General features: G+C 49.3%; 53 protein-coding genes and 5 tRNA genes (1 of these 58 running past the window's edge). 13 read left to right on the top strand and 45 right to left on the bottom strand.

The annotated features are described in order from the left end of the window. From holA to ACS5WU_RS00255, 8 genes are all read right to left on the bottom strand, one after another. A protein-coding gene (holA, locus tag ACS5WU_RS00290; protein ID WP_046442055.1) for a DNA polymerase III subunit delta crosses the window boundary here: on the bottom strand, positions 1–67 show its start. Its footprint begins 938 nt before the window's first position; 67 of the gene's 1005 nt are visible here — the first part of the coding sequence; it begins with the start codon at positions 65–67; its stop codon lies beyond the left edge, outside the window. 7 nt (positions 68–74) lie between these two features. Continuing rightward, positions 75–2285 carry a ComEC/Rec2 family competence protein gene (locus ACS5WU_RS00285; RefSeq protein WP_465088872.1) on the bottom strand — a complete coding sequence of 737 codons (2211 nt, stop codon included), beginning with the start codon at positions 2283–2285 and terminating at the stop codon, positions 75–77. Between the two features lie 177 nt (positions 2286–2462). Next, positions 2463–3179 (bottom strand): MBL fold metallo-hydrolase, encoded by a 717-nt coding sequence (locus ACS5WU_RS00280; RefSeq protein WP_302760686.1) that lies wholly within the window; start codon positions 3177–3179, stop codon positions 2463–2465. Continuing rightward, positions 3176–3688: an ECF transporter S component gene (locus ACS5WU_RS00275; RefSeq protein WP_046442061.1), complete on the bottom strand. Its 513-nt coding sequence runs from the start codon at positions 3686–3688 to the stop codon at positions 3176–3178. Before ACS5WU_RS00275 ends, ACS5WU_RS00280 begins: the two co-directional genes overlap by 4 nt. A gap of 48 nt (positions 3689–3736) precedes the next feature. After that, positions 3737–5179 (bottom strand): GerMN domain-containing protein, encoded by a 1443-nt coding sequence (locus ACS5WU_RS00270; protein WP_302760689.1) that lies wholly within the window; start codon positions 5177–5179, stop codon positions 3737–3739. 8 nt (positions 5180–5187) lie between these two features. Beyond that, the gene (locus tag ACS5WU_RS00265) at positions 5188–6168 is read right to left on the bottom strand and encodes a GerMN domain-containing protein (protein ID WP_046442064.1); all 981 of its coding nucleotides are present in this window, start codon (positions 6166–6168) and stop codon (positions 5188–5190) included. Continuing rightward, positions 6165–7550, bottom strand: coding sequence for a HAMP domain-containing sensor histidine kinase (locus ACS5WU_RS00260; RefSeq protein WP_052740095.1), 1386 nt, complete (start codon positions 7548–7550; stop codon positions 6165–6167). The genes ACS5WU_RS00265 and ACS5WU_RS00260 overlap by 4 nt, the downstream gene beginning before the upstream one ends. Positions 7551–7789: 239 nt before the next feature. Then, a complete protein-coding gene (locus ACS5WU_RS00255; protein WP_302760694.1) occupies positions 7790–8575 on the bottom strand; it encodes an SDR family NAD(P)-dependent oxidoreductase in 786 nt (261 codons plus the stop codon). A gap of 142 nt (positions 8576–8717) precedes the next feature. Between ACS5WU_RS00255 and ACS5WU_RS00250 the strand changes: the two genes are divergently transcribed. Beyond that, complete coding sequence (locus ACS5WU_RS00250) at positions 8718–9659, top strand: NADP-dependent oxidoreductase (RefSeq protein WP_413815490.1); 942 nt, start codon at positions 8718–8720, stop codon at positions 9657–9659. Between the two features lie 80 nt (positions 9660–9739). On the opposite strand, the gene ACS5WU_RS00245 is transcribed toward ACS5WU_RS00250, so the two are convergent. Both ACS5WU_RS00245 and ACS5WU_RS00240 read right to left on the bottom strand, forming a co-directional pair. Further along, entirely contained in the window at positions 9740–10426 is a 687-nt protein-coding gene (locus ACS5WU_RS00245; protein ID WP_046442069.1) for a response regulator transcription factor, read from the bottom strand. 84 nt (positions 10427–10510) lie between these two features. Continuing rightward, a complete protein-coding gene (locus ACS5WU_RS00240) occupies positions 10511–11239 on the bottom strand; it encodes an SDR family NAD(P)-dependent oxidoreductase (protein ID WP_052740098.1) in 729 nt (242 codons plus the stop codon). 250 nt (positions 11240–11489) lie between these two features. Between ACS5WU_RS00240 and ACS5WU_RS00235 the strand changes: the two genes are divergently transcribed. Continuing rightward, positions 11490–12818 carry a DUF2225 domain-containing protein gene (locus ACS5WU_RS00235; RefSeq protein WP_302760699.1) on the top strand — a complete coding sequence of 443 codons (1329 nt, stop codon included), beginning with the start codon at positions 11490–11492 and terminating at the stop codon, positions 12816–12818. Here the strand turns inward: ACS5WU_RS00235 and ACS5WU_RS00230 are convergent. Then, positions 12815–13582, bottom strand: a complete 768-nt coding sequence (locus tag ACS5WU_RS00230) for an ABC transporter ATP-binding protein (RefSeq protein WP_046442072.1) — start codon at positions 13580–13582, stop codon at positions 12815–12817. The genes ACS5WU_RS00235 and ACS5WU_RS00230 overlap by 4 nt on opposite strands. Before the next feature lie 400 nt (positions 13583–13982). On the opposite strand from ACS5WU_RS00230, the gene ACS5WU_RS00225 reads away from it, so the two are divergent. Together ACS5WU_RS00225 and ACS5WU_RS00220 are read left to right on the top strand one after the other, a co-directional pair. After that, positions 13983–14372 (top strand): MerR family transcriptional regulator, encoded by a 390-nt coding sequence (locus ACS5WU_RS00225; RefSeq protein WP_046442074.1) that lies wholly within the window; start codon positions 13983–13985, stop codon positions 14370–14372. Positions 14373–14493: 121 nt separating this feature from the next. Further along, complete coding sequence (locus tag ACS5WU_RS00220; protein WP_302760703.1) at positions 14494–15300, top strand: HAD family hydrolase; 807 nt, start codon at positions 14494–14496, stop codon at positions 15298–15300. A gap of 131 nt (positions 15301–15431) precedes the next feature. On the opposite strand, the gene ACS5WU_RS00215 is transcribed toward ACS5WU_RS00220, so the two are convergent. The 7 genes from ACS5WU_RS00215 to ACS5WU_RS00185 form a co-directional block, all read right to left on the bottom strand. Continuing rightward, on the bottom strand, positions 15432–16229 hold the full coding sequence (locus ACS5WU_RS00215) for a MerR family transcriptional regulator (RefSeq protein WP_465088871.1): 798 nt from the start codon (positions 16227–16229) through the stop codon (positions 15432–15434). A 69-nt stretch (positions 16230–16298) separates the two neighbouring features. After that, entirely contained in the window at positions 16299–18311 is a 2013-nt protein-coding gene (locus tag ACS5WU_RS00210) for an FtsX-like permease family protein (protein ID WP_046442081.1), read from the bottom strand. Beyond that, on the bottom strand, positions 18301–19068 hold the full coding sequence (locus tag ACS5WU_RS00205) for an ABC transporter ATP-binding protein (RefSeq protein ID WP_046442128.1): 768 nt from the start codon (positions 19066–19068) through the stop codon (positions 18301–18303). The genes ACS5WU_RS00210 and ACS5WU_RS00205 overlap by 11 nt, the downstream gene beginning before the upstream one ends. Before the next feature lie 178 nt (positions 19069–19246). Further along, positions 19247–20260, bottom strand: a complete 1014-nt coding sequence (locus ACS5WU_RS00200; protein ID WP_046442082.1) for a sensor histidine kinase — start codon at positions 20258–20260, stop codon at positions 19247–19249. Beyond that, entirely contained in the window at positions 20257–20916 is a 660-nt protein-coding gene (locus ACS5WU_RS00195; RefSeq protein WP_046442129.1) for a response regulator transcription factor, read from the bottom strand. Before ACS5WU_RS00195 ends, ACS5WU_RS00200 begins: the two co-directional genes overlap by 4 nt. A 256-nt stretch (positions 20917–21172) precedes the next feature. Next, positions 21173–22645 (bottom strand): sensor histidine kinase, encoded by a 1473-nt coding sequence (locus ACS5WU_RS00190; protein ID WP_302762128.1) that lies wholly within the window; start codon positions 22643–22645, stop codon positions 21173–21175. Next, positions 22632–23303, bottom strand: a complete 672-nt coding sequence (locus tag ACS5WU_RS00185) for a response regulator transcription factor (RefSeq protein ID WP_046442086.1) — start codon at positions 23301–23303, stop codon at positions 22632–22634. The genes ACS5WU_RS00190 and ACS5WU_RS00185 overlap by 14 nt, the downstream gene beginning before the upstream one ends. A 236-nt stretch (positions 23304–23539) precedes the next feature. Between ACS5WU_RS00185 and ACS5WU_RS00180 the strand changes: the two genes are divergently transcribed. The 6 genes from ACS5WU_RS00180 (at position 23540) to ACS5WU_RS00155 (ending at position 26419) form a co-directional block, all read left to right on the top strand. Further along, a tRNA-Leu gene (locus tag ACS5WU_RS00180) sits at positions 23540–23628 on the top strand. An 811-nt stretch (positions 23629–24439) separates the two neighbouring features. Continuing rightward, positions 24440–25879, top strand: coding sequence for a TaqI-like C-terminal specificity domain-containing protein (locus tag ACS5WU_RS00175; RefSeq protein WP_465088936.1), 1440 nt, complete (start codon positions 24440–24442; stop codon positions 25877–25879). A gap of 104 nt (positions 25880–25983) precedes the next feature. Beyond that, positions 25984–26059 (top strand) — tRNA-Val (locus ACS5WU_RS00170). Between the two features lie 11 nt (positions 26060–26070). Beyond that, positions 26071–26147 (top strand) — tRNA-Asp (locus ACS5WU_RS00165). A 120-nt stretch (positions 26148–26267) separates the two neighbouring features. Further along, positions 26268–26342: transfer RNA gene (locus ACS5WU_RS00160), tRNA-Gly, on the top strand. 3 nt (positions 26343–26345) lie between these two features. Then, positions 26346–26419: transfer RNA gene (locus tag ACS5WU_RS00155), tRNA-Cys, on the top strand. A gap of 97 nt (positions 26420–26516) precedes the next feature. Here the strand turns inward: ACS5WU_RS00155 and ACS5WU_RS00150 are convergent. The 27 genes from ACS5WU_RS00150 to ACS5WU_RS00020 all read right to left on the bottom strand — a co-directional run bounded on the left by ACS5WU_RS00150 (position 26517) and on the right by ACS5WU_RS00020 (position 54580). Then, positions 26517–26816 carry a DUF1292 domain-containing protein gene (locus ACS5WU_RS00150; RefSeq protein WP_046442087.1) on the bottom strand — a complete coding sequence of 100 codons (300 nt, stop codon included), beginning with the start codon at positions 26814–26816 and terminating at the stop codon, positions 26517–26519. A gap of 25 nt (positions 26817–26841) precedes the next feature. Next, entirely contained in the window at positions 26842–27252 is a 411-nt protein-coding gene (gene ruvX, locus ACS5WU_RS00145) for a Holliday junction resolvase RuvX (protein ID WP_046442088.1), read from the bottom strand. Between the two features lie 110 nt (positions 27253–27362). After that, entirely contained in the window at positions 27363–27617 is a 255-nt protein-coding gene (locus ACS5WU_RS00140; RefSeq protein ID WP_046442090.1) for an IreB family regulatory phosphoprotein, read from the bottom strand. A gap of 102 nt (positions 27618–27719) precedes the next feature. Next, positions 27720–28859: a cysteine desulfurase family protein gene (locus ACS5WU_RS00135; RefSeq protein ID WP_302762105.1), complete on the bottom strand. Its 1140-nt coding sequence runs from the start codon at positions 28857–28859 to the stop codon at positions 27720–27722. 75 nt (positions 28860–28934) lie between these two features. Beyond that, a complete protein-coding gene (locus ACS5WU_RS00130) occupies positions 28935–29765 on the bottom strand; it encodes a purine nucleoside phosphorylase YfiH/LACC1 family protein (protein ID WP_052740103.1) in 831 nt (276 codons plus the stop codon). After that, on the bottom strand, positions 29766–30221 hold the full coding sequence (nrdR, locus tag ACS5WU_RS00125; RefSeq protein WP_302762102.1) for a transcriptional regulator NrdR: 456 nt from the start codon (positions 30219–30221) through the stop codon (positions 29766–29768). A 63-nt stretch (positions 30222–30284) separates the two neighbouring features. After that, positions 30285–30953: a sigma-70 family RNA polymerase sigma factor gene (locus ACS5WU_RS00120; RefSeq protein ID WP_052740105.1), complete on the bottom strand. Its 669-nt coding sequence runs from the start codon at positions 30951–30953 to the stop codon at positions 30285–30287. Positions 30954–31264: 311 nt separating this feature from the next. Further along, a complete protein-coding gene (gene ftsZ, locus ACS5WU_RS00115) occupies positions 31265–32455 on the bottom strand; it encodes a cell division protein FtsZ (protein ID WP_320607282.1) in 1191 nt (396 codons plus the stop codon). 28 nt (positions 32456–32483) lie between these two features. Then, positions 32484–33665 carry a cell division protein FtsA gene (locus ACS5WU_RS00110; protein ID WP_302762237.1) on the bottom strand — a complete coding sequence of 394 codons (1182 nt, stop codon included), beginning with the start codon at positions 33663–33665 and terminating at the stop codon, positions 32484–32486. Positions 33666–33795: 130 nt separating this feature from the next. Beyond that, the gene (locus tag ACS5WU_RS00105; RefSeq protein ID WP_059109207.1) at positions 33796–34593 is read right to left on the bottom strand and encodes a cell division protein FtsQ/DivIB; all 798 of its coding nucleotides are present in this window, start codon (positions 34591–34593) and stop codon (positions 33796–33798) included. A 20-nt stretch (positions 34594–34613) separates the two neighbouring features. Continuing rightward, positions 34614–35774: a putative lipid II flippase FtsW gene (gene ftsW, locus ACS5WU_RS00100; RefSeq protein ID WP_059109208.1), complete on the bottom strand. Its 1161-nt coding sequence runs from the start codon at positions 35772–35774 to the stop codon at positions 34614–34616. Continuing rightward, entirely contained in the window at positions 35774–37129 is a 1356-nt protein-coding gene (gene murD / locus ACS5WU_RS00095; protein WP_046442102.1) for a UDP-N-acetylmuramoyl-L-alanine--D-glutamate ligase, read from the bottom strand. Before murD ends, ftsW begins: the two co-directional genes overlap by 1 nt. A 21-nt stretch (positions 37130–37150) precedes the next feature. Next, on the bottom strand, positions 37151–38161 hold the full coding sequence (mraY, locus tag ACS5WU_RS00090) for a phospho-N-acetylmuramoyl-pentapeptide-transferase (protein WP_046442103.1): 1011 nt from the start codon (positions 38159–38161) through the stop codon (positions 37151–37153). A 24-nt stretch (positions 38162–38185) separates the two neighbouring features. Then, positions 38186–39640, bottom strand: coding sequence for a UDP-N-acetylmuramoyl-L-alanyl-D-glutamate--2,6-diaminopimelate ligase (locus ACS5WU_RS00085; protein ID WP_302761678.1), 1455 nt, complete (start codon positions 39638–39640; stop codon positions 38186–38188). 58 nt (positions 39641–39698) lie between these two features. After that, a complete protein-coding gene (locus tag ACS5WU_RS00080; protein ID WP_320606656.1) occupies positions 39699–41807 on the bottom strand; it encodes a penicillin-binding transpeptidase domain-containing protein in 2109 nt (702 codons plus the stop codon). A gap of 16 nt (positions 41808–41823) precedes the next feature. Then, positions 41824–42975, bottom strand: coding sequence for an FtsB family cell division protein (locus tag ACS5WU_RS00075; RefSeq protein ID WP_302761674.1), 1152 nt, complete (start codon positions 42973–42975; stop codon positions 41824–41826). A gap of 15 nt (positions 42976–42990) precedes the next feature. Then, the gene (gene rsmH / locus ACS5WU_RS00070; protein WP_302761672.1) at positions 42991–43929 is read right to left on the bottom strand and encodes a 16S rRNA (cytosine(1402)-N(4))-methyltransferase RsmH; all 939 of its coding nucleotides are present in this window, start codon (positions 43927–43929) and stop codon (positions 42991–42993) included. Further along, positions 43926–44357 (bottom strand): division/cell wall cluster transcriptional repressor MraZ, encoded by a 432-nt coding sequence (gene mraZ / locus ACS5WU_RS00065; RefSeq protein WP_046442110.1) that lies wholly within the window; start codon positions 44355–44357, stop codon positions 43926–43928. The genes rsmH and mraZ overlap by 4 nt, the downstream gene beginning before the upstream one ends. A 166-nt stretch (positions 44358–44523) precedes the next feature. Beyond that, entirely contained in the window at positions 44524–45219 is a 696-nt protein-coding gene (locus ACS5WU_RS00060) for a metallophosphoesterase (RefSeq protein WP_046442112.1), read from the bottom strand. Then, positions 45216–45827, bottom strand: coding sequence for a ribosome biogenesis GTP-binding protein YihA/YsxC (gene yihA, locus ACS5WU_RS00055; RefSeq protein ID WP_082674837.1), 612 nt, complete (start codon positions 45825–45827; stop codon positions 45216–45218). Before yihA ends, ACS5WU_RS00060 begins: the two co-directional genes overlap by 4 nt. Further along, positions 45827–48139 (bottom strand): endopeptidase La, encoded by a 2313-nt coding sequence (gene lon, locus ACS5WU_RS00050; protein WP_302761227.1) that lies wholly within the window; start codon positions 48137–48139, stop codon positions 45827–45829. The genes yihA and lon overlap by 1 nt, the downstream gene beginning before the upstream one ends. A gap of 2 nt (positions 48140–48141) precedes the next feature. Next, positions 48142–48462, bottom strand: a complete 321-nt coding sequence (locus tag ACS5WU_RS00045) for a hypothetical protein (RefSeq protein ID WP_302761224.1) — start codon at positions 48460–48462, stop codon at positions 48142–48144. A 28-nt stretch (positions 48463–48490) separates the two neighbouring features. Next, complete coding sequence (locus tag ACS5WU_RS00040) at positions 48491–48922, bottom strand: acetolactate synthase (RefSeq protein ID WP_046442117.1); 432 nt, start codon at positions 48920–48922, stop codon at positions 48491–48493. A gap of 18 nt (positions 48923–48940) precedes the next feature. Continuing rightward, the gene (locus tag ACS5WU_RS00035; protein ID WP_302761221.1) at positions 48941–50242 is read right to left on the bottom strand and encodes a phenylacetate--CoA ligase family protein; all 1302 of its coding nucleotides are present in this window, start codon (positions 50240–50242) and stop codon (positions 48941–48943) included. Positions 50243–50438: 196 nt separating this feature from the next. Next, positions 50439–51104 carry an HAD family hydrolase gene (locus tag ACS5WU_RS00030; protein ID WP_059109216.1) on the bottom strand — a complete coding sequence of 222 codons (666 nt, stop codon included), beginning with the start codon at positions 51102–51104 and terminating at the stop codon, positions 50439–50441. A 148-nt stretch (positions 51105–51252) separates the two neighbouring features. Continuing rightward, entirely contained in the window at positions 51253–52149 is an 897-nt protein-coding gene (locus ACS5WU_RS00025; RefSeq protein WP_302761218.1) for a glycyl-radical enzyme activating protein, read from the bottom strand. Positions 52150–52171: 22 nt separating this feature from the next. Further along, the gene (locus tag ACS5WU_RS00020) at positions 52172–54580 is read right to left on the bottom strand and encodes a glycyl radical protein (RefSeq protein WP_046442123.1); all 2409 of its coding nucleotides are present in this window, start codon (positions 54578–54580) and stop codon (positions 52172–52174) included. Positions 54581–55099: 519 nt separating this feature from the next. On the opposite strand from ACS5WU_RS00020, the gene ACS5WU_RS00015 reads away from it, so the two are divergent. From ACS5WU_RS00015 to ACS5WU_RS00005, 3 genes are all read left to right on the top strand, one after another. Further along, positions 55100–55438, top strand: coding sequence for a cupin domain-containing protein (locus tag ACS5WU_RS00015; RefSeq protein ID WP_059109219.1), 339 nt, complete (start codon positions 55100–55102; stop codon positions 55436–55438). Between the two features lie 17 nt (positions 55439–55455). After that, a complete protein-coding gene (locus tag ACS5WU_RS00010) occupies positions 55456–56385 on the top strand; it encodes a carbohydrate kinase family protein (RefSeq protein WP_059109220.1) in 930 nt (309 codons plus the stop codon). 146 nt (positions 56386–56531) lie between these two features. After that, positions 56532–57572 (top strand): LacI family DNA-binding transcriptional regulator, encoded by a 1041-nt coding sequence (locus ACS5WU_RS00005; protein ID WP_046442124.1) that lies wholly within the window; start codon positions 56532–56534, stop codon positions 57570–57572. Positions 57573–57671: the final 99 nt, after the last annotated feature.

The following is a 57671-nucleotide window of genomic DNA, read 5'->3' as shown; positions in this document are numbered from 1 at the left end:
CTGCCAGTAATATATAGTTTTTGATTTGTCCGTTTTTGATCTGTGTTACCGCTTCGCTTGCTTTCATGCCCTGCTCATTTCATTGTTTTGATATCCGGCCTGTTCCTGTCGTCAAAGCTGATGATTACCGCACCGCTTTGCGCAGTCGTTTTTACATCTACGTTGCATTGCTCCAGTAAGTCCATCGCCAATTCATCCGGCAGGCCCTTGCTGTTATCCCCTTTAACGGAGACGACCGCACATTCCGGCTTCAGCCTTTCGAGCAGCTCCTTTGTAACAGAATTTTCCGCTGCGCCGCCCGCGGGCTTAAATAGCTTCACTTGCCCGGTTTGCTGCGCTAAATCCTGCGCTGCGTTTTGTGCAAACAGAAAAATGTCTTCTCCCTTTCGCGAAAGCGTAAGGGACGTATGTTTTCCGTCTTCTCCTGTTACACGCAGGCCCGTTGTTTTGCTTAGTTCTATTCTATCACATAATTTGTATTCTTTCACCGGATAATCTGCATCGTATTCCTTTGGCTCATAGCCCTGTGGAACAAAGAGCGTTCCAATGCGTTTTTCCTTCGCAAGCTGCTTTAAGTTTTTTGTCTTTGTATTCGTTACGATCACCGCATCGAAAAAAAGATTGTTCTCCTGCGCATATTCATCGATTTTGGAATACTGCAGGTTTCCTCCGTTATCAATCAGATAATCGTTCCCATCGGCGGCAATATGAATCGCGTCGCCGGTTCCCACATCCAGCACCGTCACGCAAAGCTCAGGCGCGTTCGCCGCAAAAGCTGCTCCCGTTAACAAAACTGCGCCCGCAACCAACGCGGCAATCACCGCCTTTGTTTTTCGTTTCACAAGGACGTAATCCGAACAGAGAAAAATTACCGCCATCACCACAAAACACATCCATACCGGAAAACCGTTTACCTCGATATAGCCAAAAGCGCTTTGCGAAATCAACCCGTTGATCCAGGTGAGCGCCCTTACTGCAAGTTCCGCCGGAAATGCAAGCACATATCCCGCCGGCAGCCAAAGGAGCGAGGCCAGCGTCCCGATTCCGGCAAATACCACGATCATTCCCGCAAGCGGTATTGCGAACAAATTTGCAACCGGCGCGGCGAGCGCAATATTATTAAAATAATATGCCGTCATGGGAAATACGGCGGCCGTTGCCGAAAGCGAGGTTGAAACCGGGGAATCCAGCCTTACCCTGTCAAAACGGATTTTGCGCAGCAGGCGCAGGAAGGGCGGATTCAGGCACAATATTCCAAATACCACGCCATACGACATCGTTAGCCCCGCACCAAACAGCTGCGCCGTATTGAAAAGAAGAGTCATTACAAGGGCAGCTGAAAGAAAGGTAAGCGTATCCCTGTCCTTCAGCTTCCATCTGCCGATTACCACGAAAATTGTCATCAGTACGGCGCGCAGGATTGACGGGGCAAAGCCTGTGATGGTCGCATAAAACAGCAACAGGCAGATCAGGATCGAAAACCGCAGCCTGCGTTCTGCACGAAGCTTCTTTAAAAGAAAATTGATCGCGTAGGAAATGACTGCAATATGCAGCCCTGAAATTGCAAGAATGTGCGCGATGCCTGTTCTGGAAAAGCTGTCGCGAAGCTCCTGCGGCAGTTCGTCCTTCACGCCCAGAAACATCGCCTTTGCGACCGGCGCGCTTTGTTCAGAAAAAATCATATCCATATTTTCCGCAAGCTTTTCCCGCAGCAAAAGCGGATATTGATACCATGCAATGCTGTTCCCCATAACCTCTGCGTCGTTTTGGAAAACGCTGAACCCGGCTCCTTTTCCGGCGAGGTACATTTGTTCGTCAAATGTTCCGGGGTTTCGCGGCGCAGACGGCTGTTCAATTTTACATGTAAAGCTTATCGTATCGCCATAATCAAGCTCCTGTCCTGAGTACAGCAGCACTTTTTTCCCAAAATGCTTTTCTCCGACCGATACGTCCGTAAGAGTATACGTATGTGTTTCTGCGCTCATTTTTGCGCGGTCTGATACAAACGCCTGCACCGTGTATTCCCTGTTTGATTCTATGCCTGTAAAGTCGGTATAAAACTGAACCTGGAACAGAAATGCTCCCAGGAAAAATGCAATCAGGTACAACGCCCAAAACATACGCCTGCCCTGCCTGAAAAAGAATAGCAAAAAAATACCGGCGCTCAACAAAAGCGCTGGTAATAAAATAATTTCCGGAATATCTGCATAATATGCAATGGCAATTCCAACAATAAAGAAAAACGCAAAAAACGTAACCGGCCTTTGATTCAGGACTCGCTTCATCTTTCCCCCAAACAAATCTTATCCTTTTACGGTTGATAAATGAATGCCGCGCATAACGCAGATACAATCATGTACCCTGTATGGCGTTTTTTGGCAAATGCCGTTTACGCAACCATTTACAGGCTTTAATATATTTATTATCGAGACTTTCAGACCAGAGCGCGGCTTTTAGACGCCCTATACCTCGTACTGCGCAAACTCCTGTACAACCAGTGACTCTGCAAATTCTCCCTTTGCCTCTTTGAGGATTTCCCCTTCGTCATAGGAAGGATTGATGTGCGAAAGCCAAAGCCGCTTCACACCTGCCTTTTTTGCCGTAACGCCCGCTTCCCTTACATACATATGCGGAAGAGAACCCGTATCCTCCTGAGAGCTGAGAAACCCGCTGTCGCAAAGCAGCGCGTCAACTCCGCTGCAAAACTCCGTCAGCTTTTCGCTGTAACGGGAGTCCCCTGTAAATACAAACGTTTTGCCTTCGCTCTCCACCTTTACCGCATAGCATTCCACGGGATGTATCGTCCGGCAAAATGAAAGCTTGATATCAGTGTCCGTCCACTGCAGGCTCAGGTCTTCAGAAATCCCTGTAATCTCAAATTTTTTACTGCTTTGCAAAACACCGTATTCCGTTTCGGGCGTGCATGGCATAAAAACCGGCGGCATATGATCTGTCCGAAGATACCGCAGGATAAACATATCGCTGCAATGATCCGAATGCAAATGCGTCAGGATAATGCCGTCAAGCTCTTCGAGCGCACAATATTCCTGCACACGCGAAAGGCTGCCGCTTCCCGCATCGATCAACAGCTTTTTTCCTCCGCATTCAAGGAGATACGAGGTGGTTGCCCCGCCTGCCCCGGGATACGGCCCATATTTTCCCAAAACCGTCAGTTTCATATCGCGCTCCTCAAAGCAAATTTTTTACGCATCATAAGCATCGGATGATAAAGCACAATAGCAAGCGCCGCGCCACACCCAGCCTGTATCAGGTTTGGGACCAGCGTCAGTATCGCGCCGCCAATACCCATCAACAGAGTCTCATAGCCAAAATATCCAAACGCCATTACAAGCGCCGCAACGACGCACGCAATAATATACTGTTTCACCGAGTTGCTCTTTTTGGTCATCGCCCCCACAATAAGCGCCATACATGCTTTGATCACAATGGTGGCCGGAACGTAAATCTGCGAGCCCACCGTAAGATCCGCAAGCCCGCTTCCAATGCCTGCGGCAATCGCAGCATACGGCCCTCCAAGAATAAACGCGGAGCAGTAAACGATCACATCCCCCAAATTGAAGTAAGCTCCCCTGATGGCCGGTACGGGGATCACCAACACAATCGTCACCACATAGACGAGCGCCATAATAACTGCCGTTGTCGTAATTTTTCTTGTCTTTGTACTCATCTTTCCCTCTCCATGCAAAAGCCCTGGTCAAAAAGCCTGCAGGCCTTTCTATTCGTTGCTTACAATGATCCCAGGATTCCGAAGAAGCGGATCCAGCACATTGATGCTCCCACCGCCAAGACTTTCCACACGCTCACCGTCCAGCAGGAATTGCACGCACTTAATTCCTTCGATATTGGTCATCGTGTTAACGATAGAATAGATCATCATTACTTCCTCATCCCGGTTGATTCCCTTTATCTTTTCAGAAACCGAGCTTTTGAAATCCACAACCGCTATATCCCCGGCCAGATAGACCGTATTGACATCGTCCATGCTGATGCCCGATAAAAACGCAGGGCTGATTTCCTTTTTGTCCGTTACCACAGGCCCTTTCATAAGCTCTGCGAGCAGCTCGCGCGGATATCCTGCCGCGCTTTGCGATACCATACGTTCTACGCCGGTCAGCTTCGAATAGGCTGAATTTGGAAAATAAAGCTGGATGCTGTTTCCAAGAAGGCTGTCCGCGTCCTGTTCCGTATAAACCTTCTGCTCTGCCTGCCTCGGCTCGCCTCCCACATAAATTTCTACACCGTCGAGGTCCGGCATAAACCCGGTTATGGTTTTTGCAAGCGCTTTTGCCGCAAGGTCTTCTCCGTCTTTAAATTGCTCTGTGAGCGCCACAGGCGGTTTGCTGAAATCGAGCCGCGCAATCCGCCTGCCGTCTTCCGTCTGCTCAATGGAGGCTCCCAACAGCTCCATGAGGGATTTATCGATCACAGGAATATGCTGGTACGTATTTTCCGGCCCCCGCATCAACGCCGTTACCACAGACTCCAGCATTTCTTCAGGCGTATTTTCTTTGAACATAATAGAGCGCTCCTCCGGCACCAGATACTGCTCTGTGTTGTCAAGGAAATAAAGCGCCACGTTCATAGTCGGCGTTTCCGACCTTGCGTTCGACCTGTATTTGTTGATTTCCTCAGCAAGCCCGTTTTTCGTCTTTTGCAGAACGCCGACAGGCACTCCCTCAAGCCCCTGCTGCACGCCGTTCACAAACACATTCACATAATCCACACCGGAATAATCCGCTATCGTCGCCGCGATCGCAATCTTCACCTTGGCAATCTGCACTTCATCTTTTTCTTCCGTCGTGCTTAAATATACATTCACAAGATCCGGCAATATTTCAATTCCATCATATGTAAATCCTTCGGCAATAGGCTGCAGATCCTCTCCCTGCGGCCCATTGATCAACTCCTCTATGATCCTGCGCTCAGCCCGCTCTCCCTGCTCCACAGAAATACTGCGCGTTTCCGCCGCAAGCAGCTCCGCCTTGGATTTATCGACAAAATACAACACCGGATTGATGACGATGCTCGGTTCGAGCGCCACCTCCTGCTGCTTTTCCGTAATCTGATATGCCGTTGTTTGATTTGTATCCTCGCGCACAATGGAGCAGCCGCCAAGCAGCAGCACTCCTGCGAGCAGGAAGCACAATATTTTTTTCATATTTTCCTCTATGACAAGAAATTCTTCTTAAACGCAGTATAGGTAATTTTCCATACGTCGTTTTCCAATACAAGCTTGACAGGCACGTTCGAAAGCGTCTTAGCGTCTCCATCCTTAAGCTTCACAGAGTAGCTCGCCATCACTACCTCCGTTACCCCGTCAGCGCTTTCCACTTCGTCTCCAATCGTAAAGTCTTCCCCGATGGTCAGCTTTGCCGTGTTGAGCTCACTCTTGAAATCGTCAAGAGAAGGCTTATCCTGCCCATACAGGTTTTTGTAGGCAATGTAATTGTAAAGCGTATCCCATGATTTTGTCTGGATGCACTCCATAATCTCGCGCAGCGTATTTTGACCGGTAAGCTCAAGCTCTCCATTGCGTTCGAACGCGTCGGATGCACCGGTTCCGTCAAACCCCGCCTCTTCCAGCGTAATCGGCCTGCCGGAACCCGAGCCGGAATCGTCTATCCTGATTTGCACGCGCGAATAATTCCCCTGCTCTATCAGCGTATTGACAATCGAAAAGACCGCGAGCTTTTTGCGCGTTTTTTCATACGTTTCATTTTCCTGTGCGGAGTTGTCTTCCGGCGGCTCCAAAAATTCCTTGCTCAGCGTCACAAACAGGAAATTGCTTTCCGATTGCACGCCCACCACCTTTGTATTCGGATTGATCACCGGCGTGAAGTCCGCGCGCGCCGCAGACGGGCCGCTGATCAGTTCCTTAACGATCGAGGTTTCCACGCTTTCGTTGATCGGCACGGAAAATACGCGCACTTCCCCAATGAGCAGCTCGTCCTGCATATATCCAAAGTAAAGGCGCGCCGTGCTTTTGTCCTGGCTGACGCCCTCCGGCAATGGATTGATCTGCACAGTAGAATCCTGAGACGCCGATGCAGACGCCTCAGGCGTTTTTCCTGAGCAGCCAAAAAGGCCAAAGCACAGGATGCCGCACAGCATCAGGCAAAGCAGCCCTTTCCAACCGTATTTTTTCATAAGCTATCCTCCGTATTCTGCACAACCGGCACCGCCAGTATAAAGGTAGAACCGCGGCCTTCCTCGCTTTGGACCTCTACCCTTCCTCCGTGCATCAGCGCAATTCTCCTGACAATATGCAGCCCAAGGCCCGTACCGCCCGTTTCGCGCGAGCGTGCCTTGTCTACCCTGTAAAAACGTTCAAAAATATGCTCCAGATGCTCTTCGCTCATGCCCACGCCATCGTCTTCGATGATGAAATACGCTTCGTTTCCATGACGTTTGGTGGTCACTTTCACGTGCCCGCCGTCGCCCGTATATTTGATTGCATTTTCGATCAGGTTGTTGAGCGCCTGACGCATTTTGAGCGGATCGCACTCGATTTCGAAATCATCTGCATAATCCGTCCTCAGCGTGATATGGCGCTCCTTTGCAATCGGCATCAATGCGTCCACGCATTTTTTCACCAGTGCCGAAACCATTATTTTATCCACATTGATCATCACGATATCGCTGTCCATTTTGGAGAGCAGCAGAAGGTCTGTGATGAGCCTGTTCATGCGGTCTATCTCGCCGTTGATATCCGACAAAAACTCCTTGTAAACCTCCTCGGGAACGTTATCCTGATACAGCATAGACTCTACGAGTATTTTCATGGACGCAAGCGGCGTTTTCAGCTCATGCGACGCATCGGACACAAACTCGCTCCTCTGCTGGTCCATATTTTGTATTTTGCCGCACATCATGTCAAAGGTCTGCGCCATTTCTGAAATCTCGCTCTTACCTTTGATATTAGCGCGCTGCGACAGATCGCCGTTTGATATTTTGATGGCTACGTCCGTCAGTTTTTTAATCGGCTTCGTAATAAGCCCTGACGACAGGATACTCGAGGCAATAATAACGCCGCACGCAAACAGGAAAATCCAGAACGTGCTTAGCTGCAACCCGTTGGTCGCGTCTACCACGTCCTGAATACTCGTAGCATACAGAACCGTCCCTATTATTTTTCCATTATTGATGATTGCCGATGTGCAGTAAGCCGCCCAATAGTCCCCGCTTTGCGAGGGCGTTTTATGAAACCCGTAGGACGACGAGTTCTGCCCGTACAGGATATCGTTTACCTCGCGCAGGGAAAGCTTGACGCCATTAAGCTGCGAATAACTGTCCGCCTCCACAATGCCGGATTCATTCAGGATAAAAATCTGTCCGCCCGATTCCGTGCCGTTCCTTTTGATGATTTCATACATGGAATTGGCGTCGGAATCCGAAAGATACGGCGCTACCTGCACCGCGGTATTGTTTGCAACGGTTTTTAAATTGTTGATACGCTGAGTGACCAGGTAATTTTCCACGAGGGAAGAAACCGCCACAGACACAATGCTGAACACGATTGCAATGATCACCAGATATATAACGGCAAGCTGCCACCTGATTGAATAAAGCAGCCTGTTTGATCGTGAAGTAATAGCCTACACCCCTCTTCCGGCTCCCGCTGTTTCTTTCAAAAGCAGCATACATAAGCTACTTTTCAGTATACCCTGATATCGGTAAAAACTCAATAACGGAGTTCCTTTCTTTCATCCGGCGAAAAAGAAAAAAGGCTTGACCGGATCAGCCAAGCCTTTCATACTATCCGCGTTGGTCAGACGATCGAAAAACCGCCGTCGACAAAAATCGTTTGCCCGGTTACGTAGCTCGACGCATCCGACGAAAGATAAAGTATCGTTCCGTTCAGTTCCCGCGCCTGTGCCGGGCGGCCAGCAGGATCGAGCATATCATAAAGATTCATGAACTGCTCGTTCGCAAACAACGTGTCCTGCGTCATTTCCGTGGGAAACAGGCCGGGGCCAATCGCGTTAACTGTAATTCCGTCCTGCATATAGGATGCGGCAAGCCCTTTTGTAAGTCCGAGTACGCCCGCCTTGGACGCATTATATACATGTCTTACAAGCTGTGGTGCTTTATCCGCCACGATTGCATTAATCGATGCGATATTAACGATTTTCCCATATTTTTTCTCACGCATATGCGGGATGACATATTTTGTCGTCAGGTATATGCCCTTCAGGTTTGTATTCATCGCCTTATCCCATTCTTCAGCCGAAAGGGTTTCCACGCTTCCCGGAATTGCGATTCCCGCGGCATTAAGCAGTATTTCGACGCTGCCAAATTGCTCCAATGCTTTTCCCATGGCTTCTTTTACATCTTTTTCATTCGATACGTCGCATTCCAGTGCAAGGGCGTCGCCCTCCGTCTCTTCACGAATCCTTTTTGCCGTTTCTTCCAATCTTTCCTTGCGCCGCGCAAGCAGCACAACGTTTGCGCCCTCTTCCGCGTAGCACATACATGCGTATTTTCCCAGCCCGGAGCTCGCGCCCGTTACCACCGCCGTCTTTCCCTTGATTTGAAACAAATCCAAACATCCCATAGCTTATTGCCTCCTGATTATTCAAATATATTACAACTCTAGTAACCTTGGCATTTTGTCTCTAAACCTTTTTCTCTGTTTGCCACAGAAGAGGCAGGTTTAAAAAACGATATATGAGACGAATAAAAAGCGAGGTACCATGATGAAAGCAATGAGAATCAGCGAATTCAACAAAAATGCAAAATTACAGATGGGGGATGTGCAAATCCCGGAGGTGCGCTCTCTGGATGTGCTCGCGGAAATCCATGCGGCAAGCGTCAATCCCCTTGACATTAAGATACGAAACGGCCTTCGCGCGGGGTATCCCCTCCCTCTCACAATGGGCAGTGATTTTGCGGGTATCGTCGTAAAAACCGGCGATGGTGAAACCAAATTCAAAACCGGAGACAGGGTGTACGGGAGGCCCAATCAAAAAAGGATTGGAACGTTCGCGGAATATATCGCGGCAGATCAAAACGATATTGCCCTTATCCCTGAAAACCTCAGCCTGGAACAAGCGGCGGCGGTTCCCCTTGTGGGCCTCACATCCTATCAGATGCTGACAGAAGTACTGCAAATAAAGCCGGGACAAAAACTGTTGATCCATGCGGGTTCCGGTGGAATCGGTTCGTTTGCGATCCAGCTCGCAAAGGCCTTGGGCGCATTTGTCGCAACAACGACCAGCACGCCGAACGTAGAATGGGTAAAAGCCTTGGGCGCGGATATAGTAATTGATTACAGGCAACAGAAATTCGAAGAAGAATTACGGGATTACGACGCCGTATTCGATACGCTTGGCGGACAAAGCCTGATCGATTCCTTCCAGGTCGTTCAAAAAGGAGGAAAAATCGGTTCGTTGATCGGCCTTTCGGGCGACGGTGCGGAGCAAAGGCTCAAAGAGTTACAGTCTGAAACCGGAGTCAGCTATCAATATTACTATATGCGGCCTGACGGCAAACAGCTTTCCAGAATCACGCAATACATCGAACAGGGGCAGATAAAGCCGGTTATCGACCGCATCTTCCCCTTTGAAGAGGCGCAACAGGCAATCGAATATTCCGAATCCGGGCACGCAAAGGGAAAAATTATACTGAAAATAAAATAGCATATGGCAATCATATGAATGATAGCCATACGCTATTGAACCACGATACCGTCAAATCGACCTGTTTCCGGGCTTTCCGGCTATTTGTTCGTGAAGTAATACCCCACTCCCCATTTGGTCAAAATATATTCCGGTTTTGCCGGGTTTTGCTCGATTTTTTCGCGCAAACGGCGGATATGCACGTCCACCGTACGCAAATCGCCCTGATGTTTCCATACGAGCTCCAGTAAGGTATTTCTGTCAAACACCTTTCCACGATTTGTAATAAACAGGTTCAAAAGGTCAAATTCCTTTGCCGTCAGGTTAATGTCCTCTCCTTTGATCTCCACGCTGCGGTTAATGAGGTTCACCTTCATGTCCTTCACTACAATCGTCTGTGTGTCGCCCACCTGCTTTTGCGCTCCCGCGCGACGCAGGATCGTCTTGATCCGCGCCTTGAGCTCAAGCATATTAAAGGGCTTTGTCATATAATCATCCGCGCCAAATTCAAGCCCCATGATTTTATCCATATCTTCGCCCTTGGCGGTCAGCATTATGATCGGCACCTCGGACATACTGCGGATCTTCTGGCAGACTTCCATGCCGTCGATTTTTGGCAGCATCAGGTCAAGCAAAATGAGGTCGTGCTTATTGGGATCAAAAATCTCCAGCGCCTCTTCCCCGTCATACGCGACATCGATCGCATATCCTTCCTGCTGCTCCAGGTTAAAACGCAGTCCTTTGACCAAAGTCGGTTCGTCATCAACGATCAGAATATTCTTCGCCATACGATTGCTCCTTCATTAGACATCATTTTAATTATACCATACATAGCCGCATTTTTGTAACATCTTTTCGCCGGGAGATTCTTCTCAGGCAAACGGCTCTTTCCCGGGCCGGCGGATACAAATTTCATCCACCACGCCATTGGTGTTACGGTGCTCGAGCAGATACAGCACAAGGTCTGAAATATCTTCGGGCAGCGTAAGTCCGCTTGCGTCAAGGTCAGGCCTTGTTTCCTTCACCATTTCCGTATAGACTCCCCCGGGGGAAATCACATGGACGCGGATATTCTCGCTATTGAGTTCGTTTGCCATCGTCTTGGAAAGGCCGTAAAGCGCATGCTTGGAGGCAGTATAGGCCGCCTGGTATGGATAACCTTTGTGCGCCACAACCGAGCAGATATTCACAATCGTTCCGCATCCGGATTCCCTTAAGTACGCAAGCGCGTATTTGCTCAACAAAAAAGGCGCGCGCACATTGGTCGCCATAATCGTATCAAAAAGGTCGGTTGGTATTTGCTCAAAAGGCATATTATGCGCAAGGCCTGCGTTGTTTACAACAAAGTCAATCCCGCCGAGCTGTTCTTTTGCAGCCTGTACTGCGCCCGCAATATATTCCTCTTCCAGAAGATCGCCCGGACATATTGCAAACTTACCGTTCCCGCTGCCTTGTTCCGTGGTTTTTTTCAATTTTTCCTCGCTGCGTCCGCAAAGCATGACATGAACGCCCTGTCCTTCCAGCATCAACGCGATGCTCCGGCCAATTCCGCCGCCCGCACCCGTCACAATCGCACGTTTTCCACGCAAATCCATTTTCATCGGGATACCTCAACCCTCTTTCTTTTTGCTTATTTTACCATCCTGAATATACAAAACGTTGCCATATTTCCAACGCTTTTGCATTGCACGCAAAACCTGTATGTATTATATTTTACCATAGTCTCCTGCTAAAGTCACCGGAACAATGGACGCATTTCCCCCCGCAATCCGTCACTTTTTTACAATCCTGCCGCATCTTGTAGTATAATTAAAATATATATTATCAGGACATCCAAAAGGGAGAATTATTGTGATCGATATTAACCTGCTCCACGATGCCGCATACCGTGAGCATTTTTCAGAAGGACAATCCATACCGCAGGACTCAGACGCCCGTAAAATGTATATTGTGGTCTGCGGTTCTGTGGGTGTGTTTAACGCAGAAAACGACAAAAACGAAGACACATTAACTGCCGGGGATTCGTTTGGCGAGCAGCTTTTATTCACTGGAACCAGTCAACAAAAATTCCGTGCGCTGGACGCCGTCACCGTATATGCAATCGCCGCAGATACGTTCGGTGCAATCGCCCGCACAAATCCAATGCTGTTATATATGCTGCTGCGCGATGCCTATGGGCTGAAGGAAACGCCGCTACCCGCCGGAATAGAACGGCCTGCAGCGGGGAAGCAGGCCACGGTTCCCGCAAACGAAATACCTGCGGCTGCCCCGCAGGCACATGCGCCTTCAAATGAAACCGGAAAAACATTTAAGCTCTCCCCTGAGGCGCTCAAAATACGCGAGTCCCTTCTCCAAAAAAAGGATGAAATAAAAAACGACGCTTCTGCAAATATACAGCAAACGTCCGCCCAAAGCGCCGCAAATATTATTTTGGAAAAGCACGGGGCGGCCCCCGCCTTGTTTCCTCCGGGATTCCGCGGATATGCAGGGATCGAAAAGCCGGAATATAAAAAATACCTGTTTGAAAAAGAATTTAAATGCCCGAACTGCTCGCAAGCCTTCCGTGGCTATAAAGTGTTTTTGTCCAAATTAGTGCCTTCCTCCCCTATGCGGTACGATCTTCGCAAACGTTACAAGGGATTTCAAGCGGAATGGTATGATATTCTCACCTGCCCGCATTGCTATTTCAGTATGCTGTTTGATTATTTTATCGAACCGGTGCGTTTCCAGAAGGAAAAAATCCAGGAGGCTTTAGCCGCCGCCAAAAATGAAACCGCATTGGATTTCACTGCCGAGCGTGATCTCGACTTCGTTTTTGCCGCCCATTACCTCGCGCTTCTTTGCTCCCCGGCCTTTCCTTCCAAACAAAAACAGCTCGACCTGAAGCTCTGGGCTAACCTGAGCTGGCTTTATGAAGAAGCCGGGGACGAAGAACCGGAGCGCGCCGCCGCCTTAAAAGCCGCTGAAACGGGCGAAGCCCTTTATATGTCCGGTAATTTGAATAAGCTTCAGGAACAGGTTGTATCCCTGCAAATCGCCGGTATGCTGTATCGCACCGGCGAGCTTGAGAAAACGTCCCGCTGGCTGTTCCAGGCCAAAACCGCTAAAACTGGAAAGGGCATTTATACAAACCTCGCAGAAGACCTGTGGGAGATCATCCGGGATGAAAAACATTCCTAAACCGCGTCCGCTACGTCGCCGCCGAGGAGGGATACCACGTCGATAATTTTGTCAAAAAACTGTCTTCGTGTCTGCCCTCCCCGCAATAGCTCCGTAAAAATCTTCCCGTCGCGCAAAAAAAGAATACGGCTGCAATAGCTTGCGGCAAATGCGTCGTGCGTCACCATCAGGATGGTCGCACGTAATCTTTTGTTCATGCCCGCAAAGCTTTCCAGCATCGTGCGCGCCGCTTTGGAATCGAGCGCTCCCGTCGGCTCGTCCGCAAGTACCAGCGACGGTTCCGTCACCATAGCCCTTGCCGCCGCGATCCGTTGTTTTTGCCCGCCGGACATCTCCGGCGGATACTTATGCAGAATATCGCTGATTTCAAGCGCATCGGCTACCTGAGCAACCCGCACCCTAAGCTCCTTAAACGGAACATTTCCAATCGTCAGCGCAAGCGCTATATTTTCATATCCGGAAAGCGTATCGAGTAAATTGAACTCCTGAAAAACGAACCCCAGTTTTTCCCTGCGAAATTTTGAAAGCGCCCCGCTTCGCAATGCCGTAATATCAGTCCCACCGATATAGATATGGCCTGTCGTTACGGAATCGATCGTCGAAATGCAATTCAGCAAAGTCGTTTTCCCGCTCCCCGACGGGCCCATGATTCCCAGAAACTCATGTTCCTCTACAGTCAGGCTGACGCCGTCCAGAGCCTTTGTGATGTTTCCCCTGCTTCCGTATATCTTTTCAATGTCCCTGACTTCCAGCAAATGCTCCATCCGTCCCTACTCCCAAATCTGATTTATATTCTTTTATAGTCGGGAATGATTTCAAGCGTGCGCGTCTCGTCCATCCCCGCGCTGACCAAAAAGAATGCCCCTATCACTACCATTACCGCATATAATACTTTTTTCATAAAAATCACTCCCTTTCTTTTAACTGATGCTTTTATTATAATCCCTATTTCTTAACGGCTGTTAAGCAAATCCTTACAAAATTCTTACAATATCCGAAAATCCCTTCCAATGCGAATAAAAAACAAAATAGCGCTTGACTTGGAGTCCGCTCCAGATGGTATGCTTGCAGTAGAACGACGGCGCTGCGGCTGTATCCGGTGAAAAACATAATCACCCTGCTGCGCCGCTGTGTTATACTATAAGAAACAGGAGGCTGAATCGCATGACGATTACAGAAGTCAGTAAAAAATATGCCCTTTCGGCAGATACGCTCCGCTATTACGAACGGATCGGCCTTGTTCCCCCGGTCCACCGCACCAGCGGCGGAATCAGGGATTATACGGACGAGGACTGCAACTGGGTTGGATTTATCAAATGTATGCGCGGGGCGGGGCTTCCCATCGAGGTGCTGATCGATTACGTTGCGCTTTTTGCACAGGGGGATTCCACAATCGACGCAAGGAAAGATCTCCTTACGGAGCAGCGGCGGCTGCTCGCCGAGCGTATCGCAGATATGCAGGCAACGCTTGAGCGTCTGGATAAAAAAATCAAGTCCTACGAAGAAACGATTGTCCCTGCGGAAAAAAGGCTGCGGGATGGAACCGATTCCTGAACAGGCAAAGCATGGCGCATGATTCATATTTCATTCCGTTGCCTGTTCATAGCGATTGGAGTATAACGATTCAAAACCATTTTGTTTTACTGAATACAAAATACAGGAAAAGGAGCTTTGCATGAAGCGGCACATTGTTTTCAGCGATATTGACGGAACATTACTTACCTCCACGCGGAGTATATCTCCCCTTACAATGCAGGCAATCACCAGCCTTCGCAATACACAAATTCCATTTGTGATCGTTTCAGCAAGAAGCCCATCGGCAATCTACCCGATTTTGCGCGAATATGATTTTAACTGCCCGATTATTTCTTACAGCGGCAGCCTGATGCTGGATGCAGACAGGAATGTCCTTTACGATGCCGGAATGACCAAAGAATATGCGGCGAAAATCATACAATTTGTAAAAAACCGGCAGCTCGACTTAAGCTGGAGCGCCTTTTCCATGGATGAATGGCTCGTTGAAGACACAGACGATCCCCGTATTATACGCGAAGAATATTATGTAAAGGCACGGGCGAAACGCGGCACGGTCAACGCTCTTGAGGACGGGGCGAACGTCAATAAAATCCTGTGTATCTGCAATCCCGGCCACATTTTAGAAATTGAACAGGAAATAGGCGCGGCGTTCCCCGATTGTTCCATTGCGAAATCGTCCGACATACTTCTGGAAATTATGGGAAAAGGTATTACGAAGGCGCATGCGGTGCACAGGCTATGCTCTATGTGGGGCTACGACATAAAAGACGCCATCGCGTTTGGCGATAACTATAACGACGAGGAAATGCTTAAGGCGGTGGGATACGGCTTCCTGATGGAAAACGCTCCCCATGCGCTGAAAGAAAGAATAGCAAATCATACTTTGGATAACGACCACGACGGTATCTATCATGCCCTGAAAAAAATGAATCTGATAAAGGATTGAGGCGGCGCCGGAGTATCCCGTCCCGGCAAAACACCCGGGAAGGTCAAACGCCGCTTTTCGTTCCGGCTGTGGTCACGCCTTAATACTGGAAGAGACGGAGCATAACGCTCCGCCTCTTTTACTTTACCTGTTTACCGTTCTTTCTTTTTGACCGGGAACAACACCGCTGTTTCCAGCTCCTCAGGGCTCAGCGCCATCTCTTCATCCTTCAGAAAACGCTCGATTGCCGGGCCGCACACCTCGTACTCATTCTGGTTTTCAAACCAGTTTTGTATTGCTTCATACGCATAGCGTACCGTTTCATATGGGCCAACGTGCGTGACCGCTGCAAACGTACCCGCCGGCAGCGTTTTTACGCCGTCGCCATCCTGAGCGACCTCTACCTGCGCCTCCACGTCCATCGCATCGTAAGAGAATTCGTCTCCCATATACATCTGCTGCGTCACTCCGGTGCGCGTAAACCCGCGTTCCTTCATCTCCTTCAAAAGCTCCTGAAACAGCTCGTGCGTTTCGCTCACACTGATTGTTTTCCTCAGGCAAAACACCTTTTGCGGCGGTGCATTCATCACAATTACATGATATTTTTCCATCATAATACCGGTTCCCTCCATTTCGGCAATGTCGGCTTCCATCTGGCGTAATTTTTTGCGCAGCGCGTCAAGCTCTCCCTGCAGCCTCAGCCGCCGCGTATGGATACGCACGGCAAGCTCCTCCTGCGGCAGGGGCAGAAGCCCGCGAATCTCCGCAAGCGAAAATCCGTAGCCTTTCAGCGTCTCGATCTGCTCCGCAACCGCAAGCTGTGCAGGATCATAATACCGATAGCCGTTTTCCGCCACATATGCCGGGCACAGCAGGCCCATGAGGTCATAGTGCCGCAGCATCCGTGCGGAAAGTCCGCCCAGCTTTGCAAATCCGCCAATGGTAAGCATGAATAATCTCCTTCTCAGAACCGGTTCTTTTCTAAGAATACACCTTCACACAGTGTCAAGGTCAAGCATTTATTTTTCGCGGATGATTTTTTTACTGCTGAAATACGTAATCGCAAAATAGATACCGTAAATCACCGCTATGAGCGCAAGTCCCCAGATTACGTCCTGATATACGTTTTCGTACCACATCATATTGATCATGCTCATGATTCCCTGTATCCCAAAGATCGCGTGGACTGCCGCAACGGCGAGCGGTATCAGGAAATAGACCGCGATCTGTTTCAGGAGAGACCGGTTAATCAGCTTTTCATCCGTACCAAGCTTGCGCAGGGTAGCATACCGCCTTTTGTTGTCGTTTGCCGCGGAAAGCTGCTGCAGCGCAAGGATGACCGCCGCAGTCACAAGGAACGTAATGCCCAGGTAAATGCCCACAAATGAAATCGTCACGCGCAATCCAACGCTCGAATCCTGCTGGCTGAGCGCGGTTGTAAAATAACTGTACGGACGGTCAGGATTTGCTTTTACCAACTCGTTTTGTTTGTCCCAAACCGCCTGGTTTGCCGCCTCGCGGTCAGCGCCCTGCGGGAATATCCCGTTTACAACGGCATCACCGAGCGTAAAACCGGAAACATCCTCATCCGGGTAAACAAGCGTGATCGGCGCTGCTGTCGAGGCCCCTGTGATACGCGTATTCACAACGCCGACAGCATTGCCCGGGACCGTATATTCCTTTCCATTGGAATGGATTGTTTTTCCGTCGTGTGAAAATTTTTGTAATTTCTCACCCATCGCCTCGTTATACGTAAACGCTCCGAGCTCGTTCCCGGAAAGCTCCACCTCCGGTTCGCCGATCATTTTCAAAAAGCTGTTGAACTGGGAAACCGGCACCGCCTCCGCAAATACCTCTTCTCCCATAACCTGCGCTATTTCGCTCATCTGGGACACCTCAAGGTAATCTCCAAACTGCTTCAGGATATCCACGTCGCTTTCGTAGCGCGCATATTCCGAGGTCTGCCCGTAAAGCTCGTCCATAGGGATCCCATAATTTTCAAGCGCCCGAAGACCGCTCCCCTCGCTTTGTACCGCCTCTGCCTTCATCCTGTATTCCGTATCGAACCGCAGCTCGCGGTACGCCTCTTTGTTGACCGCCGCAGATACGCCGGAGCTTGCCCCCAGCGTTACGATCGTTACAAACAGCATGATGCAAATGAGCGCCATTGACGTATGCGTGGAATTGATCTTGCTTGTTAGCTGGCGCGTCACAAACAGGTTGAGGCCCTTAAAATACCGTTTCTTGTTGCTCGAGGCAATCTTATAAACGAATCCGGACAGCCCTGCGAACAGCAGGAAGGTTCCGGGTATGCCAAACAGCATCACAAACGGCAGGTACATAATCAGCATTCCCTTGATGATCAGGTAATATGCAATGATAATCAGCACGATGCCCGCTATGGTAAGCGCCACCGACACGCCTGTTTTACGGCTGATCACCTTTTCGTTTTCCTCTTCGGCATGCAGCAGCCTGATCACCTTTTGCTTGGATACGCGCACCGCATTGAAGATCATTACGCACACAAACATCGCGCCAAAGTAAATGACAGACTGCGTCATCGCCTTTGCCGAGAATACAAACACATATTCCTTGAGCTGTACCTCAAACATCCTTGCCGTAATGAGCGACATTCCCTGCGAGAAGAGCACGCCCAGCAGCAGTCCCACGGCAAGCGCGATTACCCCTACCAGCAGCGTTTCCACCATGAAGATCGCGGCCACCCGCCCTTTTCCCATACCAAGCACAAGATATACGCCAAGCTCTTTATTCCTGCGCTTGATGAGGAAGTTGTTTGCATACAGGATCAGAATGCCAAGCGTAATCGCTACGAACGTAGAAAACACCTTAATGCTTTCCAGCATCACCTGTGCGGAAGTCGCTTTACTTGAATTCAGGTCCATAATCGCCTGCTGCGCATCCAGCGAGTTAAACGCATAAAAAAACATGACCGCAAACATCAGCGTAATAAAATAGACCGTATAATCGCCGAAGCTTTTACGTACGTTCCTGAAAGCTAATTTAAACAGCATCGGCTACGTCACCTCCCAGAAGGGAAACCACTTCGATGATCTTGCTGAAGAAATCCTTGCGGCTGTCCGCTCCGCGTAAAAGCTCTGTAAAAATCTTGCCGTCGCGCAAAAACAGAATCCTGCTGCAATAGCTCGCTGCGAATGCGTCGTGCGTTACCATAAGGAGCGTCGCCCCCAGTCTTTGGTTCATATTCACAAAGTTTTCAAGCAGCATCCGCGAGGATTTGGAATCGAGCGCCCCCGTCGGCTCGTCCGCCAGGATGAGCGAAGGATTTGTAATAATTGCGCGCGCGGCGGCTACACGCTGCTTTTGGCCGCCCGACATTTCGCACGGATATTTATAGAGCACGTCATTGATCTCGAGCGTCTGTGCGATATTTTTGATGCGTTCCTTAATCTGCTTATAGCCCACGCCGCAAATCGTCAGCGCGAGCGCGATATTTTCATACCCCGACAATGTATCAAGCAGGTTGAAATCCTGGAAAATAAATCCAAGCTGTTCCCTGCGGAATCCGGCCAGCCGCCCGGCTTTCAGCTCTGTGATATCCGTGCCGCCGATCATAATATGGCCGCTCGTCACGTTGTCGATTGTGGAAATACAATTCAGCAGCGTCGTTTTTCCGCTTCCGGACGGGCCCATAATGCCAAGGAATTCGCCCTTTCCAACGTCAAAATTCACGTCGTTTAAGGCGCGCGTCATGTTCCCCTTTCCGCCGTATATTTTTTCTACATTCCTGACTTTGAGTAGTGTCTCCATTTTTGCCTCCCAATAAATGCTCATTGCAAACTCCATTTGATAAAATAGCGGTTTTCCTCCACCGCAATTTTATTATACAAAGCAGCCCGCATTGCATCTATCGCTCTAGCTTACGCAAACCTTACATTTTTGTAAGGCGGCAAAAATCTATTCGCAGATGCTGCCTTTTTCCGTAACGTCATATATCCGTCATCGAGCTTTTGGGGAATGTAATACTGATCGCAGTCCCCTCTCCTTCCGTAGAAGAGACGGCGATACCGTGCCCCAGCCGGTCGCATAATTTCGCGCAAAGATAAAGCCCCATGCCGGTCGATTTTTCCTTCTTTCGCCCATTGCTTCCGGTGAATCCTTTTTCAAAGATACGCCCAACCTCCGCCGCTGGTATCCCTATTCCGTTATCGCTGATACTGAGCACTACGGAATTTGGGTTCTCCTTTGCGGTAATTATGATTTGAGCGTCCGCTTTATCGCTGTATTTGATTGCATTCCCCAGAATCTGGTTCAAAATGAATTCGATCCATTTTGCATCCGTATATACGATGATATCCGGCAATTCCGCTTCAAAACGAATCTTCCTTCCAATTAATTGTTTTGCGTTTCTCCTTGCCGCGGCATAAACGATCTCCCTGAGGTTTGCCTTGCGCACCATGTAATCCTTTTCCACAGCGTTGCTCCGCGCATAAAACAGCACCTGCTCTACAAGGTTCTCCAGTGCGGAAAGGTCTTCGCCAAGCCCGTCCGCCCCTGCAAAGCCGTCGCTGTTTTCCAGAATCAACCTCGAGGACGCAATCGGCGTCTTGATTTCGTGCACCCACATTTCAATATATTCCTGGTATTCTTTTTGCGCCTTACTGTATTTCCTGATTTCCTCAAGCATTGCCTTATTCGACGTCTTCAGCGCATCGTAAAGGATCATTCCTTCCCTGAAATCCGGCCTTTCCACCATTTCCGCAATGAGGTTCTTGCGTTCAAGCGAATCAAGCATTTCAATAAAATTTTCATAAAACGCCTTTCGCTTCCTGTATTCCACAATTAATGGCACGACCATGCAGGCAAGGAAAATACATCCAAAAAACACAATGATCATCGTCCCTACGGAAAGCAGGTAAAACAAAAGTATCACCGCCACAAGCAGGAATGCGTCAAACAATAAAAAAACCGCTTTATCCCTCAGGTATTCCATCCATCTCATTTTAACAAATAACCCTGTCCCCTCTTTGTTTCGATCACATCCTTAAGGCCAGCCTCCTCAAGCTTTTTCCGCAGGCGGTTCACATTTACATTCAGCGTGTTTTCGTCCACAAACATATCGCTGCTCCACAGATCCGTCATCAGGTCGTCGCGCGAAACAATACTGCCCGGGTGCTGCGCGAGAGTGCTCAATATACGCAGTTCATTTTTGGTAAGCTCGATTTCCTGTCCGCCATACTCCACTACGCTGCGCGAATTATTCAGCAAAAACCTGCCGCAGTCCACTTTATCTACAGTATGGTACGCACGCTTCAGAACCGAATTGATGCGCGCCAGAAGAATCTGCGTATTATAGGGCTTTGTTACAAAGTCGTCCGCGCCAAGGTTCATACTCATCAGCTCGTCCATTTCTGTGTTCCGGCTCGTGACAATAATAATCGGCAGGGACGATTCCTTCCGAACCTCACGGCAAATTGAATATCCGTCCACCACCGGCAGGTTGATGTCCAGCAGCAAAAGATCGGCTTCCTCCTTTAAAATATCCTCAACCACATGGTCAAAGGAATCGACCAAAAAAACGTCGTACCCGTATTTTTGAAGAAACGAGCCAAGCTCGTCCCGTATTTTCTGATTATCTTCCACAATACAAATTTTCATTTCGAAACACTGTCCTTTCCCATAACATACCGTGAAGCGCGTCTGAAACGGTATGAGACGCTTTTGCACATATGCGGCGCAAAACGCAGGCCAAGCAATGCGAGGCGCCATCAAATGCAAATAACGTTTTTCATTTGATACCAGTATTATAAAACAAAAGCGGGACGCCCACAACGCAATTCACCCAGTCTATTCTTAACATTCCCTTACAAAATAAAAAACGGAAAGCAAATTGCTTCCCGTTTTTAACTTCCTTTTATTCGGCTCTTTCGTTTGATTCCGGCAGCCGGAACCAGAATACGCTTCCCTTGCCTTCCTCGCTCGTTACGCCATACTGCGCGTTGTGCAGCCCCAGCACGCCCTTCACGATGGACAACCCGAGGCCTGTCCCCACGGCTGCCCGCTTGTGTGCCTTATCTACCTTGTAATAGCGGTCCCAGATATATTCAAGCTTATCCGCCGGAATCCCCTCGCCGTCGTCTTCCACTGATATCGTAACCGAGCCATCCCTGACCACTTGGCGCACAACCACCTTTTTATCTTTGCCCGTATATGTAATGGCATTGTTCACGAGGTTATATACCACCTGCGTGATCTTTACCATGTCCGCCTCCACAAAAACATCGTCCCCATGGATAAATTCAAGCGTATAGCCGTCCTGCTCCACCAGCTTGGTGTACCGTGACAAAATATCACGTATCGCCTGCGTGAGGTTGAAGCGCGTCTTTTCAAGGGTTTGCGTCCCCGCCTGCAGCTTGGAAATGTCCATCACGTCGTTCACAAGCGTCGTAAGCCGTTTTGCTTCGTCTATAATGATTTGGATATTTTGCGGTGTGCTCTCGCCGGGGATATCCCTCATTACCTCCGCATATCCGGTGATCAGCGTAAGAGGCGTACGCAGGTCGTGCGATATGTTTGCAATCAGCTCCCGCCGCAAATTTTCCACCTTGGAAAGCTCACGTGCCGCATAATTGAGCGTATCCGCAAGCTCGGCGATCTCCCTGTAACCCGTATCGTCAAAATGCACGTCGTCATATTCCGCACGCGCAAGCTTTTTGGCGCTCTTGTTGATCCTGACGATTGGCTTTGACACCCATTTTGAGATCATAAAAGCAAGGAACAGCGCGCACGCGATCAAAATAATGGTGACATAGATCAACTGTACTCGAAGCGTTTCCACCGTAGAGCTTACAGGCGTAATTTTGGAATTCAAAAGCAGCATGAGCTGCGTTCCGTCGGCATCCGTTATAATGTGAGAATAAATGAGGCTTTCAGACATACCCGAATCCGGCGGCGGCACGTTTCCCTGGAATTTATCCTGGTTATACTGCGAGTTGACAAACTGCGTCCGCGGCATAATCTGGATCATACTCCCGCCGTTTGCAATCGTTTTTTGCTTAATCGCTTCAAGCTCAAATTCCGGCAGCTTGTGGATCACGCAATCCGGCAGGGTTTCCGCCGCGTATACTTCCTGTTCCTGAGCGTCCACCACGCGTACGCATACGTCAAAACGCTGCCCAATCCGGTCAATCAGCGACTGGACATCGCTGTTATCGATATTTTGTTCGATCATCTGTGCAATTTTTTTGATTTCTCCCTGCTTGATCGCCTGGTAAAAATCATTCAAAAAAACAATTTGGAACAACCACAAAAGCACGAGCATCGCCGCGGCGAAAATCAGGATATATGAAAATATTTTCCATTTTACGCTTATCTTACTGGATTTCAAACCGGTAACCCACTCCCCTTAACGTCACGATATAATCGCGGTAATCCTTGAGCGCCGTCCTAAGAAGCTTGATGTGCGTATCGAGAGTCCTGTCGTCCCCATAAAAATCGTATCCCCACACCTCTGTAATGAGTTTTTCCCGCGTGAGGGCAATCCCTTTGTTCTTCGCAAGGTAATAGAGCAGCTCGTATCCCTTGGGCGAAAGCTCCGCTTTTTCTCCGTCCACATAGACGATCATCGCCGATGTGTCGATTTTGAGTCCGCCGAAATCCATTACCTCGTTATCGCTTCCGCTCTTTTTGGCGCGCTGCAAAATTGCATTCACACGCATCATCAGCTCTTTTGGAGAAAACGGCTTTACCACATAATCGTCGATGCCAAGCTCAAAACCGTGTATTTTGTCATATTCCTCACCGCGCGCCGATAACATCAGCACAGGGATATCCTTTTCCTCCCTGATTTTACTGCACGCCGAAAATCCGTCGAGCTCGGGCATCATGATATCCATAATAATGAAATCATAATCATTGTCCCTGCACATAGTTACCGCTTCCATGCCGTCCGCAGCTTCTGCTACCTCGTAACCTTCAAATTCCGCGTACTTGCGTATCAGAGAACGGATATTATCTTCATCATCTACGACAAGTATTTTATACATCACTTCACCGCCATCTTTTTTTCTCAATTCTATCCTACCCTTCCAGTGTGAACGCCATGTGAAAACAAAACGATTTTTCTCCCCGTCCAAATTAAATTTCGTCTTTCACATTATAACAGTTGTTTTCCCTGAAATGTATTGTTTTTGCATAAAACAGCTTACAAAAATATCCTGAAAATATTGTATTGCTTTTCATGTTATGATAAAATACAAAAAGTCGGTAAAAGGACAATTATGCCGAAGTGGCGGAATTGGCAGACGCACAGGACTTAAAATCCTGCGGGAGTTAAACCCCGTACCGGTTCGATCCCGGTCTTCGGCACCACGTCGGAGCAAAGTTCGCTTTGCTCCGTTTTTTGTTTCACAAAAAAACTTCGCTTGCTTCCTTGCTCCTCCTCTTCCCCACGAAACTCACTTCGTTCGAGTTTCATGGGGCCACCAATACTTTTGTGCCTATGAATACTCAACCACAGAGCAAAGTAACCTTTGCTCTGTTTTTTATATTCTTTATCCAAATCTGTTTGTATAATTATTCCCTTAATATATTGCCTTCCTTTTGTGAAAGGGCTACAATAAACTCATTAAAATTGATATGGGGATTTTATATGAACCGTTCAAATACCCTGCTTTCATTTCAGGAAACCTGCCAGAAGCTATTGATATCAAAAGCCACCTGCCGCAACTGGATCAGGCTCAAAAGGCTTACGCCTGTTTTTGGCGAAGGCTGCAAAGCGCAGTTTGACCGGGCCCAGGTTGACAGCCTGTTGCAGGATATCCGGCTTGGCAGGAAGACTTCCCTGCGAAGCCGCAGGAATAAAAGACATATTTCCGGCTTTGGATTTTATAAGGATTATATCGGAAGCCAGAGTGATAATATCTGCGCAGCGCAGGAAATCATCGCTTCCGGCCCTTATCCTGAGCCCTGTCTGCCGTATATTCTTGCGGGCTATGCCCTTTTGCTGCTGTGTCAGGCACAGGGCATTCCCTGTCCTCAAAACGATGGCAGCGTCCTTTATGACTTTCTGAACGGAACGCTTGATATTGGGCCTTACAGCGCCCTGATCAACGACCTTCTTGCCGGTTCCGACAAACGGTTTGCATCCCCCAGGCACCTTTGTGCCGCGTTATCCGGCCGATTGAATTACCGTGCCTATGAAGACGTCCTCGGCCTGCTCTATATTTCCCTTAAAAATACAGGCAGCCGAAAATCTTCCGGCATTTATTACACGCCCGCGCGCATCGTAGACCAGATGGTTCAGCCGCTTATCAGTCAAACCGGTTCGTCCTGCCCTGACATGATTGATCCGTGTTGCGGAACCGGCAACTTTCTGCTTTCCCTCGCAAAAAGCCCGTATGGCGCCGCACGCCTGCACGGCCAGGATGTGGATCCTGTCGCTGTGACGCTCACGAGAATCAACCTCGCCCTGTGCCCCAAGCGTCCCGACCTTAACACGCTGTATAAGAACATCACCTGCGGCGATACGCTGCACAGTCTTCCCCATAAAGAATATGGCCTGATTGTCGGCAACCCTCCGTGGGGCTCTCTCTCGCTTCATGCCAGGCACGTGGATCACATGGATTCCTGTGCCCTGTTTCTGGAGCAGGCGATCGGGCGGCTTTCTCCCGGCGGCACGCTTTCCTTCGTCCTTCCCGAATCCCTCCTCACCGTCCGTTCCCATAAAAAAATCCGGCAACTTCTTCTTTCCCGGACACAGATCAACCGTATCGATTACCTTGGCAACATATTTGACGGGGTGCAGTGTCCAGCCGTCATACTGACACTGCAACATTCCGGCAAGCCCTGTAGTGCCAAAGGCATCTGTATTCACAGCGCAGGACACGACTTTTTGATTCGTAAGGAACGCAATCTATCCGCAGAACGCATCTGCCTGCGAACCACCGACCGTGAATACGCACTGCTTCAAAAGCTCGAACATACTCCCGGCTGCATAATGCTCAAAGGAAAAGCCGATTTCGCACTGGGTATCGTTACAGGAAATAACCAGGCTTTGCTTGCGGACCAGAACCACGAAAACACAGAACCCGTTTTAAAGGGAGCGGAGCTTCGCAAGTACCGTTTTATGCCGCCTTCCCAATCAATCGTATACCAACCGGAAAAATTCCAGCAGACGGCTCCTGAGCAGCTATACCGGGCTCCGGAAAAATTGTTATACCGTTTTGTCGGCGGCTGCCTCGTATTTGCCTACGACAACCAGGGGACGCTTTCGCTCAACAGCTGCAATATCGTCATTCCCCGTGCGGAAGGATTTTGCATCAAGTACATCCTTGCGGCGCTCAATTCCCGTGCTATGCAGTTTTACTTTACCCAAACATTCTCCTCCGTAAAAATATTGCGCTCCCACATTGAAGCCCTTCCCATCCCCGCTGCCAATGAAAAGGAGCAGAATGAAATAGCATTGCTTGCGGACCGGCTGTTATGCGAAAGCAATCCTGCCGCGTTGCGCGCGTTATACGAAGATATCGACCGAAGGCTGATGCGCCTGTTCCTGCTTGCGGAAGACGAGCAGGAATATATCCGTAATATGCTTCAAAACAAAAATGATTTTTTAATATAATTTCGCCTTCTCAAAAAAATTAAAAAAATTCACCTCAAAGTCTTGACAGCATAAGTTCTTTATAATAAAATAATAGACGCACTGTGAATGCAGCGCTAATGCGTGGGAGTATAGCTCAGCTGGGAGAGCATCTGCCTTACAAGCAGAGGGTCACAGGTTCGAGCCCTGTTACTCCCACCATTATTATTTATGGCCTGGTAGTTCAGTTGGTTAGAACGCTAGCCTGTCACGCTAGAGGTCGAGAGTTCGAGTCTCTTCCAGGTCGCCATTTTTTACAGCGTATTAACATATGGCGTCGCATGGCTGTGCCGCCGTAAAGGTTCGCTGCATAGCAGTTTCTAACAAATGCTTGCTGCGTAACCATTTGACAAACTGCAATAAATATCATGCGGGAGTGGCTCAGTGGTAGAGCGTCGCCTTGCCAAGGCGAATGTCGCGAGTTCGAATCTCGTCTTCCGCTCCATATGGCGCCATAGCCAAGTGGTAAGGCAGGGGCCTGCAAAGCCCTTACCCCCAGTTCAAATCTGGGTGGCGCCTCCATCTTTGCGGCAGTATCCGCAATAAAAAACCTCGTTTTATGACGAGGCTTTTTTATATTCAGATACAAAAAAAGCCCTGCAAAACGCAGGGCCTGCTTTTATGACTGCTCCGTATCTTCGTCGTCCCCTTCTTCGTCGCCCTCATAATAGAGCTGCTGGAAGATATTCCACAATTCATCAAGCTCCTGTTCCGATTCGATGGGCAGGTAAACATCCCCGTCCTCATCCTCTTTGATCCGCATAATCAAAACTTCGCCCACATCAAATTCATCCATTTTCTCGATTGGCGTAAACGCGACATAAAAGTCCTCGTCCACTTCGAATGTCAGCAAATGCTCAAATTTTAATACGTTGCCGTCCTCGTCCTGCATTTCGATCAAGTTTAATTCTTCACTCATTGCTTTTTCCTTTCTACTATTTGGTTTACAGGCTATCCATATACCCCTGCAAAATATACACCGCGGCAATTTTATCCACAACCGCTTTTCTTTTTTTCCTGCTCATGTCCGCTTCAATCAGCGTACGGTGGGCGCTTTTTGTCGTCAGGCGCTCGTCCCAGTAAATCAGCGGCAGACCGCTTGCCTCCCTGAGCTTTTCGGCAAAATCCTGTACCTTCTCCGCCTGCTCTCCAAGCGTGCCGTTCATATTTTTTGGCAAACCGCAAACGATCTTATCCACATCGTTTGCTTTTATGATTTCGCAAAAATGTCCAATGTCGGCCTGCTCGTCCTTGCGCGTATAGGTTTCAAGTCCCTGCGCCGTAATCATCAGTAAATCGGAAAGCGCGGAGCCAATCCGCACATCTCCCACGTCAAGTCCCAATATTCTTCCCAAATGTTTCTCCTTTTTGCCCTGTCGCCCTTGCCGCTCCCGCCTGGCTGCCGGATGCCGCGTATAAAAAATCACGCCTGAAACAAACAGCGCCAGGCGTGATCTGTATCTTATTACATTTGCTTGATATAATAGCTCACAAGCTCTTCAAGCAGTTCGTCACGGTCAACGCTCGCAATCAAAGAACGTGCGTTTTTGTATCCCGTCACATAGGTCGGATCGCCGGAAACAATATAGCCGATCAACTGGTTCACCGGATCATATCCCTTTTCGCGCATCGCCTCGCTAACAATGCGAATAATTCCGCGCACCGGATTTTCCAGCTCCTTGTCAAAGTTAAACTGCATTGTTTTATCTAAATCTGCCATGCTTCCTCCTCCTTTTTAGCCACTGTCACTCTGGTTTCATTATAGACCAATCCAGGCCCATTGTAAATCAATATTATTTAAAATGCCTTCACAGACGTGTTTTCAAATACAATTTGCCCGTTCCGACAGCCTTACCAGTTCCCTGACCGTGTCGTCCAGCTGCCGCTTTGTGGTCGTATCTCCCATAGTAAAGCGCAGCGCGTTTCTGGCAACCCTCTCCGGGAGCCCCATCGCAAGCAGCACATGGGACGGCTCGAGCGATCCGCTCGCACACGCCGATCCGCCGGAACATTCAATGCCCGCCAAATCAAGGCTCACAAGCGCTGCCTCCGTCTCTACGGATTCAAGCGAGATATTAACATTATTGCACAAGCGTTGCGTCGGATGCCCATTAAGCCGTACGCCCGCAATGTGTTTTAACAGCTCGGTTATCATATAATCGCGAAGCATGGTCAGTTGCCCTACCGTTTCGTCAAGCGATTTTACCGCCAGCTCAAACGCCCTGGCAAGGCCAATCGCCTCAGGCACATTTTCCGTCCCTGCACGCTTCTGCCGCTCCTGTGCGCCGCCACGCATATATTGTCCTATCTTTACGCCATCGCGGACATAAAGCGCTCCCACCCCTTTCGGGCCGTAAAACTTATGCGCTGAAACCGACAACAAATCAATATGGTCGGCCTGTACGTCAATCGGCAAGTGTCCCGCGGCCTGTACCGCGTCCGAATGGAACAGCACCCCCGCTTCCCTTGCGACTTCGCCAATCTCGCGCACCGGGTTTATTGTGCCCACCTCATTGTTTGCGTAGCATACCGATATAAGCACCGTATTATCGCGCAGCGCATCTTTCACCTGTTCTGCGCCCACCATGCCATATTCATCCGGCTTAAGAAAGGTCACTTCACATCCATTGCCCTGCAGGTATCTGGCCGCTTCAAGCACTGCATGATGCTCCACGGCAGTTGTGATCAGGTGTTTTCCTTTACCTGCCCCTACAATCCCGCACAGCGCCCAGTTATCGCTCTCCGTACCGCCGGACGTAAAATAAATCTCGCCCGCTGTCCCTGCATGGATGCAGCCTGCAACCATCCTGCGCGCTTCATCCAGCGCACGCTTTGCATATCTTCCGCTTTCATATATGCTGGACGGATTTCCAAAGTGCTCCTTATAATAAGGCAGCATTGCCTCCAAAACCTCATCCTTTACATAAGTCGTTGCCGCATAATCCAAATATATCCTGTCCATGGCACTTCATTCCCCTGTGCTTAAAAGCACAACTTCGTTTCATTGATAAACGTCTCTTTTTTTCCAAAACACCTTTTATGTAATGGCAATGAACGAACCCATTGCGCCGGTATTCCCATTGTCGCGCCGGTGGGAATAAAAGAGTTCACCATTCGAATAGGTGCACAAATCCGCGCACGTAATATTTTCCGCAGGGATTTTCCTGCCATATAATTGCCGCAGCAGCGCACGTTGCAGGCTTACATAAGTTTTCCCGTTGCGCACGCGCACCACGTCGCCGCCAAATTTATCACAAAACGGCTGTGCAACGTCTGCCTGCACTTCAAAACAGTCCTGCATAATATGCGGGCCGATGCCCACGATCAGATCCTGCGGTTTTGAACCGAATTCGCGGACAAAAACGTCTGCAACCTTACCCGATATTTCCTGATATACGCCGCGCCAGCCCGCGTGGCTTACACAGGCAATGCGCTTTTCCCTGTCCGCAAAAAAGACCGGCACACAGTCCGCATGCAGCGTCACCGCTGTAATTCCCTTTTCCCGGATGATCATCGCATCGCACGCAGGAAGATCGCTTTGCCGTGTAATTCCTTTTCCCGCGTCGTCACGCGTCGCGCAATAAATGCCGTCCCCATGCGCGTAATTAACGAGCGCAAGCCCCTCGTAGGGTACGTCCAGAACACCGCACACGCGGCGGTAGTTCTCTTCTTTATTCTGCGGGGAATTTTCCCTGGTCCTGCTTAAATTAAGCGATTCATAGCAGCCACTGCTCACCCCGCCCACGCGTGTCGTGAAGAGATGCTTCTCAAATCCCGCCTGCGTAAAGGAAGGGATCGTCAGGTATTTGACTCCGTTTTTTTCGCACAGCAAAAAACCGCGCTTCACTTTTTCTTCAAACGCGTTCATTTATTTCTCCGTCAAAAGTTTATTCAGTTCTTCCTTGAACGTATTGATATCCTTAAACTGGCGATATACTGACGCAAAGCGTACATAAGCCACTTCATCGAGCTTACGAAGGCCCTCCATTACAATCTCCCCTACTTCGTGCGAGGTGATTTCCTGACTGGGCGCATTGTATACGGAACGCTCGATTTCATTGATCAGTTCCTCAATGTCCTGAAAGGATACTTCCCTTTTCTCACAAGCCTTCACGATTCCTTTTTTTATCTTTTCGATATCAAAGACTTCGCGCTTTCCGTCCTTTTTGATTACAAAAACAGGAAGGCTCTCCACTTTTTCATATGTGGTAAAACGCTTTCCGCATTTCAGGCACTCCCTGCGGCGGCGGATAGAGGTTCCTTCGTCCACCGGACGCGAATCCACAACTTTGCTCTCAGGAAAATCACAATAAATACATTTCACACGTTTTTCCTCCGTTGCGATCAAGTTTTATTGTGATAAGTATACCATATTTAGTAGTGTAAATCATTTTTTTTCGTATATTTTGACATTCGGTTCCATACTTTTTTTAATTTTATCTACAATTTTACGTTCTACCTTGGATACGCATGACTGGGTTACGCCCAAAATATACGCCACCTGCTTTTGCGTTTTCGCTTCCAGTCCGCTCAAACCAAACCTGTTCCTCACGATTTCCTGTTCCCGTGCCGGCATCTCTTTGATGATTTCTCTGACGTCCTGCGCAAATTCCTGCCGCTCCAACCGTTCCAGAATCTCCTCATCACCCACCGTCAAAACTTCCTTGAGTTGCCTGCCCACAGTTTCCCCGCCGCCAATCGTCGCTTCAAGGGAAACTTCTTTCTGGCGGTACGCCCTGCGAAGATACATCAGCATCTCGTTCCTGATGCACTGGGATGCAAATGTCGCAAATTTAATTTTTTTCGAGACGTCAAAGTGATTACTCGCCTTAATCAGGCCAATGCTGCCAACAGACATCAAATCGTCAAAATCCGCTTTTGCGCCTGCATATTTTCTTGCAATAAAAAATACAATACGCAATGTCCTTTCCACAAGAAAATTCCTGATGTCCGGGTTCCCCATTTCCAGCTCCCTGACAGCGGCTTTTTCTTCCTCTACGCTCATTAACGGCGGATAATTTTCGATGCTATGCTGGTCTACTTTGTTATTTTTCATAATAATCATCTCGAAATACTAATAATATTTTTATCATATCATCTGATATTTCATTCTTTTTGTCGGTTTATGTAGGTTTTTTTATATTTTTTAATATTTCTCGTTGATTGTTACAGCACTTTCACCGAAAGCAGGTTATGCAATGCTTACAATAAACTGCTTGCATTTGCAATTTGTGCCAAAAGCCTGTAACCGGCCTTTTGACAAATTGCTGTAACAGCACATAAAAAAAGGCCCTTTTTTTCACAAAAAAGGCCTTTTTATGCTCTGTTTTATATGCCCGGCTTCAACACCGGGAATCGTCCAGGCGATCAGTAATCGCTTCTGTTCCTTCTCGGCTTCTTTTTCAGGAAGGACGGGATTTCCAAGTCCTCATCGCCAAATACTTCAAGCGGTTCCTGCTTATCGGTTGCTTCCTTCAGGTCGGAACCGGATGATTTTTCACGATAGGACGGCACCGGATCAAGATCAAGCGCTACTTCGTCGGTAAACTCAATTTTCTCCTCAAGCTTCGCTTTTCCGCCCGCCTTGTTCGGCACTGTTCCCGGAGCGTCAAAGCCGGTAGCAATCACCGTGATGCGCACCTCGTCGTCAAGCGAAGGATCGATGCACACGCCGAAGAACACATCCGCTTCCGGATCTGCGCCTTCCTGTATGATTTTTGCCGCTTCCTGAATTTCATACATGCCAAGCGACGGATCACCCGTTACGTTGAAGATAATCCCGCGTGCGCCTTCAATCGTCGTATCAAGCAGAGGACTGTTGATCGCCTGTTTTGCAGCTTCGACCGTTTTGTTCTCTCCATAGCCGATACCAATTCCCATATGTGCAACGCCGCGAAGCGTCATAACCTTTTTTACATCCGCAAAGTCGAGGTTGATGAGCGCAGGTTTTCCAATCAGGTCGATGATCCCCTGGATTCCCTGACGTAATACGTCGTCCGCCACGCGGAACGCATCTACAAGCGGAGTATCCTTACCTACCGTATTGAGCAACTTATCGTTGGGGATCGTAACGATCGTATCCACAACGGATTTCAAGTCCTCAAAGCCAACGTCAGCCGCTTTTGCGCGGGGATGGCCCTCAAACCAGAACGGCTTTGTAACAAACCCGATCGTCAGGCTGCCTTCCTCCTTGGAAATTTCAGCAATCACGGGTGCGGCGCCTGTGCCGGTTCCGCCGCCCAGGCCACAGGCAACAAAAACAAGATCCGAGCCCTTTACCGCCTGCTCGAGATCGTCGCGGCTTTCCTCAGCCGCCTTCCTGCCCGTATCCGGATCCGCCCCGGAACCAAGACCTTTTGTCAGCTTTTCGCCGATCTGAATTTTTTGATCTGCCTTTGACAGAAACAACGCCTGCTTATCGGTGTTTACCGCAATCAGCTCCGCGCCCTTCACGCCAAACTCAATCATGCGGTTCACCGCATTATTTCCAGCTCCACCTACGCCAAAAACACGAATCTTAGCAAAGTTTTCACTGTTATTATCAAATTCAAGTGACATTTATTTTCCTCCTTAGAGTATGGGTAAATTATTCAAACAGTACATCCTGTCCCCGTCCGAAAAGGCCTTTCCTTCTGGCCGGAGATTTACTTTGAATGTAACCATCATACGCATATTGCATAAGCGCATAAGCCGAGTGCATATCCGGCGGCTGCAGCTTGGTATTCTGAACGCGGATCAGCGTCGGCGTCCTTCCGGAAACAGCCCGGAAAAAGCTGTCCGAGCCCTTCATAAACGCCAGGCCCCCGCCTGTCAGGTACATATTAATTTTGCGGCTGACACTGATCTCCGACTTGTTCAAAAGCTTGCAGATATATAAGATCAGGTGCTCTACCCGCGCGTCAATGATCTCCTTTAAGAGATCGTAGGGATATTTTTTCAGTTTTCCATCCGAGCCTTTTGCAAAGAGCTGCGAAATGCTGTTATTGTCGGAAAGTCCAAACGTATACCTTCGCTTCAGCTGCTCTGCCGTCTCATCGTCCACCTTCATGGCGTAAGCGATATCATGTGTGATGTGCCCCCCGCCCATTGGTATCGTTGTGAAATGCAAAAGGGAGTCCCCGTAAACAAGCGATATATTTGTGCTGTAATAGCCAATATCAATAATCGCCGCAATCGCGTCGCGTTTTTCGGCAGGCAGAAGATAGAGCGCCTCCGCAAGCGGTTCCGGGATAAAATAATCCACGCGCACGCCCAAATGGTTTAACAAATCCATAACGTCTTTCAGGAAAAACTTATTTGCAAAGGTAAACGATATACAGCCGCGCAAACGCTTTGTGGGTATATCGTAAGGATCAAGATAGATATTGTCGTCATCCATCAAAAACCAGGCCGGCCATTCATGCACCAGCGTCAAATCTTCCGGGAAATCAAAACGGCGCGCCTTCTCGATCAGAAGATCGACGTCTTTTTCCGTTACGCGCCCTTTTACCGGCACCTGTGCGTTCTGGTTGATTACATTGATAAAGGAACCCGGAATGCCGACATCCGCATTCCTGATACGCGTACCCGTCTGCCTTTCGCAAGCTTCCAGCGCATGCTCAAGGGCATAGATCACATTTTTCGGTTCCACCCATTTCGAATTTTTGATTCCTTCGTATGGAACCTGGGCGTACCCTAAAACCTCCAGCCCCATTCGCTGCTTTTTTTCAGCGACGGTGCAGGAGATTTTCGATGTTCCAAATTCAATCACCGTTTTGAAATCTCTCATTCAAAAACCAACCTTAAGCATCCTATTTCTTCATGGATACAAAAAACCATTGTGTTTATCATAACACATCCATAGAAAAAACAAAATACTTTTATCCGATTTTGTCACATTTTTGTTACATTCAAAGGTCTTATTCGGCCGCTGGCTCCTGTGTAGGCTCCGCAGGGGCGTCCTGCCCGCCTGACGCATAAATCGAGGCGGACGTACCGGAAGAAACGTCAAGCGTACCGGAGGTTCTGTCCGTATCCGTAAGCTTTGGAAGCGTGCGCTTGATCCACTTTACCTTATCTACAAATTTATCGCCCTGGCCAAATTTAATATTCATGCCTTCCCGCGTCTTCAGCTTGATGCTGTTAATATCTGTCAGGTCGATCGACGCAATCGAGTCGATCATTTCACGCTCCTTAAGCGCATTCAAAAGATCGGTGTAAACCGATATCTTAAAGGTATCGTCTGTTGAAATCTGCTTTCCGAGATTCGCTGCGGTCAGTATAAAGCCCTCCACCACCGGATACTGCGTGCTTGGCTCGACAGGCTGTATTTCCAGTACGTTTGCGTTGATGTCAGCGAGCAGATACTGGTCGGAATGGTATATCAGCGCTTCCGGCGTGCGTTCCTTAACGTTAATTACAAGCGTCTTGGGATAAGACTTTTCTATGCTTTCCACCTCAATATACGGTTCAGTTTCAATGTTCTCCTTGATTTGCTCCGTATCCACAACAAACATATGCGTTTTGGGCGGTATATTTGCAAGCTTGGAAATATAGCCTGCGTCATAGCTTTCGTTCCCCTTCACTTCCAGATTCTCCACCTGAAAATACGCATATATAAAGTAGCCCGCTCCTGCCAGCAGCAGGATCGCGATTACGATCGATACAATTGTTCTTCCCGCACCACGTCCCTTGTGCGGATTGCTTCTATCTCTCATCTTTCCTCCGGAAATTATTTTTATTCATGTTCGCCAGATGCAGACGCCATCATGATCCGTCTTGATTGCTTCGATATATTGAGCAAAATACCGATCATGGCCATAAATATGACAAGCGACGAACTGCCATAGCTGATAAACGGAAGGGATACGCCGGTTGGCGGCAGCAGGCTTGTAACTACGCCTACGTTGATTACTACCTGCAGCCCAATCAAAACAATGATGCCTGTGGCAACCATTGTTCCGAACAGGTCGGGCGCTGTCGCCGCCACCTTGATTCCCCTGTAAATCAGGAAGATAAACAGCAGCAGCAAAACAACAGCGCCAACAAGTCCGAGTTCCTCCGCAATAATCGAAAATATAAAGTCCGACTCGCCATACGGCAGCCAGGACAATTTTTGCGTGCCGTTACCGATCCCCTGCCCAAACAGTCCTCCTGAGCCAATCCCGTACAAAGACTGGATTACCTGATATCCGTCCCCGGTAGGATTTTGCCACGGATCCAGAAAAGAAGTAATACGGCTGACACGATAAGACTCGCGCATCATGAGCACCACGCCGCCAACAACGCCAACGCCGCCAAGCGCAGCGAGGTGCCACCCTTTCGCACCGCCAATAAAGATCATAATAAAGGCAAGCCCGCACAACACGATGATCGCAGAATAGTTCGGCTGGAAATACAGCAACGCGCAGATTGGCAGCAGCACAAATAACGACGGTAATATCCCATACCGGAAGGTATCCATGCGGTTTCTGTTCACGTAGATGGTCGCCGCGATAAAAATAATCAATGAAAATTTTGCGATCTCAGCAGGCTGTACGCTGATCCCCGCAATGCGAACCCAGCGGCTGGAGCCATTGAGGTTCGTTCCTACGCCCGGCACGAGCACTGCAATCAGAAAAACGATGGCAATCGCCAAAAAAACATATTTTAGCTTGATCAGCTTCTTATAATCAAAAAACATAAAGAAGATCATTACCGCAAGCCCAAGGCCCGCGCCAACAAGCTGCTTTTTAAAAAGCGACAACCCGTCGTAATCATAAAGCGCAGAGGACTGAGCCATATAATAACTGGCGCTGAACACCATAATAAGCCCGTAAGCCACCAATATTAAAGTCACAATCAGCAAAGAGTAATCAATCGAGCCCTTCGGCAGACTGCTCTTTTTTCTTTTCATCATCAAAGGCCCTTCACAATTTCTTTAAAGATACGTCCTCTTTCTTCGAAGTTCCGGAACATATCCCAGCTTGCACACGCCGGTGAAAGAAGTACGTTATCGCCTTCATCGGCAATGCTGTAGGCCTTCAAAACCGCATCCTCAAAGCCCGTAGCCCTGATATAATTCGGATAGTTACATTCCTGTGCCGCCGCAATGATTTTTTCCGCAGTATCGCCCAGTACGATCACCGCCTTGATCATCGGCGTAAACTCTTCAAATAAAGGTACAAAGTCGTTTTTCTTATCAAATCCACCCAAAAGCAGTACCGTCGGCGCTGTCATTGCTTTAATTGCATTGATCGTAGCGTCAGGATTGGTTCCCTTGGAATCATTGATGAACGAAACGCCGTTCACCGTCCGAACAAATTCGATCCTGTGCTCAACGCCCGGGAAAGTCCTGAGCGTTTGCGCAATCACCTCCGGCGCGATTCCATAAAGGCAGGCAAGCGCGCTTGCCGCAAGCGCGTTTTCAAGGTTATGCCGTCCGGGTATCCTGACTTCCTTCGCAGGCAGGATGATAGTCTCTTTTCCTTCCAAAGAAAAGCAGATATTTCCTTCCTTTATATATGCCCCGTTTTGCGGGATCATATCAATGCTGAACCAAACCACCTTCGCTTTAATCTGCGGGGCAAGCGCGCGCACCAGCTCGTTATCATAATTTAAAACGCAATAATCTTCCGCCGTTTGGTTTTTGAAAATTTTTGCCTTCGCGGCAATATAATTTTCCATTGTTCCATAACGGTCCAGATGATCCTCCGTAATATTGAGGATTGCGCTTTCCCGCGGCCTGTAATCAGAGATCGTGTCCAGCTGCAGCGCAGCCGTTTCCGCAACCACTACATCGCCGGCCTTCGTTTGCATCGCTTCCTGTGTGATCGGTACCCCTATATTGCCAAGTACATGCGTAGGTATTCCCGCACTTTTGAAAATTTCCCCTGTGAGCGCCGTTGTGGTCGTTTTACCGTTTGTCCCTGTGATTGCAATAAAATCCGCCTTTGAGACTTCAAAACCAAGCTCGATCTCCGCAATTACACTCTTGTTAAGCTCATAAGCCTTTTTGATAAAAGGCAGGCCAAGCGGCACGCCGGGACTCAATACCAGAATATCCATTTCAGGTATCAGGTCTATCGGATCCTTCCCAAGCATATCGTGATACTTGTACCCCTCCAGCTCGTCAAGAAGGTGCTCCGGCAAATGCTGTTTTGGCTTTATGTCGTAAATCGTTACATCCGCGCCAAGCCTGCAAAGCAGCACGGCGGAAGAAACGCCACTTTTCGCCATTCCAATGACTAAAACCTTTTTATTTTTGTAATCCATGCAAGCTTCCCCCAAATTCGTTTACATTGAAACGAAAAACAATATCAATCCTCCGATGCACAGCAGCATCGTTGCAACCATATATCCTGACACTACCTGTGTTTCTGCAGCCCCGCCAAGCTCAAAGTGATGGTGCAGCGGCGCCATCCGAAACACGCGTTTTCCGCGCAGCTTGAAGGAACCGACCTGTATAATCACAGAGATTGCAGACAGTACGAACATAAAGCCCATAATCGGCAGGAAGAGCTGCATATCCGTTGCAATTCCCATCGCAGTCAGCGCCGCGCCCAGTGCAAACGAGCCCGTATCTCCCATAAATACCTTTGCAGGATGGGAGTTGAAGCACAAAAACGCGATACAGGAACCTGCTACAGCTGCTGTAAACATCGTCATATTCGACATATCCGAAGCGATCTCCGGCGTTACAACCGCCGCGCCGACTACGCTCAGAATAAATATCAACAAAAACGTCACGGAATTGATGAGCGTAATGCCAGTTGCAAGCCCATCGAGGCCGTCTGTCAGGTTCACGCTGTTCACCATCGCAATCAGGATAAACATCGTAAACGGAATATACCCTGCCCCAAGCTCCCAAAGCTGTCCTGAACCGGGGACAAACGCCATATCGAGTCCGAGCCAGTAGTATGCAAGGCAAGCCACCACTGCAGCCGCGATCAGCTGAAGCACAATTTTCTGCCATGCCCGCAGGCCGAGCGAACGCTTCATAAATAATTTAAGGCCGTCGTCCAGAAACCCGATCAACGCAAACGCAAGTACGGTGATCACAGAGAAAACCGTGTATCGCAAATCATCTCCCGCAAAAATAAAACTCGATGCAACAATGCCAATCAGCATGATGACGCCGCCCATTGTTGGTGTGCCTTCCTTTACAAGATGCGTCTGCGGGCCGTCGTCCCGTACGTGCTGTCCCGCTTTTGCCCTTCTCAGGATCGGTATGATGATTTTCGCCGCTACGAACGTAATCGCAAATGAGATCAGTATCGTCAGCAGCATATTTAACGTAAAATTCATTGAGCGTTTTCCCCTCGGTTCTGCTTATTTATGATATCCAAGCTTATTTAAAAGTTCTTCCACGACAACCTTTTCATCAAAGTCGTGCTTTTCACCTTTTATTTCCTGATAATCCTCGTGCCCTTTTCCTGCAAGCAGGATCACATCGTCTTTTTTTGCAGTGCGGATCGCGTGTTCGATCGCATCCCTGCGGTTAACAATACAGACATATTCCCCGCTTGTCTGGCGCATACCCTCTTCGACCTGCGCGATGATTGCCACCGGCTCCTCATATCTGGGATTGTCGGACGTGATGATCGTAAAATCAGACATCTCTCCCGCGATTTTCCCCATCACTGCGCGCTTTGTCGCATCCCGGTTGCCGCCGCAGCCGAAGATTGTTACCACGCGCCCGGGCGCAAACTTTTTGGCCGTGGCGATCGCATTTTTAAGGCTGTCCGGCGTGTGGGCGTAATCGAGTATGATGCTAAAGCTTCCGCCATGTGTGTCCAGCGGTTCAAACCGTCCCGCAACAGGCGGCATCGCTTTCAGGCCCTGTTCGATGCAGTAGCTGTCTATCCCAAGCGCATTCGCCGCAACGATCGCGCCCATTGCATTGTATACTGTAAAATATCCGGGAATACCGATCTCCACATGAAGAGTATGCCCGTTAAGGTCAATGTCAAACTGTGTGCTTTCATGCGTGATTTCAATTTCCTTCGCCGCATACTGCACCGGCTGCATCACGCTGTATTTGATGATTTCGCTTCTTGCCGCCGCCATCATATTTGCGGCGCTGTCATCGTCTATGTTGATCACCGATATCCGCGATTGCTCAAAAAGCATACTTTTGGCGGCAATATAGTTGTCCCATGTCTGGTGAAAATCCAAATGATCCTGCGTCAGGTTTGTAAAAATCCCCACATCAAACTCAATGCCAAACACCCGCTTCAAAACAAGCGAATGCGAGGACACCTCCATCGCAACGATATCGCAGCCCTCTTCCGCCATTTTTTTAAGCAGGCGCTGCAGATCAACCGATTCAGGCGTCGTGCGCTCCGTGTGGATCACCTCGTCGCCGATCATGTTCCTGATGGTGCCGATTACTCCCACCTTCATACCCGCCTGCTCCGCAATCGCCTTGAGCATATAGGTCGTCGTCGTTTTGCCGTTTGTACCGGTGACGCCCACCATTTTCATGCGTTTTGCGGGAAAATCAAAAAAGCGGCAAGCCGCGAGCGCCATTGTCTCACGGTCGTTTTTTACAATTACCTGCGTCACATCAAGGTTCGGCTGGAACTCGGTCACGACAACCGCAGCCGCTCCCTTTTTGACCGCCTCAGGCGCATATTTCAGGCCGTCTTCCGCAAATCCGGAAATGCAAAAAAACAGATCGCCGCGTTTCACGCCACGCGAATCGTATTTTAAATCTTTGATTTCGACCGTTTCATCGCCATGAATCTCGCAAATCATTCCGCGAAACACTTCATTCAGCTTCATTTTTTGCACCTCCTGATTTTTTATCTTTGATTATACCACAAAATGTTGTGCCATTCTACTATTCGGACGCAATCGGTAGTTTAAACTCTACGATAATGCTGCTTCCCTTTTCCACCGTTGAATTTGCAACAGGCGTCTGCTTTTGCACCGTTCCCTCGCCGAGCGCGAAGAATTCCAGTCCGGCCTCAAGGGCCTTGTTTCTGGCTGAAATCAGATCCATTCCTGTAAGGTCCGGAACCGTGACCTTATCCGCCGCGGGCTGCTGTGTGGTTTTGTTTTCCATAGACAGAACAACAATCGAATTTTTATTAACCTGCTCTCCTGCTGCCGGCACCTGTCCCTGAACCGTTCCGCTGCCGTCAAGGGATACCTGCAGGCCGGCGTCGGAAAGTTTATCCTTTGCTTCCTGCATGGGAAGCCCCATTACATCCGGAACCGAAACCTTTTCCTCCGTACCTGCCGCGCTGCCCGACGGCGCGATCTTTCCATTCATCAGAACGCCTGAAAGAACCTGTTTTGCGTAAGGCGCGCACACCGCGGCGCTGTTCTCCGTCGCCGAAGCGCCATCCGCTGTGATCATAACCATATATTTTGGATTGTCTGCCGGGGCATAGACGATGAAGGTTGAAACCACCTTTCCTTCCACCGCTATGTTGTCCTCATACTGCTGCGCCGTTCCGGCAAAGCAGCCGATGGTGTAACCGTCTACCTGTGCGCTTGAACCTTCGCCCGTAAGCGCCACGTTTTCCATCATGCCCCGCAGCTGAGCCGCCGTGTCTGCCGAAACGGTTGTGCCCGTTTCCTGCGCTTCGTATTCCTCTGTCATGTTGCCATTTGCATCCGCAAGCCCGAGAACCAGCCGCGGCACATACAGCGTACCTCCATTAATAATGGACGCCGCCGCGCTTGCAAGCTGCATTTGGGATGTTTTTATTTCCTGCCCTGCGCCCATTTGCGCGATATCCGAATTGCGCGCATATCGCTTCTGGAGCATATCGCCCGCAGTATCCGTTGCAAAATCGATGCCTGTTTTTTCTCCAAATCCAAATGCCTTCATATATTGATAGAACAAATCCTTGCCAAGCGTATCCGCCTGCTGCGCGGAGCAGACGACACAGTGCTGCTCTGCGGCCTGCAACGGGTTCAGTGTCCCATGAGTACCGGTACAGGAAATGATTTCTCCGTCGATATCCTTGGATCCGTCGCAGGTATAATCCTGCGGATCGATATTTGCGTCAAGCGCAGCTGCCGCCGTAAACAGGCTGAAAATGTTACCCGGCTCATAAGCTGCCGCTGTAATATTGTTCGTCGAAAGAGCAGCCAGCGTTGCAGAGTCGTCCCGTGGCGGCGAGTTCAGGTCAAACTCAGGAATATTTGCCATCGCGATGATCTCACCGTTTGTCACATCCATCACCAGCCCCTGCACGCTGTCCAGTTGCTGTGCGTCGTACAGCTCCTTGCACGCCGTTTCAAGAAAGCTCTGGTCTATTTCGTCAATCGTGAGCACCACGCTTTTCCCATCCTGCGGCTGTATCAGCATCTCCTGTCCGTTAGGAACCCCGCTGCCGTCCTTTGCCGTTTCAGAAACCTGCCTGCCGGACCTTCCCGCAAGCGTAGAATTGTAGCGTTTTTCAATTCCCGTTTGCCCTTCGCCATCGAGTGTCGTATAGCCAATCACCTGGGATGCAAAATCCTTATTGGGATAAAAGCGCTTGGTGTCGTCGATAAAGGATACGCCCGTAAGGTTCAGGGCTTTTATCGCTTCTTCTTCCTCTGTTGATATCTGGCGTTTGATCCAGATTTCCTTTTTTTCCGGATCCGTAGCCTTTTTGTAGATTTCATCCCTGTCCATTTGCAGGGCGTTTGCCAGACCGTCGGCAACTGCGTCGGCATTTCCGGCCTTCGCAATTTTTTCCGGAAGGATCACCACAGTGTCCGCAGCCGCGCTTTGTGCCAGCACATACATATTGCGATCCAGTATCGCTCCGCGTTTCGCCTCCACCACCGCATCTTTCGTCCACTGGTTTTCCGCCTGTGCTTTCAGCCAGTCGCCCTTCCATATAGACCAATATCCCACTCGTGTCATGAGCAGGATAATGAGTGAAATCAATATGATCAATATGACTAAAAGTCTCTTTCTTGTAACCAGTACGCGTGACGTTGACAACTTATTTTACTCCTGCCTAATTTTGAAACAGGCTCTTAACACCTTGGACAATGCTGTTCAAAAATCCCATAATACCCGCGTCGGACTGATCTGCAGCCTGCTGCTGTTCCACCGTTTCCGGCTCGCTGACTGCTGCCCCGCCGGACTGCGCTTCCTCCTGCACAGTTGCTACCGGCGGGTCGTCAGCCGGATCAACGTAAACGATCTGGTCTTCTGTCGGATAACTCATGCCAAGCTTTGTCGATGCTGTTTGCTGGATGCTGTTGAGGTCGTCCTTCAGTGCGATGTCCATTTTCAGCTTATCAAGCTCTGCTGATAATTCCGTAATATTTGACTCGATCTGTGTGTTGGTATTATTGGCGCTGCTGATTGCCGCATAACGGATGACGATTCCCGAAAGGATTGCAAATACAAAAGCAATGAGCAGTATCGTTGAAACAACGCCCTTTCTTTTCTGTCCTTCATATTCCACTGCGATCGGCTTTACTCCACTGTAGTTTGCCGACTGCTGCGTGTTGCTTTCGTCCATATCAAAGCCGTGGATGATCTTTCGTTTGGGGGCAGGCTTATAGCCCGCATAATTTGCCGCCTTGCGCGGCTTTTCATCATAATAGCCCCGCTGATAATCATTGCCGGCCGTGCCGCCATACCTGCTGCGCGGACGGGTGGTTGCTTCGTAACGCATTCCATCGTTATAGCGATACCTTCCGTCGTACCGATACCTGTCGTCATAGCTTTCCTGCCTGTTTCTCAGGCTGTTGGGATTAGGAGTATTATAATACTCCTCCACTTCCCTTGCGCGCTGCGCATAGGACTGCTGATAGCTCCTTTGCGTTACGCGCGCCCCTTCGTAGGCCGGCGTAAGATTTCTCCCGCCCACCATGTTTTTTACGCCGGTCTGGCGGATCGACGTAGGGCGTTCATATGTTTTTGTCGGCGATACCGATCTTCTCTGCTGTTGTCTTTGCTGTGGCCTTGCAGTTTTCTTCCGCTCGTAAATGCGGACGTCTTCTTCTCCAAGCCGCCTGCGCTCAGCCGCAACTTTTTGCATACGATAAGCTTCCATATCGGAAATCTGCCCGTTATGGTTTGCTGCCCGGCCCTGTCCGCCGCTGCGCGGAAGAGGGATTCTTTCATAATTATGTGCTCTTTGCGGTATTGCGTTCATGATGCAATCCTTTCGTTATCTCTTCTCTGCTACCCTTAGCTTAGCGCTTCGAGCCCTCGGATTTGTCTCAAGCTCCAATTCTGTCGGAAGTACCGGTTTTCTTGTGAGTATCCTGACCTGGCTTTCCTTGCCGCATACGCAAACCGGAAAGTCCTTTGGACACTCGCATGGATCAAACAGCCGCTTAAACGCCTGCTTCACAATCCTGTCCTCCAGCGAATGGAAGGTTATGACTGCAAGCCTTCCTCCGCTTTCAAGAACCGATACATAATCGTCTATAGCCTGCGAAAGCCCTGTAAGCTCCGCGTTCACCTCGATGCGTATTGCCTGAAACGTTCTTTTTGCGGGATGCGGGCCGTTTCTTCTTGCCCCTGCCGGTATTGCGCTTTTGATAATTTCTACCAGCTCCAGCGTTGTTTCTATCGGCTTCTTTTTGCGTTCCGCCACAATAAACTGTGCAATGCGCGAAGCCCATTTCTCTTCGCCGTAATCCCTGATTACCTGCCTCAGGGCTTCTTCGCCATACTCATTTACGACTCGCTGTGCCGTCAGGAGATTGTTTCTGTCCATCCTCATGTCGAGCGGCGCCGGTTCGTTATAAGAAAACCCGCGTTCCCCCTCGTCAAGCTGGAAAGACGAGACTCCAAGATCCAATATGGCCCCGTCTATTTTTTCAATATCCAGACGGTCTAAAATCTGCCTGATATTTTTAAAATCGTCATGTACAAGCGTGATCCTGTCTTTGTAACCGGCAAGCCTTTCCCCGCAACGCCTGATCGCCGCCATGTCCTTATCGATGCCGATCAGCTTTCCTCCCGGCGCGCTCGCCTCGAGAATTCCCGTCGAATGTCCCGCTCCGCCGAGCGTTCCATCTACGTAAAGGCCGCCGTCCTGCAAATTCAGTGCTTCAAGCGTCTCCCGGTACAGTACCGGGACGTGCCCCTGCGCCGTCATATTCCAAGCTCCGCAAGTTTGGCAAGCGTTTCTTCATAGTCTTTGTAAGCGCTGTCATTGTATTCCGCCCAGCCTTCCTTCGACCAGATTTCCGCTCTTGTCATCACACCGATGATTACAGTTTCCTTCGTGGCGCCGATGTGATCCCTCAGCCTTTGCGGCAAAAGGATTCTTCCCTGCTTATCTCCTTCGCATTCGCACGCGCTCGCAAACAGCATACGCGTAAAGCTCTGCGCCGCAACATCGGAAACCGGCAGGTCTTTGAGTTTTCCGGCAAAGTTGTTCCACTCGTCCATGGAGAACACAAAAAGGCATTTGCCAACGCCCTTCGTCACGATGAAGCTTTCGCCCAAATCGTCACGGAATTTGGCCGGCATGAACACCCTGCCCTTGGCGTCTAAATTGTGTGTGTATTCTCCAATCAGCATCGCCGCGAAAACTCCTTTCCCCACTTTTAACCACTTTGCGCCACTTTTAATCAAATTTTATCATTTTCCCCACCATTATGCAAGCTTTTTTCTGACAAAACAAAAAAAACCGCGAATTGTGTAATTCGCAGTTTTTTGGCTTTGTTATCGCTTTTTTAAATTGTGTTTAGCATATTTTCTTCAATTTGAAGTCCAGGTAGTCCGCAGATACTAAATTATAGTTGACCGAACCGATTTTAAGATTTGTAAGGTGCAGGTTTTTTAGCACCTCGCCATGAAGATGCCCAAAAACGACTTCACTGACGCCTCCGCGCTCCAGGATCTCTGCAAAATCCGTGTTTTTTATATTCTCATATACGGGCGGAAAGTGCATCAGGGCAATCTTTTTTTTGTCCTGATACTTTTTTGTAGTATCAAGCGAAAGCTGCAGCCGCAGCTTCTCCCTCTCGAATATTTTTTTATCATTTTCCGAAAATCCGTTATCACCGGGGAGGCTCCAGCCCCTCGTGCCGCAAAAAACATAGTCCCCCACAACCAACGAGTTATTTTGCAAAATATAGGTTTCGTTATACAAAACAGCATTTATTTTCGACATCGATCCCCACCAGTAGTCATGATTCCCCTTGATCATAATTTTTTTCCCGGGGAGGTCGCAAATCGCGTCCAGATCACAGACCGCATCCGCGATATTCATTGCCCAGCTGATATCGCCGGGGATAAGCACTATGTCGTCTTCCTTTACCCGCGCGTTCCAGTCCGCGCTGATCTTTTCAAAATGGTTTTTCCAGTGGTCTCCGAAAATATCCATTGCTTTTGGCTGCGCGTTCGATAAATGAAGATCACCGATTGCGTATATATTCATTCGCCATCCTCCGGGCCGAGCATTTGTTCGATATAATCCAATACTTTTTCCTTTCCCAGCTTGCTGGAAGCCGAGACCGGCACGATCAAAAATTCCATATCCAGGTCAACTGCGGCTTCGATGTGCTTTGCCATCTGCACAGCGTAGTTATAGCGTTTGGATTTTGCAATTTTATCCGCCTTGGTTGCCGCAATCATAAACGGCACGCCGTAATGGGCCGCCCATTCGATCATCTGCAGGTCGTCCTGCGTTGGTTTGTGGCGGATATCCACCAGGATCACGAGCGCGCGCAGATTTTTCGCCACTGCAAAATACTGCTCCATCATCCTGGCCCACGATTCTTTTTCCGTCTTTGACACACGCGCAAAGCCGTATCCCGGAAGATCTACAAGATAGAAGGAATCGTTCACCAGAAAATAATTGATAAGCCTCGTTTTCCCCGGCTGCTTACTGACGTATGCCAGCTTCTTATTGTTCGTCATATAGTTGATGAGGGAGGATTTTCCCACATTCGACTTTCCGGCGAACGCAATCTCCGGCCTGCCCTCCTCCGGATAATCCTCCGCCCGTTTCATGCTGGTAATAAAGGCCGCTTTTTTGATCTCCACTATTTTTTCTCCGTTACAAGCGCATTTTTAAGCACATCGCCAATTTCCGTTGCAAAGATAAAGTTCAACTGGCTTCTGACGGACTCCGGCAACTCTTCCAGATCGGCTTCGTTGTCCTTTGGCAGGATAATCGTGTGGATACCCGCGCGAAGGGCGGCAAGCGCCTTTTCTTTAATCCCGCCTATTTTAAGCACCCTGCCTGTCAGCGTGATTTCTCCCGTCATGGCGATATCATGGCGCACCGGGCGCTTTGTAAGCGCAGATACCAGCGCCGTTACCATCGTAACGCCCGCCGAAGGGCCATCCTTGGGGATTGCCCCTTCCGGCACATGGATGTGCAGATCCGTTTTTTCGTTGATATCCTTGGGAAATTTCAGCTTGCCGCTCATCGCGCGCACAACAGAGATTCCTGTTTTTGCCGATTCTTTCATCACGTCGCCAAGCTGCCCCGTAAGCTCCATCTTGCCCGTTCCGGGAATCACGGAAACCTCAATGGGCATCGTCTGTCCGCCGACAGCCGTCCATGCAAGGCCCGTCACCACGCCGACAGTATCTTTTTTCATCACATTTGTTTCGCTGCGCCTCGGAAGCCCCAGATAATCCTTCAGGTTCTTCTGTGTGACGGAAATCTTCTCGTCTCCCTCGCCTACGATCTGCGCGGCAGATTTACGCATAATAGTCGCTATCTCGCGCTCCAGGTTCCTTACTCCGCTTTCAGCCGTATATTTATGGATCATATCCATAATCGCGCCGTCGCTGATCCTGACAGTACGCGGCTTGAGGCCATGCTCCTTCGCCTGCTTTGCGATCAGGTGTTTTTTTGCAATGTTAAGCTTTTCCACATCCGTATAGCTATCGATGTTAATGATTTCCATCCTGTCGTAAAGCGGACGCGGAATGGTGCTGATATCGTTTGCAGTCGTTATAAACATAACCTTTGACAGGTCAAATTCAATGTCAAGGTAATGATCGCGGAAGGTGTTATTGATCTCCGGATCGAGCACCTCCAGCATCGCAGAAGCAGGATCTCCGCGGAAATCGCTGCTCATCTTATCGATCTCATCCAGTAAAAACAGAGGATTCATGCTGTCCGCCTGCTTGATTGACGTAATGATACGCCCGGGAATCGCGCCGATATATGTACGCCGGTGCCCCCTGATCTCCGCTTCGTCGTGCACGCCTCCAAGGGACATCCGCACAAATTTTTTCTCAAGCGCATTTGCAATGGAATGCGCGATCGACGTTTTTCCTACGCCTGGAGGCCCCGCAAGGCACAGGATCGGCCCGTGCATATCATTTTTCAGTTTCCTGACCGCCAAAAACTCGATAATACGGTCTTTGACTTTATGGAGGCCGTAATGCTCCTGATCGAGAACCTTGCGCGCATGTGCAAGATCCAGATCGTCCTGTGTGTATTTACCCCACGGCAAACTCACAATCCAGTCGATATAGCTTCGAATGACGCTGATCTCCGGCGAACCCGAAGACATCCTCGTCATTCTGGCAAGCTCTTTTTCCGCCTTCGTGCGCGCTTCCTCAGAAAGCGGCAGCTCTTTGATTTTCCTGCGAAGCTCGTCTACCTCGTCCTCGTCGTTTTCCGTTTCTCCAAGCTCCTTCTGGATGACCTTCATCTGCTCGCGCAGAAAATACTCACGCTGGGATTTATCGATCTGCTGCTTTACCGAGGATGCAATTTCCTTATCGATTTCAAGGATATCGATCTCTTTTTTCAATATCTCCATCACAAGCTGCAAACGCTCGAGCTCGCTGGCGCAGTTGAGCACCTTCTGCTTATCATCCAGCTTAATCGCCACGTTGGAGGCAATCATATCCGCGAACTTGCCCGGCTCCTCCACCTCGCCGATCGTAAAAAGGGTTTCTCCGGGAATGCGGGCCCCGAGCGCCGCAAACCGCTCAAAGAGATCGGTTACACGCCGCATGTACGCTTCCTTTACAACCTCTTTGGATGGATCGTCGTGGGACTCCTCCGGAATCTCTTCGACCTCCGCCCGAAGGAACGGTTCCTTGCCGGCGTATCCGATCATACGCGCGCGGCGCTCTCCTTCTACCAGCACCCGAAGCGTATCGCCCGGCAGCTTCAGCACCTGCTTCACCTTGGCGATTGTTCCGATGCCGTGCAAATCCTCGATTTCCGGCATTTCGATTTTAAGGTCCTTTTGCGTCACCAAAAAAATTTCCTGCCCCTGCGTGACGCATTCCTCCACCGCAGCAACGGACATTTCCCTGCCAACATCAAAATGCAATACCATATAGGGGAAGATAACAAGCCCCCGTAACGCCACCATCGGCATAACTAATCTTTCCAATTTATATTTGCTCCTTTTCCAGTCTGTCTGTATGTTTGATTATACATGAAAATCAATCCCAATTCAATCAGGACATCCCCGCCGCCTTCAGAGATTCCCCTGTTTCGCCTGTTTTTTCTCTTATATTTTTTCTTCCTGTTTCCACACTGTTTTACAGCCAACAGGTAAAACACAGCGCATAGCGCAGATGCAATAATATATGCTGCCCGCACAACCATTTGATAAACTAAAACAAATGCAAAAACACTTCTTTCTTCTTTCCCCGCCCGTGGCATACAGTAATAAGAAAGCCTTCCCTTGACAATCAAAGGAAGGCTTTCCTGCTATCGCGCGTTTTTACAGCCCATACAGTTCGTCCTGGCAAATGAGCTTGATATCGTTTTTTGTCAGCACATCGATTGCTTTGTCATTATCCTCCACACGGAATATCATATATGCAAGGTCTTTTTTCCGCGTGATAAACGCATACGTATATTCAAGATTCACACCGTTATCCCCAAGGATATCGAGAATACCCGAAAGAGCGCCCGGCTCATCCGAAATCGCGACTGCAAGCACAGGCGTGATCGAGCACACATATCCCGCTTCCTTCAGCACGCATGCGGCCTTATAGGTGTCGTCGACAATCAGCCTCAGTATGCCAAAATCACGCGTCTCCGCCACGGAAAGCGCCCGCATATCGATCTGATTCTGGTTGAGAACCTTAACCAGCGCTGACAACTGCGCGGGTTTGTTCTCCAAAAATACAGAAATCTGTTTTACCGTCATTGTGCACCCCTCCTTACCTTAATAAAGGTTGCGTTTGTCGATGACGCGCACAGCCTTGCCCTCGCTGCGCGCAATCGATTTTGGCGCCACCAGGGCCACCTTTGCAAAGATGCCAAGCATCGCCTTCATTTCAAAAATCAATTCACGTTCACGCTCCGCCACCTGGCTTACGGAGTCGGAGAACATTTCCTGCGTCATCTCCACCTGAACTTCCAGCACATCGCTGTTCTTCTCCCTGCTGACGATGATCTGGTAATTTGCCGGATACCCCTTATTGAGGAGCACCGTTTCAATCTGCGACGGAAATACATTTACGCCTTTTACGATCAGCATATCGTCGCTGCGTCCCATTGGCTTGCACATTTTGACGTGCGTCCTGCCGCAGGAGCATTTTTCCCTCGTGAGCACGCAAATATCGCGCGTACGGTAACGAAGCAGCGGAAACGCCTCCTTGGTAATACTTGTAAATACCAGTTCGCCCTTTTCCCCGTCCGGCAACACCTCTCCTGTTACAGGATTGATAATCTCTGCGATAAAGTGGTCTTCATTTATGTGCATCCCGGTTTGCTCGCTGCATTCAAACGAAACGCCCGGACCGGAAATCTCCGTCAGTCCATAAATGTCGTAAGCCTTGATGCCCAGCTTCTTCTCAATATCCCTTCGCATCTCCTCGCTCCACGCTTCCGCACCAAAGATACCCGCCTTTAGCTTGATCTGGTCCTGCAGGCCTTCTTCGCAGATCGTTTCTCCAAGGTATGCCGCATAAGACGGCGTACAGCAAAGGATCGTCGATCCCAGATCGCACATAAATTGTATCTGGCGCTGCGTGTTGCCGGATGACATTGGCAGAGTCAGCGCTCCAACCTTGTGCGAGCCGCCGTTAAGGCCCGGTCCGCCCGTAAAGAGGCCGTAGCCATATGAAACATGCACCACGTCATCCCTGGTGCCTCCCGCCGCCACAATCGCACGGGCGCAGCACTCGTCCCACAGGTCAATATCGTGCTGTGTATAAAAAGCGACAACCCGCCTTCCTGTCGTCCCGCTCGTAGATTGTATCCTGACAGCATCGCTAAGCGGAACCGCCAGCAACCCGTATGGATATGCGTCGCGCAAATCATCCTTCGTAAGGAAGGGCAGCTTGCATAAATCATCTACAGATTTCACGTCATCGGGCTCCACGCCCTGCTTCTCCATCAGGTTCCTGTAATACGGCACATTGTCGTAAACGTGCTTCACCGTTTTCACGAGCCGTTCATCCTGCCACTTCCTGATCTGCTCAGGCGAAGCGCATTCGATTTCAGGCTGGAAATAATTCTCCATTGCAATCGATCCTTTCTGTTTGTTTCCGGACGCCCGGAAAATATCATAATATAATGTACGTTTCTATCATACCATTTTCCCGCGCCTGAGCAAATACCAAAATAACGCAATTCAGAAAAAAAGCGGCGCATTCCTTATACAGCAAGAACGCGCCGCAATTTCTCAATTCAATATACGTTAACGCCCGCAGGCCGCCTTATGCCAGAATTTCAAGCAGCTCGCCAATACTTCCGATTACATATTCCGGTTTATGCGTACGAATGACCGCTTCCTTATCCTGCGCCCACGCAATATCCGTATTTGCAAAACACGCGTCGCAGCCAAGGGTATGCGCTACCTTCATATCGCCGTTTGTATCCCCCACATAAAGTACGCGTCCCGGGTTTATTTCATTGCGTTCCAGCAGCGCACGGAAACGTTCCAGCTTCTCCGCCTGTTCTTCCTTTGCGCCTTCAAGCTCAAAAAAATAATCCTGCAGGCCAAGCACTACTACCATGCGCTCCAGAAGCTCCTGCATGGAATTTGAAATCAGGGCCATGCCATACCCTTCCTTATGCAGCGCGCCCAGCGTCTCCCGTGCGCCGTCCGCAAGCCTGATCCTGCCAATCATATCGTCCGCGCCCGATCCGTAAAAACTACGCAAATAGCGGAAAACTTCCTCTTCCTCTTCTTCGTCCTTCACACCTGCGTCGCGCAGAACATCCCTGATCGAAAGCGTTTTCTGCAAGCCGTTCGTGATTTTGTCCGGATCAAAAACCTTTCCGCATTCCGTAAAATAATCGATAAACACCTTACAATGAAAATCCGGCGTATCTGCAAGCGTTCCATCCAAGTCAAATAAAATATGATCGTACCGTCTCATCTGCTCCTCCGTTCGGATATCCTTTGTCTAACGTTCTTCCTGCCAATCCCCCGAAAAGCACCCTTTGATCATACCCTTTTTGGGCGTATTTTGTCAATGAGGCGCATTACAGAAAACGACAGCAACACCGTAGCATTGCTGTCATTTTTTAATTCATTCCCAACCGGACCTCAAGCCCTTTTGTATCCACAAATTCAATGAGCTTTTCAAGCTCTTCCGTGGTCATCGGTTCTGTAGCCGGATATTCGTAGTCGAGCCCCAGGTTGTGGTATTTGCTCATGCCGTACGTATGGTAAGGCAGGAAACGTATCATATGCGCGCCGCTTTCTGCGGCGGCGTCTGCAATGCTTTGCAGCTCCGCGGGCGTATCGTTAAAGCCGGGCACCACTGGAACGCGAACCTCCACCGGCTTTTTCGCCGCCAGGTAAGCAAGGGTTTCCAACGCCTTTCCGGCGCCGCTTCCCGTATATTTTTTGCTTTTTTCACTGTCCGTATGTTTGATATCGAGCATGACGTAATCAAGCAACGGTTCAATGCGCCTGCGCGTCTCGCTGCTCATATTCCCATTCGTTTCGATTGCGGTATGGATGCCTTCCTCCCTGCATTTTTGCAGCAGCTCCACAAGGAATTCCGCCTGTTGTGTGGGTTCCCCGCCGCTTACCGTAATACCGCCGCCCGATTCCTCATAGTAATCCCCGTCCTTGCGTACGGTATCCATCACCTCATCCGCGCTGTATTCCTTGCCGCTGATCCTGAAACAGTTTTCAAAGCAGGTGAGGGCGCATGTACCGCACAGCGTACAAAGGCTGTGATCCACGAGATACCGGCCCTCCCTTAAGCTGATTGCGTGGGAAGGGCACGCAGCCGCGCACCTCCCGCACATAGAGCAGCTTGAATCCGTGCGGATAACGACAGGTTTCCTGCCGATCGATTCCGGATTGTGGCACCATTTGCACCACTGGTTACAGCCCTGGAAGAACACCACAGTCCTGATCCCCGGGCCGTCGTCCAGCGAGAACCGTTGTATGTCAAATATACATCCCATTCCTTAAACAGTATCCTCTCCCTTAATTTGCTTCCGAATATTCCGTGCGGGCAATCAAATGGTTTTGCCATTTTTCCTCCAGCTCCACATAGAATGCGCTGAAGCCCGCTACCTTCACCACCAGCGTGCGGTAGTCGTCCGGCTTCTCCTGCGCGTCCTCCAGCATTTCCCTGCTGATGACATTAAACTGCACCTGGAATCCTCCACGCTTGAAATATACCTTGATCGTCTGCGCGATCTTCCTGCGCTTTTCTGCGCTGGCAAGTCCGGACGGGTGGAATTTTACATTCAGGATCGAGCCGTTGTCCATCAGCGCATGGTCGATTTTGGAAAGCGAGTTGAACACCGCCGTGATGCCGCTTTCATCCGTCCCCGGAACAGGCGACATATTATCCGCCAGAGACTCCCCTGCGTATCTTCCGTCTGGAGTCGCGCCAATCACTTCACCGTCGATCACATTCATAACAACCGTTTGTGCCGTACAGCCGAACTGGCCTCCGCGAAGCGGCTTCATCTTTTTCATTTTTGCAGGCATGATCTCAAACAAACGCTCGCACAGCAGGTCTACCTCGTCGTTGTCATTGCCAAACGTGGGGCTTTCCGCAAGCGCCTTGCGTATTTTCTGGTTTTCTTCCCCTTCGAAATTTTCCTTCATCGCCTTAAGCACCTGCTCAGCCGTATAAAGCTTTTTCTGGAACACAACCTGGTCGATCGCCTCTAATGCGTTTGCAACGTTTGGATATCCGTGCGAATGAATGATCGTGTCGTTATAATTTGGCCCGCGGCCCCAGCTGATATCCTTACCCATTTCGATCCTGTAATTCACAGTTGCCGAAAGGAAGGGCGTGGGCGTGAGCGTGAAGTAGCTTTCCGCAATCGCCCGCTCGATCTTTGGAATAAATTCCAGATAGTAATCGAGCTGCTGCTCGAAGAGCGCTATCACGTCGTCAAGGTTTTTCGCGTCTTTAAAAGAAGCTTTCGTCTTGCACAATGTCTTACCCGTATTTGGATTCTCTCCGTCGTACAGCGCAAGCTCCAGAATTTTCATCATGTTAACATATACCGGCGTTACGCCTGTGCCATGCTTGCCCGGCACGCGCACCTCAGAGCAGCCCATACCCGCCCAGTTACGCGCGTCACGCAGGTCTACGCCTGCACGCAGCATCATATCCACGGCAACGTCGTCGTTGAAAAATGCAGGCATACCGCCGCCATGCGCCACAAGCGCCTCCATCGAGGCCTCCATAAATTCAAGCGGCGTCGTCTTCCCCGCGCTCACAATTACGGTCGGCACATTCATATTTGTGTGTCCGAGCGCCTTCAGGAACAGGTAGGAAAGCTCGTTGACCGCCGATTTTCCATCCGGCGTCTGCCCTGCAAGCGTGATGGTCTGGAACAGCTGGTCTCCACCGAGGATTTCCGTCGTACCCCAGTCGCGAAGCTTATTTGCTTCAAAGCACTTGAGCAGGAAGCATTCCAAAAGCTGCTGCGCCTTGTCCGCATCAATGCGCCCTTCGCGCACATCCGCCTCATAGAAAGGATACAGATAGGAATCCATGCGGCCCATGGAAATACTGTGACCGTTTGATTCAATTTGAATCAACAGATGAATCAGCAGCACCATTTGCAGCGCTTCATAGAATGTGTCCGGTTTCTCTGCCGGAATTTTGTGGCAAATACGGGCCATCTCCATCAATTCTTCCTTACGTCCCGTATCTGTTTCCTTCTTGGCGCGTTCAACCGCCATCTGTGAAAGCCGTTCAGAATAATCAATCGCACCTTCAAGCACCATGACCACCGAGTTCAGGAAAGCGAGCTTCTCCAAGTATTCCTCGTCGCTTTCATCCAAAAGTCCGATCTGTGTTTTGGTTTTTTCGATCACAGCGTTAAAGCCCGTATCGAGCAGGCCAACGTAATCCGGGATGATATGCCCGTCGCCGTTCTGGTTATGCTCGATAGACATCGTCTGGTTCACACTTGGGTGCTGATGGCCTTTCCCATCCGGCCCCGGCCCCATCAGGTAGTCGCCAATCGTCTGTTTGAGCGAATAATCCACGCGGTCAAAATGCGTTGCGCCGTCCCATGCGTCACACATTTTGAGGATTTCCTCCTTATGCTCCGGCGTCACTACAAAGCGCTGGCGCGGACGTTTTTCAAACGTATCCAGTTCATCGCGCACCCAATCGATTGAGTATTCCGGAAACAGCTCCACCGCAAGCGGTTTCCCCGCCGTATTTCCCATCAAAAGGTCGTCGTCGCCGAGATAAATGGTCATCTCGTTCATCATACGTTTAAAAGCCCGCGCACGGCGGATTACAACCGGCTGCCCCGGCGCTTTGAGACATTCTTCCGTATAAATTTTACCGCGTTCCGTGCAAATTTCAGGCGCGTAACCCAAAATATACTTTTTGATCCGTTCTGTTCTTGTCATGCTGTTAACCTCCCTTAGAGCCATAATACTGTGCATTACGCACAATGTTTCCCCTGTTTTCATTTGTACTATGTGGTCATTTATGAAATGTTATACTTCCCTGTGTATTTCAATTATACTTTTGATGCAACGTTTATCACAAAATCTCGTTTATACTGATATATGCCTGATTTTCTCTTTTTTGCTTGATTATCGCATTTTAACGCCTTATTTCTCCAACATTTCTTCCTGTTTTGATTATTTCAATTTTTCTGCCCAATTCATTAAAAAAACCGCGCGGTTTTCGTTAAAATTGATTTCTCCCAATACATTTTTTGATATTTTTCCTTTATTTCAATTTAAAATGTTCATATCATTCAAATACTCGTTATTTTATCCATTATCTATCCATTTCTCGTCTTTGATCAATGTTGTATCAATGGTATCATATGTGTATCATCTTGTCCACCCTTTTTTGGGTGCAATTCCAGGTACTATGACAACAGATATAAAGGACACAATAGAAGGAGGAATTTATTAATGCAGTATGGAATACCAATTCCTGTTTCGTCCGTAAAAGCGGATGAATTTGGAGATGCGCAGCTTTATGCGTGCGGTGAAACAGACCAGCTTAGCTTTGGCGTGCTCGAGCTCCCCGCCGGTAAAACAGCCGGCTACGACGCGGGGCATAAAAATGCGGACGAAATTTTTTATGTTATATCCGGAGAGGCCGTGCTGACCTATCCGACGACAGAAGAAACCGTCCGTCTCAAAACAGACGATTTTACTCTGGTACACCGTGACATACCCCACATCGTCAGCAATCCCGGGGACGGGGCGCTCAAATTTCTTTACGCAACCTGCGCGACAAGAGATTAACAAGGAGGAACATCATTATGGCAGACATCTTAAGCATCGGCGGTATGCTCGTCGAAATCATGCGTAAGGATATCGACAAACCCTTTGACAAGGCCGCCGACCTTACAGGCCCTTACCCGAGCGGTGATACCCCCATTTTTATCAATGCCGCGGCAAAGCTTGGCAATTCTTGTTCGTTTATCGGCGTAGTCGGCGACGACGGCTTTGGCAAATGCCTGTGCGACCGTCTCTGTGAAAGCGGCGTGGATCTTGACATGGTACGCGTGGCTCCCGGCGCTACAACCGGCACCGCGTTTGTAGGGTATTTCAGCGACGGCAGCCGTACGTTTATTTATCACTGGCGGCATTCTGCCGCAGGAATGATAGACGAAAGCGATATCGATCCCGAGAAAATCAAGGGCGTAAAATGGGTGCACATCACCGGCGTAACGCTTTCCGTCAACGAGAACTGTATGAGGGCAGTCTACAAACTGCTGAGCGTGCTTGACGATGATGTAAAGGTATGCTTTGATCCCAATATCCGCCCGGAGGTTTTAAGCGTCGAGGAAATTCGGGATATGTGCGCGCCGATCATCGCGCGTGCAAACGTCATTTTTCCAAGCAAAACGGAAGCGATGATGTTCACCGGCGCTCCTGACGACGATACCGGATGCAAACAGTGGGCGCAGCAGGGCAAGCTCGTCGTACTTAAAAACGGCGAAGATGGCTGCCGCATCTTTAACGGCGGCGAGATTATGGACGTTCCCTCGTTTTCTGTTACCGAGGTCGATCCGACAGGCGCAGGCGATACCTTCTGCGCAGCCTTCGTAACCGCCCTGAACGACGGCCTTCCCCTGTATGAGGCAGGACGTTTTGCAAATGCTGCGGGCGCGCTTTCAGTACTGAAAAAAGGTCCGATGGAAGGCGCTCCCACGCGCGAAGAGGTGCTCGCGCTCCTTGATCAATAACACGGTATTACAGGCTTTGCGCACAAGCTTTACTCTTTTGTACTTAAAACGCAGAGCCTCTTTGGGTATTCCGGCCCTGTTCGCAGGAAACTGCTGCGAACAGGGTACGGAACGCCTGTAAATCTTTATCGGAAAGGAATGAAACAATGAAAGTAACGTTACAGTATATCGCGGATAAGGCGGGCGTATCCCGTTCACTGGTTTCCAAGGTGCTCAACAATAAACCGGTCCGTGTTTCTGCACAAAAAAGGGCCCAGATCATCCGGATCGCCCAGAAGCACAACTATACCCCGCAGGGAATTGCTTCCGAAGGCAAGCTTCCTTTCCTGCGCAAGAAAAAAGTAATCGGTATTCTGCAGCCTGAGCTCAATTTCTATTTTTTAACCCAGCTCACGGATGAAATCGAGAAAAACCTGCGGCGCGAAGGCTATTCCTCGATTATCTTTAACAGCCACGAAGATCCGCAAATAGAGCGTGAAATCCTTGAATTCTGCTTTACAGGCGCTGTCGACGGCCTGATTGTGAACGCCTGCGACAACTTTGCAAATCTTGACTACCTGCGCAAGCTGCAATCAAATAATCTTCCGATGGTTTTCGTGGACCGTTATGTTTACAATGTAAACGCAAGCTATGCGGCGACGGATAACAGAGCAAATTCTTTTAAGCTCACCGAAGCGCTTATTGAACGCGGGCATAAAAACATCCTGTTCATTTTCCATGGCAAATCCATCTGCACGACCGTACAAATGGACCGTTTTGCGGGATATCAGGACGCGATGGAGAAACATCACCTGAAGATACAAAAGGAATACATCTATACAGACCGGCCACTTGACTGCCAGCCGCTTTCCAATCTTGAAAACATGAAGAAGTTCACAGCGGTGGCCCTTGCTACCACATGGGATTTTTTATATGTGTGCGATATGCTCAGGCAAATGGATTTTCCGGATGCAATCGACATCGGCTCGTTCGATACGTTTACGATTCCGTTTCCCCTTTCCGACGGAAAACTGCCATTCAAAAACATCCGGTCGCTGTTTTTGATGATACAGCAACCGGATGTGCTCGCCGAAAAAGCGGTAGATTTGTTACTTTCTTCCATTCAGTCCAAAAATGCCGCTCCCCAGCAAGCCCATATTGGCTGTCACCTGCAAATTTTTGATAATATCAATTCTTCGCAGTTTTAAGCAAACAATCTGTTTTTTAAGCGCTTCCCTTGTTACGGGAAGCGCTTTTTGCATAATTGAAACCCGCTAACGCTTGCTGATTCTCAGGTGTCTGATATT

It is taken from the genome of Christensenella sp. KGMB01412 (genome assembly GCF_055522415.1).
The sequence above is the reverse complement of the archived record's forward strand: the minus strand, read 5'-3'. Positions and strand labels throughout refer to the sequence as shown.

What these genes read in the sequence shown, in the direction of transcription:
- ACS5WU_RS00285 (WP_465088872.1), bottom strand. Translation starts at nt 2,285, where the DNA reads ATGAAGCGAGTCCTGAATCAAAGGCCGGTTACGTTTTTTGCGTTTTTC.
- ACS5WU_RS00280 (WP_302760686.1), bottom strand. Translation starts at nt 3,179, where the DNA reads ATGAAACTGACGGTTTTGGGAAAATATGGGCCGTATCCCGGGGCAGGC.
- ACS5WU_RS00275 (WP_046442061.1), bottom strand. Translation starts at nt 3,688, where the DNA reads ATGAGTACAAAGACAAGAAAAATTACGACAACGGCAGTTATTATGGCG.
- ACS5WU_RS00270 (WP_302760689.1), bottom strand. Translation starts at nt 5,179, where the DNA reads ATGAAAAAAATATTGTGCTTCCTGCTCGCAGGAGTGCTGCTGCTTGGC.
- ACS5WU_RS00265 (WP_046442064.1), bottom strand. Translation starts at nt 6,168, where the DNA reads ATGAAAAAATACGGTTGGAAAGGGCTGCTTTGCCTGATGCTGTGCGGC.
- ACS5WU_RS00255 (WP_302760694.1), bottom strand. Translation starts at nt 8,575, where the DNA reads ATGGGATGTTTGGATTTGTTTCAAATCAAGGGAAAGACGGCGGTGGTA.
- ACS5WU_RS00250 (WP_413815490.1), top strand. Translation starts at nt 8,718, where the DNA reads ATGAAAGCAATGAGAATCAGCGAATTCAACAAAAATGCAAAATTACAG.
- ACS5WU_RS00245 (WP_046442069.1), bottom strand. Translation starts at nt 10,426, where the DNA reads ATGGCGAAGAATATTCTGATCGTTGATGACGAACCGACTTTGGTCAAA.
- ACS5WU_RS00240 (WP_052740098.1), bottom strand. Translation starts at nt 11,239, where the DNA reads ATGAAAATGGATTTGCGTGGAAAACGTGCGATTGTGACGGGTGCGGGC.
- ACS5WU_RS00230 (WP_046442072.1), bottom strand. Translation starts at nt 13,582, where the DNA reads ATGGAGCATTTGCTGGAAGTCAGGGACATTGAAAAGATATACGGAAGC.
- ACS5WU_RS00225 (WP_046442074.1), top strand. Translation starts at nt 13,983, where the DNA reads ATGACGATTACAGAAGTCAGTAAAAAATATGCCCTTTCGGCAGATACG.
- ACS5WU_RS00220 (WP_302760703.1), top strand. Translation starts at nt 14,494, where the DNA reads ATGAAGCGGCACATTGTTTTCAGCGATATTGACGGAACATTACTTACC.
- ACS5WU_RS00215 (WP_465088871.1), bottom strand. Translation starts at nt 16,229, where the DNA reads ATGCTTACCATTGGCGGATTTGCAAAGCTGGGCGGACTTTCCGCACGG.
- ACS5WU_RS00210 (WP_046442081.1), bottom strand. Translation starts at nt 18,311, where the DNA reads ATGCTGTTTAAATTAGCTTTCAGGAACGTACGTAAAAGCTTCGGCGAT.
- ACS5WU_RS00205 (WP_046442128.1), bottom strand. Translation starts at nt 19,068, where the DNA reads ATGGAGACACTACTCAAAGTCAGGAATGTAGAAAAAATATACGGCGGA.
- ACS5WU_RS00200 (WP_046442082.1), bottom strand. Translation starts at nt 20,260, where the DNA reads ATGAGATGGATGGAATACCTGAGGGATAAAGCGGTTTTTTTATTGTTT.
- ACS5WU_RS00195 (WP_046442129.1), bottom strand. Translation starts at nt 20,916, where the DNA reads ATGAAAATTTGTATTGTGGAAGATAATCAGAAAATACGGGACGAGCTT.
- ACS5WU_RS00185 (WP_046442086.1), bottom strand. Translation starts at nt 23,303, where the DNA reads ATGTATAAAATACTTGTCGTAGATGATGAAGATAATATCCGTTCTCTG.
- ACS5WU_RS00150 (WP_046442087.1), bottom strand. Translation starts at nt 26,816, where the DNA reads ATGAGTGAAGAATTAAACTTGATCGAAATGCAGGACGAGGACGGCAAC.
- ACS5WU_RS00140 (WP_046442090.1), bottom strand. Translation starts at nt 27,617, where the DNA reads ATGGCAGATTTAGATAAAACAATGCAGTTTAACTTTGACAAGGAGCTG.
- ACS5WU_RS00135 (WP_302762105.1), bottom strand. Translation starts at nt 28,859, where the DNA reads ATGGACAGGATATATTTGGATTATGCGGCAACGACTTATGTAAAGGAT.
- ACS5WU_RS00130 (WP_052740103.1), bottom strand. Translation starts at nt 29,765, where the DNA reads ATGAACGCGTTTGAAGAAAAAGTGAAGCGCGGTTTTTTGCTGTGCGAA.
- ACS5WU_RS00120 (WP_052740105.1), bottom strand. Translation starts at nt 30,953, where the DNA reads ATGAAAAATAACAAAGTAGACCAGCATAGCATCGAAAATTATCCGCCG.
- ftsZ (WP_320607282.1), bottom strand. Translation starts at nt 32,455, where the DNA reads ATGTCACTTGAATTTGATAATAACAGTGAAAACTTTGCTAAGATTCGT.
- ACS5WU_RS00110 (WP_302762237.1), bottom strand. Translation starts at nt 33,665, where the DNA reads ATGAGAGATTTCAAAACGGTGATTGAATTTGGAACATCGAAAATCTCC.
- ACS5WU_RS00105 (WP_059109207.1), bottom strand. Translation starts at nt 34,593, where the DNA reads ATGAGAGATAGAAGCAATCCGCACAAGGGACGTGGTGCGGGAAGAACA.
- ftsW (WP_059109208.1), bottom strand. Translation starts at nt 35,774, where the DNA reads ATGATGAAAAGAAAAAAGAGCAGTCTGCCGAAGGGCTCGATTGATTAC.
- murD (WP_046442102.1), bottom strand. Translation starts at nt 37,129, where the DNA reads ATGGATTACAAAAATAAAAAGGTTTTAGTCATTGGAATGGCGAAAAGT.
- mraY (WP_046442103.1), bottom strand. Translation starts at nt 38,161, where the DNA reads ATGAATTTTACGTTAAATATGCTGCTGACGATACTGATCTCATTTGCG.
- ACS5WU_RS00085 (WP_302761678.1), bottom strand. Translation starts at nt 39,640, where the DNA reads ATGAAGCTGAATGAAGTGTTTCGCGGAATGATTTGCGAGATTCATGGC.
- ACS5WU_RS00075 (WP_302761674.1), bottom strand. Translation starts at nt 42,975, where the DNA reads ATGAACGCAATACCGCAAAGAGCACATAATTATGAAAGAATCCCTCTT.
- rsmH (WP_302761672.1), bottom strand. Translation starts at nt 43,929, where the DNA reads ATGACGGCGCAGGGGCACGTCCCGGTACTGTACCGGGAGACGCTTGAA.
- mraZ (WP_046442110.1), bottom strand. Translation starts at nt 44,357, where the DNA reads ATGCTGATTGGAGAATACACACACAATTTAGACGCCAAGGGCAGGGTG.
- ACS5WU_RS00060 (WP_046442112.1), bottom strand. Translation starts at nt 45,219, where the DNA reads ATGAATATATACGCAATCGGTGATCTTCATTTATCGAACGCGCAGCCA.
- lon (WP_302761227.1), bottom strand. Translation starts at nt 48,139, where the DNA reads ATGCCGATGGTGGCGTTACGGGGGCTTGTTATCTTCCCCTATATGGTA.
- ACS5WU_RS00040 (WP_046442117.1), bottom strand. Translation starts at nt 48,922, where the DNA reads ATGACGGTAAAACAGATTTCTGTATTTTTGGAGAACAAACCCGCGCAG.
- ACS5WU_RS00035 (WP_302761221.1), bottom strand. Translation starts at nt 50,242, where the DNA reads ATGGAGAATTATTTCCAGCCTGAAATCGAATGCGCTTCGCCTGAGCAG.
- ACS5WU_RS00030 (WP_059109216.1), bottom strand. Translation starts at nt 51,104, where the DNA reads ATGAGACGGTACGATCATATTTTATTTGACTTGGATGGAACGCTTGCA.
- ACS5WU_RS00025 (WP_302761218.1), bottom strand. Translation starts at nt 52,149, where the DNA reads ATGGGATGTATATTTGACATACAACGGTTCTCGCTGGACGACGGCCCG.
- ACS5WU_RS00020 (WP_046442123.1), bottom strand. Translation starts at nt 54,580, where the DNA reads ATGACAAGAACAGAACGGATCAAAAAGTATATTTTGGGTTACGCGCCT.
- ACS5WU_RS00015 (WP_059109219.1), top strand. Translation starts at nt 55,100, where the DNA reads ATGCAGTATGGAATACCAATTCCTGTTTCGTCCGTAAAAGCGGATGAA.
- ACS5WU_RS00010 (WP_059109220.1), top strand. Translation starts at nt 55,456, where the DNA reads ATGGCAGACATCTTAAGCATCGGCGGTATGCTCGTCGAAATCATGCGT.
- ACS5WU_RS00005 (WP_046442124.1), top strand. Translation starts at nt 56,532, where the DNA reads ATGAAAGTAACGTTACAGTATATCGCGGATAAGGCGGGCGTATCCCGT.